The 56,621-nt window shown below is 65.3% G+C and carries 54 protein-coding genes and 3 tRNA genes (2 of these 57 running past the window's edge); 17 read left to right on the forward strand and 40 right to left on the reverse strand.

All coding sequences use genetic code 11. The features are described from left to right. The 13 genes from MUK71_RS12770 to rpoB all read right to left on the reverse strand — a co-directional run. A protein-coding gene (locus MUK71_RS12770; RefSeq protein ID WP_227903871.1) for an IclR family transcriptional regulator domain-containing protein crosses the window boundary here: on the reverse strand, positions 1–306 show its start. It extends 486 nt beyond the left edge of the window; the window shows 306 of its 792 coding nt (coding positions 1–306); it begins with the start codon at positions 304–306; the stop codon falls past the left edge of the window. Between the two features lie 24 nt (positions 307–330). Further along, a complete protein-coding gene (locus MUK71_RS12775) occupies positions 331–987 on the reverse strand; it encodes a 3-oxoacid CoA-transferase subunit B (protein WP_227903873.1) in 657 nt (218 codons plus the stop codon). After that, positions 984–1,667 (reverse strand): 3-oxoacid CoA-transferase subunit A, encoded by a 684-nt coding sequence (locus MUK71_RS12780; RefSeq protein ID WP_227903875.1) that lies wholly within the window; start codon positions 1,665–1,667, stop codon positions 984–986. The genes MUK71_RS12775 and MUK71_RS12780 overlap by 4 nt, the downstream gene beginning before the upstream one ends. A gap of 31 nt (positions 1,668–1,698) precedes the next feature. Next, positions 1,699–2,898 (reverse strand): thiolase family protein, encoded by a 1,200-nt coding sequence (locus MUK71_RS12785; protein WP_227928785.1) that lies wholly within the window; start codon positions 2,896–2,898, stop codon positions 1,699–1,701. A 57-nt stretch (positions 2,899–2,955) separates the two neighbouring features. Then, positions 2,956–3,360, reverse strand: a complete 405-nt coding sequence (gene pcaC, locus MUK71_RS12790) for a 4-carboxymuconolactone decarboxylase (RefSeq protein WP_227928782.1) — start codon at positions 3,358–3,360, stop codon at positions 2,956–2,958. A gap of 4 nt (positions 3,361–3,364) precedes the next feature. Then, positions 3,365–4,177, reverse strand: coding sequence for an alpha/beta fold hydrolase (locus tag MUK71_RS12795; protein WP_227928780.1), 813 nt, complete (start codon positions 4,175–4,177; stop codon positions 3,365–3,367). After that, complete coding sequence (locus MUK71_RS12800) at positions 4,174–5,580, reverse strand: lyase family protein (protein ID WP_227928778.1); 1,407 nt, start codon at positions 5,578–5,580, stop codon at positions 4,174–4,176. Before MUK71_RS12800 ends, MUK71_RS12795 begins: the two co-directional genes overlap by 4 nt. A 2-nt stretch (positions 5,581–5,582) precedes the next feature. Then, positions 5,583–6,149: a protocatechuate 3,4-dioxygenase subunit alpha gene (gene pcaG, locus MUK71_RS12805; RefSeq protein ID WP_227928776.1), complete on the reverse strand. Its 567-nt coding sequence runs from the start codon at positions 6,147–6,149 to the stop codon at positions 5,583–5,585. Then, a complete protein-coding gene (gene pcaH, locus MUK71_RS12810) occupies positions 6,150–6,974 on the reverse strand; it encodes a protocatechuate 3,4-dioxygenase subunit beta (RefSeq protein WP_423723757.1) in 825 nt (274 codons plus the stop codon). It abuts the gene before it with no gap. A 123-nt stretch (positions 6,975–7,097) separates the two neighbouring features. Further along, positions 7,098–8,294, reverse strand: coding sequence for a 4-hydroxybenzoate 3-monooxygenase (locus MUK71_RS12815; RefSeq protein ID WP_227928774.1), 1,197 nt, complete (start codon positions 8,292–8,294; stop codon positions 7,098–7,100). A gap of 135 nt (positions 8,295–8,429) precedes the next feature. Further along, positions 8,430–9,197 (reverse strand): IclR family transcriptional regulator, encoded by a 768-nt coding sequence (locus MUK71_RS12820; protein WP_227928772.1) that lies wholly within the window; start codon positions 9,195–9,197, stop codon positions 8,430–8,432. A 102-nt stretch (positions 9,198–9,299) separates the two neighbouring features. Continuing rightward, on the reverse strand, positions 9,300–13,190 hold the full coding sequence (locus MUK71_RS12825) for a DNA-directed RNA polymerase subunit beta' (protein WP_227903888.1): 3,891 nt from the start codon (positions 13,188–13,190) through the stop codon (positions 9,300–9,302). Between the two features lie 194 nt (positions 13,191–13,384). Beyond that, positions 13,385–16,885 (reverse strand): DNA-directed RNA polymerase subunit beta, encoded by a 3,501-nt coding sequence (rpoB, locus tag MUK71_RS12830; protein ID WP_227903889.1) that lies wholly within the window; start codon positions 16,883–16,885, stop codon positions 13,385–13,387. Positions 16,886–17,510: 625 nt separating this feature from the next. Between rpoB and MUK71_RS12835 the strand changes: the two genes are divergently transcribed. Next, positions 17,511–18,731: an acetyl-CoA C-acetyltransferase gene (locus tag MUK71_RS12835; protein ID WP_227928770.1), complete on the forward strand. Its 1,221-nt coding sequence runs from the start codon at positions 17,511–17,513 to the stop codon at positions 18,729–18,731. A gap of 165 nt (positions 18,732–18,896) precedes the next feature. Here the strand turns inward: MUK71_RS12835 and rplL are convergent, their stop codons facing one another. The 9 genes from rplL to MUK71_RS12880 all read right to left on the reverse strand — a co-directional run bounded on the left by rplL (position 18,897) and on the right by MUK71_RS12880 (position 24,180). After that, positions 18,897–19,274 carry a 50S ribosomal protein L7/L12 gene (gene rplL, locus MUK71_RS12840; RefSeq protein WP_227903893.1) on the reverse strand — a complete coding sequence of 126 codons (378 nt, stop codon included), beginning with the start codon at positions 19,272–19,274 and terminating at the stop codon, positions 18,897–18,899. Positions 19,275–19,335: 61 nt separating this feature from the next. Continuing rightward, positions 19,336–19,905, reverse strand: coding sequence for a 50S ribosomal protein L10 (gene rplJ / locus MUK71_RS12845; RefSeq protein ID WP_227903895.1), 570 nt, complete (start codon positions 19,903–19,905; stop codon positions 19,336–19,338). A 295-nt stretch (positions 19,906–20,200) separates the two neighbouring features. After that, positions 20,201–20,899 carry a hypothetical protein gene (locus MUK71_RS12850; RefSeq protein WP_227928768.1) on the reverse strand — a complete coding sequence of 233 codons (699 nt, stop codon included), beginning with the start codon at positions 20,897–20,899 and terminating at the stop codon, positions 20,201–20,203. After that, positions 20,856–21,287, reverse strand: coding sequence for a GNAT family N-acetyltransferase (locus MUK71_RS12855; protein WP_227928767.1), 432 nt, complete (start codon positions 21,285–21,287; stop codon positions 20,856–20,858). The genes MUK71_RS12850 and MUK71_RS12855 overlap by 44 nt, the downstream gene beginning before the upstream one ends. Before the next feature lie 180 nt (positions 21,288–21,467). After that, entirely contained in the window at positions 21,468–22,175 is a 708-nt protein-coding gene (gene rplA, locus MUK71_RS12860; RefSeq protein WP_227903898.1) for a 50S ribosomal protein L1, read from the reverse strand. 111 nt (positions 22,176–22,286) lie between these two features. Then, positions 22,287–22,718 (reverse strand): 50S ribosomal protein L11, encoded by a 432-nt coding sequence (gene rplK / locus MUK71_RS12865; protein WP_146361026.1) that lies wholly within the window; start codon positions 22,716–22,718, stop codon positions 22,287–22,289. Between the two features lie 129 nt (positions 22,719–22,847). Then, entirely contained in the window at positions 22,848–23,648 is an 801-nt protein-coding gene (gene nusG, locus MUK71_RS12870) for a transcription termination/antitermination protein NusG (RefSeq protein ID WP_227903900.1), read from the reverse strand. A 94-nt stretch (positions 23,649–23,742) separates the two neighbouring features. Next, positions 23,743–24,024, reverse strand: a complete 282-nt coding sequence (gene secE, locus MUK71_RS12875) for a preprotein translocase subunit SecE (RefSeq protein ID WP_227903902.1) — start codon at positions 24,022–24,024, stop codon at positions 23,743–23,745. A gap of 83 nt (positions 24,025–24,107) precedes the next feature. Then, positions 24,108–24,180 (reverse strand) — tRNA-Trp (locus MUK71_RS12880). Between the two features lie 307 nt (positions 24,181–24,487). Here MUK71_RS12880 and MUK71_RS12885 point away from each other — a divergent pair. Next, positions 24,488–25,711 (forward strand): pyridoxal phosphate-dependent aminotransferase, encoded by a 1,224-nt coding sequence (locus MUK71_RS12885; protein ID WP_227903904.1) that lies wholly within the window; start codon positions 24,488–24,490, stop codon positions 25,709–25,711. Positions 25,712–25,812: 101 nt separating this feature from the next. Here the strand turns inward: MUK71_RS12885 and MUK71_RS12890 are convergent, their stop codons facing one another. Together MUK71_RS12890 and MUK71_RS12895 are read right to left on the reverse strand one after the other, a co-directional pair. After that, positions 25,813–26,475 carry a LuxR C-terminal-related transcriptional regulator gene (locus tag MUK71_RS12890; protein ID WP_227928764.1) on the reverse strand — a complete coding sequence of 221 codons (663 nt, stop codon included), beginning with the start codon at positions 26,473–26,475 and terminating at the stop codon, positions 25,813–25,815. Beyond that, positions 26,472–27,908: an ATP-binding protein gene (locus MUK71_RS12895; RefSeq protein ID WP_227928763.1), complete on the reverse strand. Its 1,437-nt coding sequence runs from the start codon at positions 27,906–27,908 to the stop codon at positions 26,472–26,474. The genes MUK71_RS12890 and MUK71_RS12895 overlap by 4 nt, the downstream gene beginning before the upstream one ends. 134 nt (positions 27,909–28,042) lie before the next feature. Between MUK71_RS12895 and MUK71_RS12900 the strand changes: the two genes are divergently transcribed. The 5 genes from MUK71_RS12900 (at position 28,043) to MUK71_RS12920 (ending at position 32,199) form a co-directional block, all read left to right on the forward strand. Then, a complete protein-coding gene (locus tag MUK71_RS12900) occupies positions 28,043–29,518 on the forward strand; it encodes a PspC domain-containing protein (RefSeq protein ID WP_227928761.1) in 1,476 nt (491 codons plus the stop codon). 2 nt (positions 29,519–29,520) lie between these two features. Next, entirely contained in the window at positions 29,521–29,925 is a 405-nt protein-coding gene (locus tag MUK71_RS12905) for a hypothetical protein (protein ID WP_227928759.1), read from the forward strand. A gap of 113 nt (positions 29,926–30,038) precedes the next feature. Continuing rightward, positions 30,039–30,275 carry a PspC domain-containing protein gene (locus MUK71_RS12910; protein ID WP_227928757.1) on the forward strand — a complete coding sequence of 79 codons (237 nt, stop codon included), beginning with the start codon at positions 30,039–30,041 and terminating at the stop codon, positions 30,273–30,275. A 76-nt stretch (positions 30,276–30,351) separates the two neighbouring features. Further along, positions 30,352–31,383, forward strand: a complete 1,032-nt coding sequence (locus tag MUK71_RS12915; protein WP_227928755.1) for a 6-phosphofructokinase — start codon at positions 30,352–30,354, stop codon at positions 31,381–31,383. 99 nt (positions 31,384–31,482) lie between these two features. Beyond that, a complete protein-coding gene (locus tag MUK71_RS12920; protein WP_227903915.1) occupies positions 31,483–32,199 on the forward strand; it encodes a GNAT family N-acetyltransferase in 717 nt (238 codons plus the stop codon). A gap of 46 nt (positions 32,200–32,245) precedes the next feature. Here the strand turns inward: MUK71_RS12920 and MUK71_RS12925 are convergent, their stop codons facing one another. The 4 genes from MUK71_RS12925 to MUK71_RS12940 all read right to left on the reverse strand — a co-directional run bounded on the left by MUK71_RS12925 (position 32,246) and on the right by MUK71_RS12940 (position 35,465). Continuing rightward, a complete protein-coding gene (locus tag MUK71_RS12925; RefSeq protein ID WP_227903916.1) occupies positions 32,246–32,647 on the reverse strand; it encodes an ankyrin repeat domain-containing protein in 402 nt (133 codons plus the stop codon). Between the two features lie 63 nt (positions 32,648–32,710). Then, the gene (gene ygfZ / locus MUK71_RS12930; RefSeq protein ID WP_227903918.1) at positions 32,711–33,802 is read right to left on the reverse strand and encodes a CAF17-like 4Fe-4S cluster assembly/insertion protein YgfZ; all 1,092 of its coding nucleotides are present in this window, start codon (positions 33,800–33,802) and stop codon (positions 32,711–32,713) included. A 45-nt stretch (positions 33,803–33,847) separates the two neighbouring features. Beyond that, positions 33,848–34,447, reverse strand: a complete 600-nt coding sequence (locus MUK71_RS12935; RefSeq protein ID WP_227903919.1) for a nitrobindin family protein — start codon at positions 34,445–34,447, stop codon at positions 33,848–33,850. A gap of 274 nt (positions 34,448–34,721) precedes the next feature. Continuing rightward, positions 34,722–35,465, reverse strand: a complete 744-nt coding sequence (locus MUK71_RS12940) for a hypothetical protein (RefSeq protein ID WP_227903921.1) — start codon at positions 35,463–35,465, stop codon at positions 34,722–34,724. 143 nt (positions 35,466–35,608) lie between these two features. On the opposite strand from MUK71_RS12940, the gene MUK71_RS12945 reads away from it, so the two are divergent. The 8 genes from MUK71_RS12945 (at position 35,609) to asd (ending at position 44,203) form a co-directional block, all read left to right on the forward strand. Then, positions 35,609–36,313 carry a winged helix-turn-helix transcriptional regulator gene (locus tag MUK71_RS12945; RefSeq protein ID WP_227928753.1) on the forward strand — a complete coding sequence of 235 codons (705 nt, stop codon included), beginning with the start codon at positions 35,609–35,611 and terminating at the stop codon, positions 36,311–36,313. A gap of 53 nt (positions 36,314–36,366) precedes the next feature. Beyond that, positions 36,367–37,335, forward strand: a complete 969-nt coding sequence (gene mshD / locus MUK71_RS12950) for a mycothiol synthase (RefSeq protein WP_227928751.1) — start codon at positions 36,367–36,369, stop codon at positions 37,333–37,335. A gap of 94 nt (positions 37,336–37,429) precedes the next feature. Continuing rightward, positions 37,430–39,655 carry an RNA degradosome polyphosphate kinase gene (locus tag MUK71_RS12955; RefSeq protein WP_227903926.1) on the forward strand — a complete coding sequence of 742 codons (2,226 nt, stop codon included), beginning with the start codon at positions 37,430–37,432 and terminating at the stop codon, positions 39,653–39,655. After that, positions 39,655–40,623: an NUDIX hydrolase gene (locus MUK71_RS12960; protein ID WP_227928749.1), complete on the forward strand. Its 969-nt coding sequence runs from the start codon at positions 39,655–39,657 to the stop codon at positions 40,621–40,623. Before MUK71_RS12955 ends, MUK71_RS12960 begins: the two co-directional genes overlap by 1 nt. A gap of 67 nt (positions 40,624–40,690) precedes the next feature. Beyond that, positions 40,691–41,515, forward strand: coding sequence for a DUF1648 domain-containing protein (locus MUK71_RS12965; RefSeq protein ID WP_227928747.1), 825 nt, complete (start codon positions 40,691–40,693; stop codon positions 41,513–41,515). A 19-nt stretch (positions 41,516–41,534) separates the two neighbouring features. Then, a complete protein-coding gene (locus MUK71_RS12970; RefSeq protein WP_227928746.1) occupies positions 41,535–42,338 on the forward strand; it encodes a thymidylate synthase in 804 nt (267 codons plus the stop codon). 10 nt (positions 42,339–42,348) lie between these two features. Beyond that, positions 42,349–43,059, forward strand: a complete 711-nt coding sequence (locus tag MUK71_RS12975) for a dihydrofolate reductase (RefSeq protein WP_227903934.1) — start codon at positions 42,349–42,351, stop codon at positions 43,057–43,059. Positions 43,060–43,069: 10 nt separating this feature from the next. Further along, a complete protein-coding gene (asd, locus tag MUK71_RS12980) occupies positions 43,070–44,203 on the forward strand; it encodes an aspartate-semialdehyde dehydrogenase (RefSeq protein ID WP_227928744.1) in 1,134 nt (377 codons plus the stop codon). Positions 44,204–44,255: 52 nt separating this feature from the next. Here the strand turns inward: asd and MUK71_RS12985 are convergent, their stop codons facing one another. From MUK71_RS12985 to MUK71_RS13025, 9 genes are all read right to left on the reverse strand, one after another. After that, entirely contained in the window at positions 44,256–45,320 is a 1,065-nt protein-coding gene (locus tag MUK71_RS12985; protein WP_227928845.1) for a UDP-N-acetylmuramate dehydrogenase, read from the reverse strand. Between the two features lie 5 nt (positions 45,321–45,325). Then, positions 45,326–45,757, reverse strand: a complete 432-nt coding sequence (locus tag MUK71_RS12990) for a MaoC family dehydratase (protein WP_227928742.1) — start codon at positions 45,755–45,757, stop codon at positions 45,326–45,328. 5 nt (positions 45,758–45,762) lie between these two features. Continuing rightward, positions 45,763–46,212 carry an FAS1-like dehydratase domain-containing protein gene (locus tag MUK71_RS12995; RefSeq protein ID WP_227903940.1) on the reverse strand — a complete coding sequence of 150 codons (450 nt, stop codon included), beginning with the start codon at positions 46,210–46,212 and terminating at the stop codon, positions 45,763–45,765. After that, positions 46,209–46,439 (reverse strand): hypothetical protein, encoded by a 231-nt coding sequence (locus tag MUK71_RS13000; protein WP_227903942.1) that lies wholly within the window; start codon positions 46,437–46,439, stop codon positions 46,209–46,211. The genes MUK71_RS12995 and MUK71_RS13000 overlap by 4 nt, the downstream gene beginning before the upstream one ends. Positions 46,440–46,560: 121 nt before the next feature. Beyond that, positions 46,561–47,511, reverse strand: a complete 951-nt coding sequence (locus tag MUK71_RS13005; RefSeq protein ID WP_227928741.1) for a DUF2797 domain-containing protein — start codon at positions 47,509–47,511, stop codon at positions 46,561–46,563. A gap of 80 nt (positions 47,512–47,591) precedes the next feature. Beyond that, the gene (locus MUK71_RS13010; RefSeq protein WP_227903946.1) at positions 47,592–48,158 is read right to left on the reverse strand and encodes a type 1 glutamine amidotransferase domain-containing protein; all 567 of its coding nucleotides are present in this window, start codon (positions 48,156–48,158) and stop codon (positions 47,592–47,594) included. A 180-nt stretch (positions 48,159–48,338) separates the two neighbouring features. Beyond that, positions 48,339–49,736, reverse strand: a complete 1,398-nt coding sequence (locus tag MUK71_RS13015) for a MinD/ParA family ATP-binding protein (protein WP_227903948.1) — start codon at positions 49,734–49,736, stop codon at positions 48,339–48,341. A gap of 225 nt (positions 49,737–49,961) precedes the next feature. After that, positions 49,962–50,035 (reverse strand) — tRNA-Met (locus MUK71_RS13020). 79 nt (positions 50,036–50,114) lie between these two features. Continuing rightward, positions 50,115–50,186 (reverse strand) — tRNA-Thr (locus tag MUK71_RS13025). Between the two features lie 164 nt (positions 50,187–50,350). Between MUK71_RS13025 and MUK71_RS13030 the strand changes: the two genes are divergently transcribed. Then, a complete protein-coding gene (locus MUK71_RS13030; protein ID WP_227928739.1) occupies positions 50,351–51,745 on the forward strand; it encodes a GAF domain-containing serine/threonine-protein kinase in 1,395 nt (464 codons plus the stop codon). 152 nt (positions 51,746–51,897) lie between these two features. On the opposite strand, the gene MUK71_RS13035 is transcribed toward MUK71_RS13030, so the two are convergent. From MUK71_RS13035 to MUK71_RS13045, 3 genes are all read right to left on the reverse strand, one after another. After that, the gene (locus MUK71_RS13035; RefSeq protein ID WP_269436326.1) at positions 51,898–53,799 is read right to left on the reverse strand and encodes a DEAD/DEAH box helicase; all 1,902 of its coding nucleotides are present in this window, start codon (positions 53,797–53,799) and stop codon (positions 51,898–51,900) included. A 351-nt stretch (positions 53,800–54,150) separates the two neighbouring features. Then, complete coding sequence (locus MUK71_RS13040; protein WP_227928737.1) at positions 54,151–54,807, reverse strand: MOSC domain-containing protein; 657 nt, start codon at positions 54,805–54,807, stop codon at positions 54,151–54,153. Positions 54,808–54,816: 9 nt separating this feature from the next. After that, complete coding sequence (locus MUK71_RS13045; RefSeq protein ID WP_227928735.1) at positions 54,817–56,106, reverse strand: glycosyltransferase 87 family protein; 1,290 nt, start codon at positions 56,104–56,106, stop codon at positions 54,817–54,819. A 163-nt stretch (positions 56,107–56,269) separates the two neighbouring features. Here MUK71_RS13045 and MUK71_RS13050 point away from each other — a divergent pair, with 163 nt between their 5' ends. Continuing rightward, on the forward strand, positions 56,270–56,621 hold the 5' end (the start) of the coding sequence (locus MUK71_RS13050; RefSeq protein WP_227928733.1) for an amidohydrolase. 827 nt of this gene lie beyond the right edge of the window; the window shows 352 of its 1,179 coding nt (coding positions 1–352); the start codon lies at positions 56,270–56,272; its stop codon lies beyond the right edge, outside the window.

Here is a 56,621-nt window from a genome sequence, read left to right on the forward strand (position 1 = left end):
GATCTGCCGGGACAGGTCCTCCAGTACGGGCTGGGCCAGCTGGGGCAGCGACTGGCCCGACAGATAGGAATATCCCAGCTGCAGCACCAAAGCGGTGAGCTCGAAGGTCCGTCCGTCCGTGCGGATGTAGCCCAGTTCCACCAGGGTGAGCAGGAAGCGCCGGGCCGTGGCCCGGGTCAGGCCGGTGCGCCGGGAGACCTCGCTGAGCGTCATCTGCACGTGGTCGGCGTCGAACGCGCGAATCACTAGCAGGCCCCGGGCCAGCGACTGTACATACTGGTCGCTGGCCGGCACGGTCTCGCTCATCTGTCCCCCATGATTGGTGTCCTGCTAGCTTCCGTCCGCGGCGCGGATCAGCGGGATATCCATCTTCGCCGCCAGCTCTTCGAAGGTGGTGCCAAAGGTCTCGCGTACGTGTACGCCGTCCTCCTTCAGCAAAAAGACTGCTTCATTAGTGTAGACGCGGGTCACGCAACCCACCCCGGTCAGCGGATAGCTGCACTCCTTGACCAGCTTGCTCACGCCGTCGCGCGTGAACAGGGACATCATGACGTAGACGTCCTTGGCTCCGGTGGCCAGGTCCATGGCACCGCCGACTGCAGGGATGGCATCCGGTGCCCCGGTATGCCAATTGGCGAGGTCACCGGCAGCCGAGACCTGGAAGGCGCCCAGTACGCAGACGTCCAGGTGTCCGCCCCGCATGATGGCGAAGGAGTCGGCATGGTGGAAGTAGGCTGCGCCCGGCAGCTCCGTTACCGGAATTTTTCCGGCGTTGATCAGGTCCGGATCCACCTCGTCGCCGTGTGCTTCCGGCCCCATGCCCAGCATGCCGTTCTCGGTGTGCAGGGTGACTTTCTGCTCGGGCACCAGATAGTTCGAGACCAGGGTGGGCTGCCCGATGCCCAGGTTCACGAAGGACCCGGGGGCAATGTCGGAGGCGACCAGGGCCGCGAGTTCGTTCTTGTCCAGCTTCTTGTCGGTGCTCATGCTGCGGCCGGTGCTTTCTCCCGGTCCACGCGGACCAGGCTGTTGACGTAGATCCCGGGAGTAACAACGTTTTCGGGGTCCAGTTCCCCAACGTCCACAATTTCGCGTACCTGCACGATGGCATGCCCGGCGGCGGCAGCCATGATGGGTCCGAAGTTCCGGGCCGTCTTGCGGTAGACCAGGTTGCCGGCTGTGTCAGCCCGCAGCGCCTTCACCAGGGCAAAGTCCGCGTGCAGTGGTGTTTCGAAGACGTAGCCGCGGCCATCTATGACCCGGGTTTCCTTGCCTTCGGCCAGCGGGGTTCCGTACGCGGTGGGAGTGAAGAAGCCGCCAATGCCGGCGCCGGCTGCCCGGATGCGTTCGGCCAGGTTGCCCTGGGGCACCAGTTCCAGTTCGATCTCCCCCGCACGGTACTTCGCGTCGAAGATCTGCGAGTCGGACTGCCGCGGGAAGGAGCAGATGATTTTCTTCACGCGGCCGGCACCGATCAGGGCTGCCAGGCCCTGTTCCCCGTTGCCTGCGTTGTTGTTGACCACGGTCAGGTCCGTGGCGCCCTGCCGCAGCAGCGCCTCGATCAGTTCCACGGGCTGGCCGGCGCGGCCGAATCCGCCAATCATTACGGTGGCCCCGTCATGGATGGGCGCTACGGCCTCATCTGCGTCCTGCACTATGTTGAGCACGGTTTTTCCTAACGTGTGCGGTGTCTGGGTATCAGTTGGCGTTTTCGAGGACGACGGCGAGGCCCTGCCCGACGCCGATGCAGATGGCTGCCACGCCCCAGCGCTCTCCGGAGTCCTGCAGGCGGCGGGCCAGCGTGCCCAGGATACGGGTACCGGAGGCACCCAGCGGGTGGCCGATTGCCACGGCCCCGCCCCACGCGTTGACGATGGCCGGGTCCACGTCCCAGGCGTCCAGGCAGGCCAGCGACTGGGCGGCGAAGGCTTCGTTCAGTTCCACTGCTCCAACCTCGCTCCAGCTGATGCCGGCACGCTTCAGGGCAAGGTTGGCCGCTTCCACGGGGGCATAGCCGAAGAACTGCGGCTCATTGGCGGCGGCGCCGCGTCCGGCAATCCGTGCCAGCGGAGCCATGCCCAGGATGCCGGCGGCGTTCTCGCTGCCGAGCCAGGCTGCCGAAGCGCCGTCGTTCAGCGGTGAGGCGTTGCCTGCGGTCACGGTGCCGCCGGAGGCATCGTCGGAGGCGGGCCGGAAGACGGTGCGAAGGGTGGCCAGCTTTTCCACGGTGGAGCCTGCGCGGATGCTTTCGTCACGGTCCAGCTCCACGCCGTCCACGGCAACGGTGAGATCCGCATATTTACCCTCGTCCCAGGCCTTGGCAGCCAGGGCGTGGGAGGCAGCGGCGAACTCGTCCTGGCGCTCACGGCTGATACCGTGCTTCTCGCGCAGCTGCTCGGTGGCTTCACCGAGGGAGACGGTCCATTCCTTCGGCATGGCCGGATTGACCAGGCGCCAGCCCAGGGTGGTGGAGGCCAGGGTCTGGTCCCCTGCCGGGTAGGGCTTCTCATTTTTCGGCAGTACCCAGGGGGCGCGGCTCATTGACTCGGCGCCGCCGATCAGCATCAGGTCGGCTTCGCCGGTGTTGATCTGGCGGGAGGCGATGAGTGCCGCGTCCAGGGAGGACCCGCAGAGCCGGTTCACCGTGGTGCCCGGAATCGAGGTGGGCAGACCGGCCAGCAGGGTGGCCATCCTGGCCACGTTGCGGTTTTCCTCGCCGGCTCCGTTGGCGTTGCCGAAAATCACCTCGTCGATGCGTGCCGGGTCCAGGCCGGGCGCGCGTGAGACGGACGCCTTGATGACCTGGGCGGCGAGGTCATCCGGGCGGACCCCGGCGAGGGCTCCGCCGAACTTCCCGAAGGGCGTACGGACTGCGTCGTAGATATAGGCCTGGTTCACCGGTGCTCCTTGAAACTCAAAAAGAAAAGTCGAATGGCTGGGAAGGTTCGGGGGCCGCTAGGCCGCGGAGTCAATCTCGCGGAAGACGCCCTGCGCCACCTTGAAGGCGGAGTTCGCGGCGGGAACCCCGCAGTAGATGGCAGACTGCAGGACAATTTCCTTGATCTCGTCCCGGCTCAGGCCGTTGCGCAGCGCCGCCCGCACATGCATGGCGAATTCCTCCATGTGCCCGTGCGCAATCAGCGCCGTGAGCGTCACGGCGCTCCGCATGGTGCGGGGCAGGCCGGGGCGGGTCCAGATGGTTCCCCAGGCGTACTGGGTGATCATGTCCTGGAAGTCGGTGGTGAACTCGTCCTTGCCGGCGTTGGCACGGTCCACATGCTCGGAGCCCAGGACCTCCCGGCGTACGGCCATACCCTCGTTGTACACGTCCTGCCGGCTCTTGTGTCCGTCTGCAATCACGGTGTTATTTCCCTTCCGGATACTGGGTGCCAAAGAAATCCTTCAGCAGGTCGGCGGTCCGTCCCGGCTGCTCGACCGGGACCAGGTGGGCGGCGTCCTCAACGACGGCGGCCGTTCCGTTGGTAACCCGGTCCGCGATGAGCTCCGCGAACGACGGCGGGGTGACAACGTCCTGCGCACCGGCCACGGCAAGCACGGGGACGGTGATATCAGCGAGACGGCCGCGGACGTCGAAGCCGGCCAGCGCGGAACAGCAGAAGGCGTAGGAGAAGCGGTCCGCGTTCTGCAGGGAGTGCAGCAGTGCGGACGCCGCAGCGGGTTCGCGTTCCATAAATCCGGGGGCGAACCAGCGCTGGCCGGAGCCGACCACCTGGGTGGGGGTGCCCTGGACCCTGACGGTTTCGCCGCGCTCTGCCCAGCCGTCGGCGTCGCCGATTTTGGCTCCGGAGCACAGCACTGCCACGGCCTGGAAGAGTTCGCCGTGGTCCAGCGCCAGCTGCAGCCCAACGGCACCGCCCAGCGAGACACCGGCGTAATAGACCGGTGCTTCAGGGGCAATATCGCCTGCGTTCCGGGCCCCGTTGACCAGATTGGCGACGCCGGCGGCCAGGTCTTCCACGCTGAAGGCACCGGCGGCGGCGGGGCTGGCACCGTGGCCGGGCAGGTCCCAGCCGATGACGGTGAAGGTGTCCAGGGCAGCTGCCGTCCGGCTCCACAGCGGTGTCACTGCTGTTCCGAGCGACGGGCCGGCAACCAGGACGGGCGCTGCGGGACCGGCGTCGGAGAGGCGGGAGGCTTTGATGGCGGGAACACTCATGCTGAGGGCTTTCCGGGGTAGGCAGCCGTGATGCGCTCTATAAGTGCGGCGGCCTCCCCTACGTAGTTGACGGGGTCAAGGATGTCCGCGAGCCGGTCGTCGGAGAGGATGTCCTCCGGAACGGTGCTGCGCAGCACGGTTGCGAACGGCTCGCCGGTGGAGAGCGAGTGGGCGACGGCCTCGGATACCAGCTTCTTTCCGCGGCCGGCCACACCGTCGTCGAGCAGCGGGGCGACGACGGCCATGATCTTCTCGCTGACCACCAGCGGGCCGGCTGCTGCCAGATTCCGTTCCAGTGCCCGGGTGTGAACCTGCAGGCCCGCGGCCAGCTCGGCGAGTTTGGCGGCTGCTCCCCCGGCCAGGCGGAGCAGGGAGCGCAGGGCCTGCCATTCAACGTGCCAGGATCCGCTGGGACGCTCGTCGTCCGCCGCTGCGGCGGCAGCCTGCAGCTGCACGCCGTGGCCGGGTGCGGCAAGGGCTGCGCTGCGGATCAGTACGGACAGCACCGGATTCTGCTTCTGCGGCATGGCGGAGGAACCGCCGCGGCCGGCGGCCCGCGGTTCGGACACCTCGCCGATCTCCGGCCGGCTCAGCAGCAGCACGTCGTTGGCCATTTTGCCTGCCGCTGCGGTGAAATCCTGCAGGGCAGCTCCGAGGCCGGTGACGGGCAGCCGGTTGGTCTGCCACGGTGCTACCGGCTCCGCCAGTCCCAGGGCAACGGCAAGGCGTGAGGTCAGGTCAAAGGGTCCGTCAGTGCCGCTGTGCGCCGCGGTCGCGGTGGTCAGCGCGGCCATGGTTCCGGATGCCCCGCCCCACTGCAGGGGCAGCCCGAGGGCGGCGGTGCGCAGCCCTTCGGCAGCCTGACCGACACCGTGCAGCCACTGCGCTGCGCGCAGCCCGAAGGTGGAGGGCAGGGAGTGCTGGGTCAGGGTCCGGGCAACACACAGGGTCCGGGCATGGCGCCGGGCAAGGTCTCCCAGTGCCGTGACGGCCCGGTCTGCGTCCGAGAGGATGGCCTCCAGCGCCCGGCGGGCCAGGAGCATCAGGGCGGTGTCCATGATGTCCTGGCTGGTGGCGCCACGGTGGATCGCGCCCGCAGCCGCCGGGGATTGGGCCTGTGCCAGCTTCCGCAGGTCCGCGAGCAGGGGGATGACCGGGTTACCGCCGCCCTGTGCCCGTTCCGCCAGGGACGCGGCGTCATACAGGGAGGCGTCGCTGACGGCCGCCACGGCAGCGGGCGCTTCAGGGTCGGCCAGCCCGGCGTCCGCCAGCACCCGCACCCAGGCCAGCTCCACGTCCAGCAGGGCCTGGAGCAGCGCCGTGTCCCCCGTCAGCGCGGCCACCCGGGTACCGGCCCATGCCGGTGCGAGCAGGCCGTAGTCGGCGCTCTCCGCTGCACCCATGCCTAGGCTCCCGGGTAGGTGAGGAAAACTGTTTCGTTCTCCCCCTGCAGCGAGATGTTCCAGCGCAGTCCGCCGTCGGCCTCGCGCGTGGCAATGAGGGTGCGCCTCCGCTCCTCGGGGAGCGAGGAGAGCAGGGCGTCGCGTGCCAGCGCTTCCTCGTCATCGGGCAGGTACATGCGGGTATGCAGCTTATTCAGCAGGCCGCGGGCGAAGATCACGAAGGAGATGAAGGGCGCTGAACCTGCTTCGGTGGGGCCGGGGTTTACCGTGGTGAACGTGTAGTTTCCCGTGTTGTCCACGGCTGTGCGGCCCCAGCCGGTGAAGGTGTAGCCGTCCCGGACCAGCGAGCCGGTCTGCTGCGGGATGTTGCCCTCAGCGTCGGCCTGCCAGATTTCGAGCAGGGCATCGGGGATGGTTTCCCCGGCGCCGTCCGTGACCGTTCCCTGCAGCCGGATGCTGCCGGGCAGTCCCGGCGCAAGGAGCTGGTTGTCCTTCTCGAAGGGAAGCGCGTATCCGTAGAACGGGCCGATGGTCTGCCCGGGTGTGGCGGTAAGTTTCTGCTCGCTCATTTACTCTGCGTCCTCGTCTTCCATCCAGGTGCGGTTGCTGCCGGTGAGCACAATGTCCCAGTTGTAGCCGGTGGCCCACTCATGCGATGTCAGGTTGTGGTCATACGTGGCCACGAGGCGGTCGCGTGCCTTCTGATCGGTAATCGACTGGTAGATCGGGTCCAGCGCGAACAGCGGATCGCCGGGGAAATACATCTGGGTGATCATGCGCTGGGTGAAGTCGGTGCCGAACAGGGAGAAATGGATGTGGGCCGGGCGCCAGGCGTTGAAGTGGTTCTTCCAAGGGTAGGGCCCGGGCTTGATGGTGGTGAACTCGTAGTAGCCGTCGTCGGTGGTGATGCAGCGGCCGACGCCGGTGAAGTTCGGGTCCAGCGGAGCCGGATGCTGGTCCCGCTTGTGGATGTAGCGGCCGGCCGAGTTGGCCTGCCAGATTTCCACCAGCTGGTTGCGCACGGGCCGTCCGTCGCCGTCGAGGATCCGGCCGCGGACAATGATGCGCTCCCCCAGGGGCTCACCGTTGTGCTGGATGGTCAGATCGCTCTCCAGGGCGTGCACGTCCTGGTGTCCGAACGCCGGTGACCACAGTTCGATTGTCTCGGGGTCAACGTGGTGCGGATCCTTGGTGGGGTGGCGCAGGATGGAGCTGCGGTAGGGAGGGAAGTCGATGCGGGGCTGGCTTTCCGGGGCGGCGCCGTCATGTACGGACTTGTCATACGCCGCGTGGACCGAGGCAATCTCCGCCGAAATCTGGTCCTGCGACGCCTGCGCCGCATCCAGTTTCTCGACGACATGGCTGTTCTGGAAAAGATCCTTTTCCATTTCCATGGTTTTTCCTTTCGACTTCGAGCGCATCCTTGCACTCCGGCTATCCAACAAGCGTCCGCGTGGTCGAGACCACACTACACCGCTTGTTCATCTTGTGTACAGGTGTTCGTCATACGAACGAAATTAGGCGTTGGGCCACCCGGTGTAGGCCTCGGCCAGGTATGCGCTGCCATGCCGGGAGGCGACGACGCCGCTGAGCTCGCCCAGCGCACGCTTGCGTTCAAAGGGGCTGGCGTCTTCGCGGGTGTGCAGCATGGAAGTCATCCAGTAGGAGAAGTTCTGCGCCCGCCAGACCCGCTTTAGTGCCTTGTCGCTGTAGCCTTCCAGCAGTTCGGGCGACTTGGTGGCGTAGAAGGAGTCAATGGCTTCGAACAGTACCTGCACATCGGCCAGGGCCAGGTTCAGCCCCTTGGCTCCGGTGGGCGGAACCGTATGTCCGGCGTCGCCGGCAAGGAAGAGGTTGCCGTAGCGCAGCGGCTCGCACACGTAGCTGCGGAACTTCAGGACGGTTTTTTCGAAGATGGGTCCGCGCTTCAGTTCCAGGCCGTCGGGCCCGTCCACCCGGGCCTGCAGCTCATCCCAGATCCGGTCTTCGCTCCAGGCGTCCGGGTCTTCATTCGGATCGGACTGGAAATACATCCGCTGGACCGTTTCGCTGCGCTGGCTGATCAGGGCAAACCCGCGGTCGGAATTGGCATAGATGAGTTCCGGCGCGCTGGGGGCGGCCTCGGTGAGGATGCCGAACCAGGCAAAGGGGTATTCGATGAAGTTATCCGTGCGGGCGTCCTTGGGGATGGAGCGCTTGCAGATGCCGGCGGAGCCGTCGGAGCCTACCAGCAGCTCGCAGTGGATCTCGAACTCCGTACCCTCAGCGTCCGTGAAGAGAATCTTCGGGGTGTCAGTGGTGAGGTCGGTGACGGAGGTGTCGCTGACGCCGTAGCGTACGTCACCGCCGTCGCGCTCCCGGGCCGCGGCCAGGTCGGTGAACACTTCATTCTGCGGGTACAGCCAGACCGATTCCCCGACCAGGTCCTGGAAGTCGATCCGGTGGCTTACGCCGCCAAAGCGAAGATCGATTCCGTCATGCCGGTATCCGTCCGTAAGCACCCGGTCGCTGACTCCGGTCTCGGTGAGCATACGCACGCTGCCGTGCTCCAGGATGCCTGCGCGATGGGTGGTGCGGATGGTTTCGTGGTCCCGCTTTTCCACCACGATGTTCTCGATCCCGGATTTCGAGAGCAGATGGGAGAGCATCAGGCCTGCCGGGCCGCCTCCTACAATGCCGACCTGCGTCTTGATAACCGTGCGCTGTGCGCCCATCTGGTACTCCCTTTGGAAAATCTGTTGCGGTTCCTGGTCTCCAGTGTGACTGCGCGCACAACGTGTTACCCAGAGGGTTCCCATTCAATGGGAATCCCGGTCCGGTTCCCACCTTCATCAACCGGCTGCCGCGGGTTATCGGCCGTAATGCGGCCCGGCGGCGTCCGCCCGCACCCCCAGCCCGCGCGAGATACCCCGCGCCGCGGTCATCAGTGCGGGCACGGTGGCTGAGATGTTCTCCTCCCCCGTCGGCACCACCACGCCGATTGCAGCCACCGCCGTTCCTCCGGCTCCGAACACGGGCACGGCTATCCCGGTGGTCTCGGGCACGACGGCGCCGGGCAGGCTGGCGCTGCCCTGCAGCCGCATCTGGGCCCACGTCGCCCGCAGGCCCCGCACCTCGTCCGGTTCCAGGTTTCGCTTCGACAGATATGCCTCCTGCTGGTGCCTGGGAGCGTGGGCCATCATGACCATCCCGGAGGAGGAGACATGCACCGGCAGGCGTCCCGCTACCTGCGCGTGGTTGAGCACGGAACCGTGGCTGGACAGCCGCTCGATGAACAGCACCTCGTCCTGGCTGAGGATGGACAGCTGGGTGTGCTGCCGGACCACGGCCTGAATGTCCTCCATAAAGGGCATGGCTATCTGTTTGAGGCCAAGGGCGGCGGAACTGCGGTTGGCCAGTTCCCACAGCCGCAGGCCCAGGCGGACACTGCCGCCGGATTCCTTCTGCAGGAAACCGTGACCCATCAGGTCATTGACAATCCGGTGAGTGGTGGACAGCGGCAGCCCGGTGCGGCGTGCCAGCGTGGCCACGGACATGCTCGGGCGGGTTCCGTCGAAGGCACCGATAATCCGCACAATCCGGTCCGTCATGGACTCGCCCGTTGGAGAATTCGCCATGACATTCAGTCTGGCACAGCGCTGCCGGCCGCCGGGGAGCGGTTAAACGCGGAAGGTCCCGCACCCTGGTGGGTACGGGACCTTCCTCTGCTTGCGCTTTCCTTAGCGGAAGTCGCTGCCCATGTCGTAGTCATCCAGCGGGATGGCGTGGAACTCGGGGCTGAGGCCGCCGTCAACTCCGGCGTAGTCGAAGTCGCTGAAGGCGCTCGGGCCGGTGAACAGGTTGGCCTTTGCTTCCTCGGTCGGCTCGACAGTGACCTCGGTGTAACGGGGCAGGCCCGTTCCGGCCGGGATCAGCTTACCGATGATGACGTTCTCCTTGAGGCCGAGCAGCGGATCGCTCTTGCCTTCCATGGCCGCCTGCGTCAGGACGCGGGTGGTCTCCTGGAAGGAAGCTGCGGACAGCCAGGACTCGGTGGCCAGGGAGGCCTTGGTGATACCCATCAGTTCCGGACGGCCCGAAGCAGGCTTCTTGCCTTCCGAAACCACGCGGCGGTTCTCGCTCTCGAACCGGCGTCGTTCGGTCAGCTCACCCGGGAGCAGATCGGAATCGCCGGACTCAATCACGGTCACGCGGCGCAGCATCTGGCGGACAATAACCTCGACGTGCTTGTCGTGGATGCCCACACCCTGGCTGCGGTACACGCGCTGGACTTCGTCCACCAGGAACTCCTGTGCCTTGCGCGGGCCGAGGATACGGAGGATCTGCTTGGGATCCACCGCACCGAAGACCAGCTGCTGGCCAACCTCGACGTGGTCGCCGTCGGCAACCAGGAGGCGTGCACGGCGCAGGACCGGGTACGCGATTTCCTCGGAGCCGTCATCGGGAGTGACAACCAGACGCATCTGGCGGTCGGTCTCTTCGATGGTGACCCGGCCCGCGGTCTCGGAGATCGGAGCAACACCCTTAGGCGTACGTGCTTCGAAGAGCTCCTGGATACGGGGCAGACCCTGGGTGATGTCCTCAGCAGAAGCAACACCACCGGTGTGGAAGGTACGCATGGTCAGCTGGGTACCCGGCTCACCAATGGACTGTGCAGCGATGATGCCCACGGCCTCGCCGATGTCCACGGTCTTACCCGTGGCCAGGGAGCGGCCGTAGCAAAGTGCACAGGTACCGACGGCGGACTCACAGGTGAGTACGGAGCGGACCTTGATGTCGGTAACACCGGCTTCGAACAGCTTCGCGATGAGCACGTCGCCCACATCGTCGCCGCCCTTGGCCAGGACGTTGCCCTGCGGATCGGTGACGTCGGTGGCCAGCGTACGGGCGTAGGCCGAGTTCTCGACCTCTTCGTGCAGCTGCAGCTCACCGTTGGCATCCGGAACCGCGATGGTCACGTTCAGGCCGCGCTCGGTGCCGCAGTCTTCCTCGCGGACAATAACGTCCTGCGAAACGTCCACCAGACGACGGGTCAGGTAACCCGAGTTGGCGGTACGCAGAGCGGTATCGGCGAGACCCTTACGGGCACCGTGCGTGGCGATGAAGTATTCCAGCACCGACAGGCCCTCACGGTAGGAGGACTTAATCGGACGCGGGATGATCTCGCCCTTAGGGTTGGCCACCAGACCACGGATACCGGCAATCTGCCGGACCTGCAGCCAGTTACCACGGGCGCCGGAGGAGACCATGCGGTTGATGTTGTTGAATTCGGGCATGTTTGCCCGCATTGCAGCAGCAACCTCGTTGGTGGCCTTGTTCCAGATATCGATCAGTTCCTGGCGGCGCTCGTCTTCAGCGATCAGGCCCTTGCCGTACTGGCTTTCAACCTTGGCAGCCTGAGCTTCGTAGCCCTCCATAATGGCCGGCTTGTCGATCGGAGCCGCGATATCGGAGATGGCGACGGTAACGCCCGAGCGGGTGGCCCAGTAGAAACCGGAGTCCTTCAGGTTATCCAGCGTGGCAGCCGTGACAACCTTCGGGTACCGCTCAGCGAGATCGTTGACGATCGCCGAAAGCTGTCCCTTGTCTGCAACCTTCGCAACCCAGGGGTAGTCCGCCGGCAGGGTCTGGTTGAACAGAACCTGGCCGAGGGAGGTTTCGATGAGGGCGGGGGTGCCTTCTTCCCAACCTTCCGGTGCGGGCTGGTCTGCGCTGGGGACGAAGCCGTCAACGCGGATCTTGACCAGGGCGTTCAGGTGCAGCTCGCCCATGTCCGAGGCCATGATGGCTTCGGCCAGGGATCCGAACACGCGGCCTTCACCGGCAGCACCGGGGCGCTTGGTGGTGAGGTGGTGCAGGCCGATGATCATATCCTGCGAAGGCAGGGTGACCGGGCGGCCGTCGGACGGCTTCAGGATGTTGTTCGAGGACAGCATCAGGATGCGTGCTTCAGCCTGCGCTTCGGGGCTCAGCGGCAGGTGTACTGCCATCTGGTCACCGTCGAAGTCGGCGTTGAAGGCGCCACAGACCAGCGGGTGCAGCTGAAGGGCCTTGCCTTCAACAAGCTGCGGCTCGAAGGCCTGGATGCCGAGGCGGTGCAGGGTGGGTGCACGGTTGAGCAGCACCGGGTGTTCGGTGATGATCTCTTCCAGCACGTCCCAGACCTGCGGGCGGAAACGCTCGACCATACGCTTGGCGCTCTTGATGTTCTGGGCGTGGTTGAGGTCAACCAGGCGCTTCATCACGAACGGCTTGAAGAGCTCCAGGGCCATCTGCTTGGGCAGACCGCACTGGTGCAGCTTCAGCTGCGGGCCGACAACGATGACGGAACGGCCGGAGTAGTCAACACGCTTACCCAGCAGGTTCTGGCGGAAGCGGCCCTGCTTGCCCTTAAGCATGTCGGACAGCGACTTCAGCGGACGGTTGCCCGGTCCGGTGACCGGACGGCCGCGGCGGCCGTTGTCGAACAGGGAGTCAACAGCTTCCTGCAGCATGCGCTTTTCGTTGTTCACGATGATCTCGGGGGCACCGAGATCCAGCAGGCGCTTCAGGCGGTTGTTGCGGTTGATCACGCGGCGGTACAGGTCGTTGAGGTCGGACGTCGCGAAACGTCCGCCGTCGAGCTGGACCATCGGGCGCAGTTCCGGCGGGATGACCGGGACGGCGTCCAGGACCATGCCCAGCGGGCTGTTCGAGGTGGTCAGGAACGCGTTGACAACCTTCAGGCGCTTCAGGGCACGCGTCTTGCGCTGGCCCTTGCCGTTCTGGATGATGTCGCGCAGCGACTCGGACTCGGCCTGCATGTCGAAGTCTTCAAGACGCTTCTTGATGGCTTCGGCACCCATGGAGCCTTCGAAGTACAGACCGTAGCGGTCACGCAGTTCGCGGTAGAGGCCTTCGTCGCCTTCCAGGTCGCCGACCTTGAGGTTCTTGAACCGGTCCCAGACCTGCTCGAGGCGCTCGATGTTGTGGTCGGCGTCGCGGCGTACCTTGGCCATCTGGCGGTCGGCGGAGTCGCGGGCCTTCTTCTTGTCGGCAGCCTTGGCGCCTTCGCCTTCGAGGCGGGCAAGCTCGCCTTCGAGGTCCTTGGCGATCGCAGCGATGTCGGAGTCGCGCTGGTCGACCAGGTGCTTGCGCTCCAGGTCGTGCTCGGCCTGCAGGTTCGGCAGCTCGGCGTGGCGGTTCTCTTCGTCAACCGAGGTGATCATGTAGGCAGCGAAGTAAATGACCTTCTCGAGGTCCTTCGGTGCAAGGTCCAGCAGGTAGCCCAGGCGGGAGGGGACACCCTTGAAGTACCAGATGTGCGTCACGGGAGCGGCGAGCTCAATGTGGCCCATCCGTTCGCGGCGAACCTTGGCACGGGTCACCTCAACGCCGCAGCGCTCACAGATGATGCCCTTGAAGCGCACGCGCTTGTACTTGCCGCAGTAGCACTCCCAGTCACGGGAAGGACCGAAGATCTTTTCGCAGAAAAGACCGTCCTTCTCCGGCTTCAGGGTTCGGTAGTTGATGGTTTCCGGCTTCTTGACCTCGCCGTAAGACCAGCCACGGATTTCATCCGCGGTGGCAAGGCCGATTCGCATAAGGCCGAACGTGGAATCGTTGGACATGGGTCCCTGTTCTCTCTTGTTCTCTAAATCTGAATGTCTCGGGGTACGGAAAGAGCTCTAGGTGACCATCCCACTGGCGCCAGGCGGTCCGGGTTAGGCGGCTTTAATATTCCGTTGCGAGCTCTGCGAGCCGCGGAATTTCATTGCCGCCGTTCCGGACCGTCCCGGCGCCAGCCGGGACGGTGCAACTGCTGCTAAACCTCTTCTACTGAGCTCGGCTCTGCGCGGGACAGATCGATACCCAGTTCTTCCGCGGCCCGGAAGACTTCTTCATCCGAGTCACGCATTTCAATCGTGTTGCCCTCGGTGGAGAGGACTTCCACATTCAGGCAGAGCGACTGCATTTCCTTGATCAGGACCTTGAACGATTCCGGAACACCGGGCTCCGGGATGTTCTCGCCCTTGACGATGGCTTCGTAGACCTTCACGCGGCCGTGGATGTCATCGGACTTGATCGTGAGCAGTTCCTGCAGCGTGTAGGCCGCGCCGTACGCTTCCAGGGCCCAGACTTCCATTTCACCGAAGCGCTGTCCGCCGAACTGTGCCTTACCACCCAGCGGCTGCTGCGTGATCATGGAGTACGGTCCGGTGGAACGGGCGTGGATCTTGTCATCCACCAGGTGGTGGAGCTTCAGGATGTACATGTAGCCCACGGAGATCGGGTCCGGGAACGGCTGGCCGGAGCGGCCGTCGAACATCCGGGCCTTGCCCGAGGCACCGATCAGGCGGTTGCCGTCACGGGTCACGTTGGTGGAATCGAGCAGGCCGGTGATTTCGTCCTCACTGGCACCGTCGAACACCGGGGTGGCAACCGTGGTGGGGCCGGTCTCGCGCGGCAGGTTCGGCAGGTCCTTGACCCAGTCCGGCTCGCCCTCGATCTTCCAGCCCTGCTTGGCAGCCCAGCCCAGGTGGATTTCCAGAACCTGGCCGACGTTCATACGGCCCGGAACACCCAGCGGGTTCAGGATGATGTCGACGGGGGTTCCGTCTTCCATGAACGGCATATCTTCGATCGGGAGGATCTTGGAGATGACGCCCTTGTTGCCGTGGCGGCCGGCCAGCTTGTCGCCGTCCGTGATCTTGCGCTTGTGTGCCACGTACACGCGGACCAGCTGGTTCACGCCCGGGGGCAGCTCGTCGTCATTGTCGCGGTCGAAGATGCGCACGCCGATGACGGTTCCGGACTCGCCGTGGGGAACCTTCAGGGAGGTGTCGCGGACTTCACGGCTCTTCTCGCCGAAGATGGCGCGCAGCAGGCGCTCCTCGGGGGTCAGTTCCGTTTCACCCTTCGGGGTGACACGGCCAACCAGGATGTCGCCGGCTTCAACCTCGGCGCCGATGTGGATGATGCCGCGCTCGTCGAGCTGCGACAGCACTTCCTCGGAGACGTTCGGGATGTCGCGGGTGATTTCCTCGGCACCAAGCTTGGTGTCGCGGGCGTCAACCTCGTGCTCCTCAATGTGGATCGAGGTCAGGACATCGTCGGAGACCATGCGCTGGGACAGGATGATGGCATCTTCGTAGTTGTGGCCTTCCCATGACATGAATGCCACGAGCAGGTTCTTACCAAGGGCCAGTTCACCCTGGTCCGTTGCGGGACCGTCGGCGATGATGCTGTTGACCTCAACGCGGGCACCTTCGGAGACCAGCACGCGCTGGTTGTAGGCGTTGCCCTGGTTGGAGCGCTCGAACTTCATGATCGGGTAGCTGGTCTCGGTGCCGTCGTCGTTCATAACGGTGACGAGGTCAGCGGAAACCTCGGTGACTACACCGGGCTTCTTCGCGGTCACGGAGTCGCCGGCGTCAACTGCGGTGTACTTCTCCATGCCGGTGCCCACTACGGGGCGCTCGGAACGGAGCAGCGGCACAGCCTGGCGCTGCATGTTCGCACCCATGAGGGCGCGGTTGGCGTCGTCGTGCTCGAGGAACGGAATCAGGGCGGTAGCCACCGACACCATCTGGCGCGGGGAGACGTCCATGTACTCGACCTCGTCCGGCTCGACGAGAACGGGCTCGCCGGAACCGCCGCGGGCACGAACGAGGACCAGGTCCTCTTCGAAGTGCTGGTCGGCGCGCAGCGGAGCGTTTGCCTGGGCAATGGTGCGCTCTACTTCGTCATCGGCGGTCAGGTAATCGACCTTGTCGGTGACGACGCCGTTTTCGACCTTGCGGTACGGGGTTTCGATGAAGCCGAAGGCGTTGATGCGGCCGTAGGAAGCCAGCGAACCGATCAGGCCGATGTTCGGGCCTTCAGGGGTTTCGATGGGGCACATGCGGCCGTAGTGGGACGGGTGAACGTCTCGGACTTCCATGCCTGCACGGTCACGGGACAGACCGCCCGGGCCCAGTGCGGACAGGCGGCGCTTGTGCGTCAGGCCGGCCAGCGGGTTGTTCTGGTCCATGAACTGCGAGAGCTGGGACGTTCCGAAGAACTCCTTGATGGCAGCCACAACGGGACGGATGTTGATCAGGGTCTGCGGCGTGATGGCCTCGACGTCCTGGGTGGTCATCCGTTCGCGGACCACACGCTCCATGCGGGACAGGCCCGTGCGGATCTGGTTTTCGATCAGTTCGCCGACGGCGCGGATACGGCGGTTGCCGAAGTGGTCGATGTCATCGACCTCCACGCGGATCTCGACGTCTTCGCCGTCGCGCTTGCCCGGAACCGTCTTCTCACCGGCGTGCAGTGCCACCAGGAACTTGATCATGGCGACAATGTCGTCATTGTTCAGTACCGAAGCATCGGAATCCGTCAGCGGCTTGTCGATGCCCAGCTTGCGGTTGATCTTGTAACGGCCAACCTTGGCGAGATCGTAGCGCTTCGGGTTGAAGTACAGGTTCTCCAGCAGGGTCTTGGCGGCTTCCACCGTGGGCGGCTCGCCCGGTCGCAGCTTGCGGTAGATGTCCAGCAGGGCATCTTCCTGCGTTTCCGTGGGGTCCTTTTCCAGGGTGGCACGGATGGAGTCGTATTCGCCGAAGGTCTCGAGGATCTGGCCTTCAGTCCAGCCCAGTGCCTTCAGCAGGACGGTGACCGACTGCTTGCGCTTGCGGTCAAGGCGGACGCCGACCTGGTCGCGCTTGTCGATTTCCAGTTCGAACCAGGCACCGCGGGAAGGAATGATCTTCGCGGTGTAGATGTCCTTGTCACTGGTCTTGTCCGCGGTGCGCTCGAAGTAGGCGCCCGGGGAACGGACCAGCTGGGAAACAACAACACGCTCGGTGCCGTTGATGACGAACGTTCCCTTGTCTGTCATCAGGGGGAAGTCGCCCATGAACACGGTCTGCTGCTTGATTTCGCCCGTGTTGTTGTTCATGAACTCGGCCTTAACGTACAGCGGAGCCGAGTACGTTGCGTCCCGGTCCTTGCACTCAGCCATGGTGTACTTCGGGTCGGCAAACTCCGGCTCCGAGAAGCTCAGGGACATGGTGCCCTGGAAGTCTTCGATCGGGGAGATTTCCTCGAAGATGTCGGCCAGGCCGGACGTGGTTGCAATACCCTGCTCGCCGGTTTCCCGCGCCTTTTCGACCCGGGCCTTCCAGCGCTCGTTGCCGACGAGCCAGTCAAAGCTGTCCGTCTGCAGGGCAAGAAGATTGGGAACGTCAAGCGGTTCGTGAATCTTTGCGAATGAAATCCGGGAAGCTGCGTTCTCCGGATTAGTAGCGGTTTCGTTATTAGAGGTGCTCGAGGCGACCAAGAGGGATCCTTCCACAGACCTTCAGGCGTGTTTCGCGCTTCCTCCCCTGCACTGCACGGACCGAGTCCGTGTGCGTCCCGACGTCCGGCAACAGGTGCACCCGCATACTACGGATACCGCCCGGCACGGAACATAGCCCACCGCTATATGAAGGCTGAAGGTTAACAGGAGGAAGCAAATATCCACTATAGGGCATTATGGGCACACAAGTCTACCCGATTTTATAACCCTGCGTCGCTCAACCCCTCAGAATCCCACAAGAATCCGGCTTACGAGGGAGCAGCAGGCAACATGTAACGGCTGATAAACAGCCGGTAAGCGGCTGGTGCAACACCGGATAGTAACCCGGTACTGGACCTGGTACTAACCCGGTAGTAACCCTTACCCGAGACCCCTTCCGGAGCATCGGATACAGATACCTTACCGCAAGATCGGCGGAATGTGGGTGTGGAGGGTGTCGGAGACAGCGCAGGCATGTGACTGCGATCTCCCTGCCGGCTGTGAGGTGGCGTAGCCTTATCCCAGCGTTGGATCCATCCCTGCCATGTCTTTAAGGACGAAACAGCCTTTAAGGACGAAACAGTCTTCAATGACGAACACAGCAACGAAAGTGAACTCATCCGCTATGAGCAACTCCGCAGCCCCCGCGGCAGCAGTCCCTACCGAAGTGGTAATTGTCGGCGGCGCACGCACTCCCCAGGGCCGGCTCAACGGGCAGCTGGCCCCCTTTACCGCCGTTGACCTCGGAGCGTTCGCCATCAGCGGCGCCTTGGAGAAGTCCGGGGTTCCGGCGGCCGATGTCGACACCGTCATCATGGGCCATGTGGTCCAGGCCGGGTGCGGGCAGAACCCGGCCCGCCAGTCCTCCATTAAGGCGGGCATCGGCTGGGATGTCCCCACGGTCACCATCAACAAGGTCTGCCTCTCCGGCCTGGCCGCTGTTATTGATGCAGCCCGCCTGATCCGCGGCGGCGAGGCCACCGTGGTGGTGGCCGGCGGCCAGGAATCCATGACCCGCGGGCCGCACCTGCTGCCCGGCTCCCGCCAGGGCTGGAACTACGGGAACATTTCCGCAGTGGACTCAGTGGCACATGACGGCCTCACGGACGCCTTCGACAACGATTCGATGGGAATCTCCACCGAGCGCGGCAACACCAAGCTGGCCATCAAGCGGCTGGAACAGGACGAAGTGGCTGCGGCCTCCCACCAGCGGGCAGCGGCCGCCATGGCTGCCGGCATCTTCGACGCCGAGATCGTTCCGGTGACCGTGCCGCAGCGCAAGGGCGAGCCGCTGGTACTCACCAGCGACGAAGGCGTGCGGCCCGCGACCACCACGGAGTCCCTGGCCGGGCTGCGGCCGGCCTTCGATCCGGAGGGCACCATCACGGCCGGCAACTCCTCCCCGCTGTCGGACGGAGCTGCGGCCCTGGTACTCACCACGCGTGCCTACGCCACCGAGCACGGCTTGGAAGTCCTCGCGTCCGTCGGTATGCCGGGCCAGGTGGCCGGGCCGGACAACACCTTGCATTCCCAGCCTTCCAACGCCCTGTTCGCGGCACTGGAACGCGCCGGCTGGAATGTCCCGGATCTGGACTTCATCGAGATCAACGAGGCCTTCGGAGCCGTTGCCGTCCAGTCCCTGAACGAACTGGGCATGGACCTGGAGCAGTGCAACCTGCATGGCGGGGCCATTGCCCTGGGCCACCCGATCGGCGCTTCCGGTGCCCGGCTCGCCCTGACCGCTGCGCACGAGCTGCTCCGGCGGGGCTCGGGGCGTGCCGGGGTTGCCCTCTGCGGCGGCGGCGGGCAGGGTGAAGCCCTGCTGCTCTTCCGCGAAGAGTCCTAGCGCCGGGCCCGGCCGCCGTCGTTCCCGACGACGGCGGCCGTCACCGCAACTGCACTGCGCCCCTGACCGGGAACACAAACTGCGCGCCTGACCGGGAACACAAAAAGACCCCGCCCAAAGGACGGGGTCTTTTTGTGTTCTACAGCCGGAGCTGCAAAAGGAAAACTACTTGACGGTGACGGTGGCGCCGGCAGCTTCGAGAGCTTCCTTGGCCTTGTCAGCGGCTTCCTTGTTGGCGCCTTCGAGGACGGCCTTCGGAGCGCTGTCAACCAGGTCCTTGGCTTCCTTCAGACCCAGGGAAGTCAGGGCACGGACTTCCTTGATCACTGCGATCTTCTTGTCGCCGGCAGCTTCGAGGATGACGTCGAATTCGGTCTTCTCTTCAGCAGCGTCAGCAGCGCCGCCGGCGGCGGGGCCTGCAACTGCAACAGCAGCAGCGGTGACGTCGAAGGTCTCTTCGAAGAGCTTCACGAAGTCGGAGAGCTCGATGATGGACAGTTCCTTGAAAGCTTCAATGAGCTCTTCGTTGGTGAGCTTCGCCATGGTGTGGCGTCCTTCCTATAGTTGGTGCACGCAGGCACCGGAGATTGGATGAGAAGAGGTTCTACTCTTCGGTGGCTGCTTCTGCGGCCGGAGCTTCTTCTGCGGCGGCCGGAGCCTCTTCCGCAGCGGGGGCAGCGGGAGCGCCGCTTTCCTCTTCGAGCTTCATGCGCAGTGCATCTGCCGTGCGGGCCAGCATGGACATCGGTGCCTTGAGGACACCGGCGACGCGTGCAAGCTGGAACTCACGGGATTCAAGAGCAGCCAGGGCTGCAACACCGGATGCATCCAGGGCGTTGCCCTCGAAAACACCGGTCTTGATGACGAGCTGCGGGTTGGTCTTGGCAAAATCCGTCAGGCTCTTTGCAGCTGCAACTGCGTCACCCTTGATGAAGGCAATTGCAGTAGGTCCGGAAAGCTGGCCATCGAACGCGTCGATGCCGGCTTCCTTGGCTGCAATGCCAGTCAGGGTGTTCTTGACGACCGAGTACTTGGTGTCCTGGCCGAGCGAACGACGCAGCTCCTTGAGCTGTGCAACGGTGAGCCCGCGGTATTCGGTTAGGACAGCAGCGGTCGACTCCTTGAAATCACTGGTGATTTCCTCGACTGCTGACACCTTTGTTGGCGTTGCCATAACCCTCCTTCCGGGGAAATAGTGCCGGTGGATCGGGTCCCGAACATAAAAAACGCCCCGGGCAGATGCACGGGGCTTCACTCAACGGACGCTAGTCCGGAGTGCAGTTCGTTCACCTGCGCAGGCCGCCCTTTAGGCAAGGGACTTTCGGATGTTTCTCCAACCGGGTTCCACGCGCGGAGAGCTGAAGGTTCAGCCTTACGGTGGGATTGAATGCACATCGACCGACGGTCTTTGGTAGTTCCAGAGTACGGGAGAAACAGGTGAAGGCCAAATCGCCCGCACAGGCCGCCGCCTATCCGGCGGAAAGATCCGCCTGCCACTCCCCCGAGTACCCCACAGCGGCAAAGCCCAGCTGCTCATTGATGGCGAGCATGTAGCGGTTTTCCTCGGCGTTCCAGGTGTAGACCCGGCGGGCTTCGGGAATGATGCTCCGCAGCTTCGCCAGATTGGCTGCCTTGAGCAGCATGCCCAGCCGGTTGCCCCGGTGGGCATCCAGTACCAGGGTGTCATCCTGGAAAACCACGGCCGGGTTGTTGCGGAAGACCTCAAGGACCGTATGGCCAACAAGTTCGCCGGTGGCCCGGTGCCGTACTGCCGTGACCAGCACCTCGGCATCCATCCCCCGGGCCTTAGCCTCCGCCTCCCGGACACGCGCCGCATCCCAGGCCTCCTCCGCAAGCTCCAAGCCGCCCAGCGGAGCGTCCGTACTCATCTTCTGCCGTAGAAGCGCATAGGCATCCACCAGGTCATCCGGGCAGGCGCCGCGCCAGAACACCAGTTCGTAGCCGGGCCCCGAGCCCGCCGCCGCCTCTTCCAGCAGCGCCGTCCCGCCGTCGTCGTTCCCTGTCAGGTCCAGGACGCTGACGCGGTCCACCAGTTCGAGCCGGAAGCCGAGCCCCTCAGCGAAGGCCGCTGCGGCGTCATGCGGGATGAAGGACGCCGTGTTTTCAGAACCGGCGGGTCCGCTGCCCAGATGGTCGGTTTCGGCCATCAGCTTGCTCCGGCCCGCTGACGGCAGCCAGATTCGCCGCTGCACGGAACAACTCGGTTCCCACGCCCTGCCGGCGGGCTCCGGGGGCCACCACAACATTGACGGTTCCCGTATGAAGATTATCTGTCAGTGGAAGGTTCAACTGGGCAACGCCCACAATAGCCGCGTCCGGGTCCGCGCCCATCCGGGCTGCCAGCAGCTCACGCCGCCGGGTAGCCGTGCTGCCCCTGCCCGCCAACTGCGCCCGGGCGGGGGCATGGAAGTCATCATTTCCCCAAAACTCCTGCTGCTGGGCATTGAGCAGTTCCGCTACGGCCAGGAAGTCCGCGGCGTCGGGTCCGGCAAGGGCGGCCGGAACCCGGACGGGCGTGATGGAAACATGCGTCATGGATCACATCCTGCCGGACACCGCCCCGGACGCCAAACGGTGCAGCGTCCGTGCCCGGCCCAGCCGGCCACGGCGGGACGGCGGCGCCCGGCATCCGTCCCCGCCGGGAATGCAAAAAAGCGGCCACAGCGTAAGCTGCGGCCGCTTCCTGCCCAGGGAATCCCCGGAAGTGCTCAGAGACTATGCGTCTGCGAGAACCTTGGTGACGTTGGGGTCAACGCTGATGCTCGGTCCGAAGGTGGTGGACACGGTGGCCTTGGAGATGTAGCGGCCCTTGGCTGCCGACGGCTTCAGGCGAAGAACCTCTTCCAGGGCGGCTGCGTAGTTCTCAGCCAGCTTCTGGGCGTCGAAGGACACCTTGCCAATGATGAAGTGCAGGTTGGAGTGCTTGTCGACGCGGAAGTCGATCTTGCCGCCCTTGATGTCCGAAACAGCCTTGGCGACGTTCGGGGTAACCGTACCGGTCTTCGGGTTCGGCATCAGGTTACGCGGGCCAAGCACGCGGCCCAGGCGGCCGACCTTGCCCATCATGTCCGGGGTAGCCACTGCGGCGTCGAAGTCGGTCCAGCCTGCTGCAACCTTTTCGATCATGTCGTCGGAACCAACGAAGTCGGCGCCGGCAGCGATTGCTGCTTCTGCCTTCTCGCCGGTTGCGAAAACGAGGACGCGGGCCGTCTTGCCGGTGCCGTTGGGCAGGTTGACCGTGCCGCGGACCATCTGGTCAGCCTTGCGGGGGTCAACGCCCAGGCGGAAAGCCACCTCAACGGTTGCGTCGAACTTGGAAGGATTGGTTTCCTTCGCCAGCTCTACAGCCTCGACCGGTGCGTACAGCTTGTCCGCATCGATCTTGGCTGCAGCTGCTTCATATGCTTTGCTGCGCTTTGCCATCTGCTTTTTCTCCTTGTGCAGTTGTGGTCTGTCGGACCGCGCCCGGCCCTGCCACGCGCCGTTCCCCCTCAGGGGTTCCGGCATTTATGTGAAATTGAAGTGCAGGGGGCTTTAGCCCTCTACGGTGATACCCATCGAACGGGCGGTGCCGGCGATGATCTTGGCAGCTGCCTGGACATCGTTGGCGTTGAGGTCTTCCATCTTCATGGTGGCGATCTCTTCGACCTGTGCCTGGGTCAGGTTGGCAACCTTGGCGGTGTGCGGGGTTGCGGAACCCTTGGCAACACCGGCAGCCTTCTTGATCAGCTGTGCGGCCGGAGGAGTCTTCGTGATGAAGGTGAAGGAACGGTCTTCGTAAACGGTGATTTCAACCGGGATAACGTTGCCGCGCTGGGATTCCGTTGCAGCGTTGTACGCCTTGCAGAATTCCATGATGTTGACACCGTGCTGGCCAAGTGCCGGACCGATCGGAGGAGCCGGGTTGGCGGCACCTGCGTTGATCTGCAGCTTGATGAGGCCGGTGACCTTTTTCTTGGGGGCCATGAAAGGGTCCTTCTCTAAATTATGTTTCCGAAGAACAGGAGCGTCCATCCGGGTTGGTGGCCGCCATGGCTTGGTGGCCGGACGCTGCCTGCAGGTTAAAGCGGACCTGCGGACAGCGAAGTCTAAAAGCTACTGGAGCTTGGTGACCTGGCCGAAGCCGAGGGTCACCGGAGTCTCGCGCTCGAAGATGGTCACGAGGACCACCAGCTGCTGGGACTCGGGCTTGATCTCGGAGATCGTGGCCTGCAGGGTCTCGAAGGGGCCTTCGTTGACCGTGACGGGCTCGCCGATTTCGAAATCCACCGCGATGTTCGAGGACTGCTGCGCTGCAGGCTTACCGGCCTCGGCCTTCGGGGAGACGACGGTGTGCTCGAGCATCGAGAACACTTCGTTCAGGCTCAGCGGCGTCGGGTTGTGGGCGTTGCCCACGAAGCCGGTGACACCGGGGGTGTGGCGAACGACGCCCCACGATTCGTCGGTCAGGTTCATCCGGACCAGGACGTAACCGGGGATGCGTACCCGGTTGACGATCTTCCGGGTGGTGTTCTTGATCTCGACGACTTCTTCCATCGGGACCTGGATCTCGAAGATGTCCTCTTCCATATCCAGCGTCTGGATACGGGTCTCAAGGTTGGACTTCACCCGGTTTTCGTAGCCGGCGTAGGAGTGGATGACGTACCAGTCACCCTCCTGGCGGCGCAGCTTGGCCTTGAAGGCAACAACCGGGTCTTCCTCGGGTTCTTCTTCGGCCTCGGGAGTACCGGAAACGTCGGAATCAGCGTCGGCAGCCTCAACGGCGGCGTCTGCTTCGTCTGCCGATGCATCAACAGCAGCGGGCGCCTCGTCGACGTCGGCTGCGGTCATTTCATCCTCGGTATCCAGATCAGCGGCATTGTCATTGACCTGTGATTCGAGTTCTTGCTCGGACACGTAGATTCCTGCTTTCTTCTTCAGAGCACTATCGGTTGTGGCACTAGCTCATGGTCTCCGGTCCCGGGACCCGGGGCGGAACAGCGGCCCTGGGCTAGCTTTCGCCGCCGCCCTCACCGAAGATCCACAGTGCGCCGGCGCCGAAGACGAAATCGAGGGTAATCACGATCAGCATCATCACGACCACAAAGGCGAGGACCACGAGCGTGTACCTGAGCAGTTCCTTGCGGGTGGGGGTAACCACCTTTTTCAGTTCGGCAATCACCTGGCGCAGGAAGAGCGCGATCGCCGCGAAGAAGCCGCGCTTCTTGGGCCCGCTGGAGGGGTGTCCCTTGGAGCTGCTGGCAGCTGTCTCGGTCACCTTCGCCTCACTCATCTGTGTCGGTTCACAGTCGCAGCACACGCTGGGACTGCTGCTTCCATGAAAAGACTGCTGAGCTGCCGGATGACAGTTCTGCGCAGGGCAGACAGGACTCGAACCTGCAACCTGCGGTTTTGGAGACCGCTGCGCTACCAATTGCGCCACTACCCTATGGAGGAAATACACCCTACCGCGACTATTGTATCCGCACCTAACCGGAGAATTATTCCGGTCAAAGGGCACAAGTCAGCGTGGTGACTTCAACACGAAGAACCAGTCTACGCAAACTTTCCGCTTCCGTCGAACCGGGGCCGGTTCCCGCGCCGCAATGAGAATTGCCGGGACGGGATTCCGGGACAAATGACATACGACTGCGCCGGCGGCAGGGAACCGCATAAACTGGGGAACGCCGCCGTCGGCCGCGAGCATGCGGGCGCGGGGCAACGTTAGCTGCCGCCACACATCAGACGGGAATCCCATGTCTTCCACCGGCCGTATTTCACAGCGCATCGCATCCATCGCAGAGTCCGCGACTCTCGCCGTTGATGCCAAGGCCAAAGCGCTCAAGGCTGCCGGCCGCCCGGTGATCGGTTTCGGAGCCGGAGAACCCGATTTCCCCACCCCGGACTACATTGTCGACGCCGCCGTGGAGGCTGCCCGCCAGCCGCGCTTCCACCGCTACTCCCCTGCCGGCGGGCTGCCGGAGCTGAAGAAGGCCATAGCGGAGAAAACCCTGCGGGACTCCGGCTACGCCGTGGATCCGGCCCAGGTCCTGGTGACCAATGGCGGCAAGCAGGCGGTGTACGAGGCTTTTGCCACGCTGCTGAACCCCGGCGACGAAGTCCTTGTACCCACGCCCTACTGGACCACGTACCCGGAAGCCATCCGGCTGGCCGGGGGTGTGCCGGTGGAGGTCTTCGCCGGTCCCGAGCAGGGCTACCTGGTCACCGCGGAGCAGCTCGAAGCGTCCCGGACCGACTCCACCAAGGTCCTGCTGTTTGTCTCCCCCTCCAACCCCACGGGCGCCGTATACCAGCCGGAGCAGGTGGCTGAGATCGGCCGCTGGGCCGCCGCCAACGGCCTGTGGGTCATCACCGACGAAATCTACGAACACCTCACGTACGACGGCGTGCCCTTCACCTCCATCGCCACGGCCGCCCCTGAGCTGGGCGACAAGGTAGTGGTGCTCAACGGCGTGGCCAAAACCTATGCCATGACCGGCTGGCGGGTGGGCTGGATGATCGCGGCTCCGGACGTGATCAAGGCTGCGACCAATCTCCAGTCCCACCTCTCCTCGAACGTCTCCAACGTGTCCCAGATGGCCGCCCTGGCCGCCGTCTCCGGCCCGCTGACGGCCGTGGATGAAATGAAGCAGGCCTTCGACCGCCGCCGCCGGGCGATGGTTGAGGCGCTGAACTCCATTGACGGCGTCGAGTGCCCCATGCCGGAAGGCGCGTTTTACGCCTACGCGGACGTCCGCGGCCTGCTCGGCCGTGAGTTCCCGGGCAAGGAAGGCCCGGTCCGGCCGCAGACCTCCGCCCAGCTGGCAGCCCTGATCCTGGACACCGTTGAGGTGGCAGTGGTCCCGGGTGAAGCCTTCGGCCCGTCAGGCTATCTGCGCCTGTCCTACGCCCTGGGCGACGAGGATCTGGCCACGGGTATGCAGCGCCTGAAGGACTTCCTCGGCCAGGCTGTCCGCTAGGCAGGCCACGCCTGCTCCGGTTCTGCCCGCCGTCTGCTCCGGCGGCGGGCAGAACCGGGGTCACATGTCCGGACGGCCGGGGGCTTAGAGCAGGCCGGCGCTTAGAGCAGGCGGCGGTCTGCAGCCCAGCGCGTGAGTTCGTGCCGTGAGGAAAGCTGCAGTTTGCGCAGCACCGAGGACACGTGGGTTTCCACCGTCTTGACCGAGATAAAGAGCTCCCTGGCCACTTCCTTGTAGCTGTAGCCGCGGGCAATCAGCCGCATGACCTCCAGCTCACGGGCGGAGAGCCGGTCCAGTTCGTCGTCCACCGATGCCACGCTGGCCGTGCCGAAGGCATCGAGCACAAACCCCGCGAGCCGGGGCGAAAAGACGGCATCACCGCCGGCCACCCGGACCACGGCGTCGGAAATCTCGGCGCCGGAGATGGTTTTCGTGACATAGCCCCGGGCGCCGGCCCGGATCACCGTCACCACGTCTTCGGCTGCGTCGGACACGCTCAGGGCCAGGAACCTGGTTTTCCCCAGCAGTGCTGCGCAGCCGGCCAGTACCTCGGCGCCGCCTCCGCCGTTGCCTCCCGGCAGGTGAACGTCCAGCAGGACGACGGCGGGCTGCTCGCGGGTAATCGCCTCGATGGCGGTTTCCACGCTGTCCGCCTCAGCCACCACGTGGAGCCGGGTATCAAGATCCGCCCGCAGCCCCGAACGGAATATCGCATGGTCGTCCACCACGACGACGCTGATCGGCTGGTGGGAAAGGTCGGTCATGTGTGGCTTGCTCCGTCACTGGATACGCGGATGGTCGAAGGGGCTGCCCCGTCCGGCGGGGCGTTGCGGGATGCGGAGGAACCGTTGGCGGCCGGGGCGGTTTTCCTAGCTGCATGTCCCGCCGAAGCCGGTCTCGCCGCGCTCCGGGCGGCAGGACCGGATGCGGCCGGCGCCTGGTTCTCGGCACCGCCGTGCAACGGAAGCACCAACCGGACCTCGGTGCCATCTGCGGTACTGCGGATTCCGGCGCTGCCGCCGGCGCGTTCCATCCTGCCGATGATGGACCCGCGGACACCAATCCGGTCTTCGGGGACATCGGCCAGGTCAAAACCGGGACCGCGGTCACGGATAAAGACCTCGAGCTGGTCCGGCCGGCACTCAACATACACCGAAACGGTCCCCCCGGCGTGCTGGGCAGCGTTCAGCATGGCCGCCCTCGCGGCAGAGGACAGCGCCTCACTGCGCTCGTCGAGTTCCGCGTCGGAGACCGCTACCAGTTCGATGGGATGGCCGTACGCGTCCTCGATTTCCGCGGCAATCCGGCGCAGGCACTCCACCAGATGGTCTTCCGCCCGTGCCCGGTCCGTGTAGAGCCATTGGCGCAGTTCCCTCTCCTGCGCACGTGCCAGGCGGATGACATCCTGTTCGGAGCCGGCACGCTTCTGGATCAGGGCGAGGGTCTGCAGGACCGAGTCATGCAGGTGGGCAGCAATTTCGGCCCGCTCCGTTTGCCGGATGCGTCCGGCCCGCTCCGCTTCCAGGTCCCGCCAGTGCTTTACGGCCCACGGTGTGAACACCAGGGCTACACCGGCCAGGACCGCCGCGGAGGCAAGCAGCCCGGCTACCAGCACGTCCCAGCTCACGGAACCGGAAACCACCACCAGCACACCGGCTACCACCAGCAGCAGTCCCGCGGACAGCCGGATGATCCCGGAAGCACGGTCCGCCCCGGCACTGTTAACCAGACCTGCCCGTCGGCTCTCATCCAGCTGCGTCCAGGCCAGCACGGCCCCGCCGGCAATGGCTGCCACCGGGACAAAGAGGCCCCAGTTCAGGTCTGCGCCCAGGCGCTGGGCAATAAACACGGCGGCAACCAGCAGGAGCACAATTCCGGCGGCCACCTCGCGCTGGCCCGCCTTGCCCAGTCCGCGGAAAGCACTGGAGGCCGGCGCGGCAGCCTCACGGGCCTGCCGTTCATAGTTATCCGCAATGCTGAGCGGACCGGCCTGGACCTGCTCCTTCTTTTCCTGCTCTTCCTGGGTGGGAACCATGATCCAGAGCCAGCCGTAGAGCAGGAGCCCGGTCCCGCCGGCAAGGATCATGGCGCCCATGGCGGCACGCGTCAGCTTGACCGGCCAGCCCAGGTGCGCAGCCAACCCGCTGCACACACCGGCCACAATCCGGTCCCGGGGACGCACCAACGGTTCTCTCATGATGCTATCCAAGCACGATCGGAGCGGTGTTCACCGGCTCCTGAGCCAAGATCCGGGTTCCTGGCCGCACTCTTCAGGGGTATCTCAGGGTAGTCCCTGATGCGGCGGGGCTCCGACGGCGGAAGACTGGATACATGAATCCTTCACCATCATCCGATCCCGGGGCCGAGCGCCCGGACCCTGCCCCGCAGGCACATCCTGCGGCCGGGAGCACCGCTTCCGGCACTCCGGTGTCCCGCGGAGGACACAACGGGTTCTTCGACTGGATCCGTTCACTTGGAATCATCCGCGGCCACGAGCGCTGGTTTGGCGGCGTGGCCTCGGGAATTGCTGCCCGGACCGGACTGGACCCGGTGCTGATCCGCGGATTATTTATTGTCCTGGGGATTTTCGGTGTCGGGTTCCTCATCTACGGGGTGGGCTGGGCGCTGCTGCCCGAACCGGACGGCCGTATCCATGCCGAGGATGCAATCCGCGGCAACTGGTCCGCCGGCATGACCGGGGCCGTGGTTTTTGCCGTTCTTGGCACAGGCGGTCCCAGCATTTCCTTCCTCGGCATGGACAGCTGGTTCGGAGCCACAGTGTGGACACTGTTCTGGATCGCCGCCGGAATTGGCGCCCTGTACTGGGCGTCCACCCCGAAGGGCAAAGCACAGCTGCAGCACTTTATGTCCGGCGCTGCCGGCCGCGGCGGGTCAGGGACCGGGTCAGGGACCGGGACCGGGTCCGCCGATGCACCCGCTGCATCCCCGGCCGGTACTCCCGTGACGCTGGCCAAGACCGGCATGCCTCCCGCCGGGACCAATGCGGGGGCGGCCACGCCGTCCGGTGAAACAGTCCCGCCTTCGGCTGCAGCAACCGGTCCGGCCGCGACGCCGGGGACCTCCGCGGCGCCGTCGCCGTCGGCGTCGGCGACATCCAGGCCATCCGTGCCGTCCAAGCAAAAGGACGGCTCCGGTCCCGCCAAGGTTCCCGGTGCACCCGGCGCCTATCTGGCCGCCCTGTTCGGTGCGGCACTGCTGACCGGCGGGAGCGTGCTGGCGCTGGACTACGTCAATGTCCTGGATCTGGCGGCCCCGCTGTCCGTGGCGTTGGCAGCCACGGCGGCAGTTCTCGGTATCGGCGTCGTGATCCTTGGCTTGGTGGGCCGGCACTCGGGCGGGGTTGGATCTGCCGCCGCGGCTGCCCTCGTTATCGCCTTCCTGGCCCAGCCCGGCATGACCCACTCCAACCTGGCCGTTATGAGCAACGGCGATTGGTCGCCCCGGGATGCAGCCCAGGCATCCGGCGGCTATACCGCCATTGCCGGCAACGGCACGGTGGATCTGCGCGACACGCAGGTGTCGGGAGACTACGAGGTTCCGGTAAGCCTTGCGGCAGGGAACATCAGTGTCCTGGTGCCTGAGGATTCACCGGTCACCGTTCGGTTTTCCACGGTCGCCGGAAACGTGAAAACACATGACGGCACGGACAGCCGGGATTACAGCGGACTGTGGCAGGCCTCCACCGAACACACCCTCAACAACGATGCCGCCGGCGAACGGATCACCATCGATATCCGCAGCGTTGCCGGCAACGTACTTGTCACCACTGAAGAAAGCGATCTGTAGCCATGGAGCAGGACAGTGAAAGGGACTACCTCGGCCGGCAGTACGCCACCGGCGGTTCGGATGCGTCGGCGAACCAGTATCAGTCCCCCACCCTTCCCGACGACGGCGGTACTGCCGGGGACCCGGCCCCAACCCCTCCGGGCGCGGATACCCGGGCTCCGGCACCCGAAACGGACACCGCAGCGGAAACGGACACAGCAGCGGGGACTGCACCCCGCCAGCTGCAGGTCGGTACCGTGGTCTGGGGCCTGGTACTGGTGACCCTCGCGGTTCTTCTGCTGCTGGCCACCACCGTGAACCTTTCGGTGGATCCGGTGCTGGTTATCCTCGGGGTTGCCCTCGGAGCAGGCTTCGCCCTGTTGGCGGGCGGTTTCCTGGCAGCAATGGCGAAAAACCGCGGCCGCTAGTTACCCCTCCCCCCCCCGCCGCCCCCACCCCGCAGCATGGAACCCGCCCGGTTCCGTTTCCCTATTCCGGCACTGGTTTCCCTATTCCGCCACTATCAGATAAGGCTTGATCCATGGAAAAGTTCTTCTCGGTCCTCCGTTCCTCCCCCGTCAAACGGAGCAAAGGCTGGCTCGGCGGCGTCTGCGCCGGCATCGCAGCGACCTACGGCTGGGATGTCTCGCTGGTCCGGATTGCTGTTCTCCTGAGCTTCCTGCTGCCTTTTGTGGGCATCGGCACCTACGTGGTGGCCTGGCTGCTGCTGCCGAAACAGGACGGAAGCATCCTCCTGCAGCGTCTGGTGAGCCCCTGAACTTAGCGCAGCTCACATCGCTGGCTAGAATCATAGACAGCACCCAACAGCCGCAACCAGATCCAGGGGTATTCACATGAAGATCGGTATTCTCACCAGCGGAGGCGACTGCCCCGGCCTTAATGCGGTGATCCGCGGTGCTGTCCTCAAAGGCATCAAGGAATACGAGGACATTGAGTTTGTCGGATTCCGTGACGGCTGGCGTGGAGTGGTTGATGGCGACATCATGGATCTGCCCCGCTCCAGGGTCCGCGGAATCTCCAAGCAGGGCGGCACCATTCTCGGGACCTCCCGGACCAACCCGTTCGAAGGCCCCAACGGCGGTCCGGAGAATATCAAGGCAACGCTGAAGCGGCTGGGCATCGACGCCGTGATAGCGATCGGCGGCGAGGGCACCCTGGCTGCGGCACAGCGGCTGACCGACGCCGGGCTGCAGATTGTTGGCGTGCCGAAGACGGTGGACAACGATCTCGATGCCACCGACTACACCTTCGGTTTCGATACCGCAGTCGAAATTGCCACCGAGGCCTGCGACCGTCTGCGCACCACCGGCGAATCCCACCACCGCTGCATGGTGGCTGAGGTGATGGGCCGGCACGTGGGCTGGATTGCCCTGCACTCCGGCATGGCTGCCGGGGCCCACGCCATCCTGATTCCCGAACACCCGGTCAGCCTGGACCAGATTGCCCAGTGGGTGAACGAGGCCCATGAGCGCGGACGTGCGCCGTTGGTAGTGGTGGCGGAAGGCTTTGTCACCACCGATATGGAATCCCCCCACTCCGAGCGCGGGCTGGACAGTTTCGGCCGGCCCCGTCTGGGCGGTATCGGTGAACTCCTTGCTCCCGAGATTGAGGCGCGGACAGGCATTGAAACCCGGGCCACTGTTCTGGGCCATATCCAGCGCGGCGGTGTTCCCACCGCCTATGACCGGGTTCTTGCCACGCGGCTGGGCATGGCTGCCGTTGACTCGGTGGTGGACGGACTCTGGGGAACCATGGTGTCGCTGCACGGTACGGATATTGTGCATGTCGGTTTTGAAAAGGCACTGGGCAATTTGAAGACCGTTCCTGAAAGCCGTTACGACGAAGCAGCTATTCTTTTCGGCTAGCCATACGGCCGTTTCGCACCGCAACCAGGCCTTCACAGGCTCTTTCCGGTGCGGACCGGCGTTTGCCTTGGGCTCCCTACCCGGGTGTAGGTTGAAAAAATGAATCTGGACCCGGGAACCATCGCGATCATCCAGCTGGCCTTCTCACGGCACCTGGGCCTTGCCGATGACGCCCTCGCGGCGACCGACGCCGACGAGCGTATCTACAGCGTGCGCGAGCAGTCGGAAACCGTCTGTTTCCTGCGGCTTTTCGGCACGGAGGTTTTCAGCGGCCCCGAATGGGCAGCCGCACGGGCACGGACCAAATCAGCCGTGGAACTGACCCGCCATTCCGGCCTGATGCAGATGTCCATGGAATTCGGCGGCCGGGCACTTGGCGCCGAACAGCTCTTTTTTGCCGATGCCTTCCCTGCACTTGCCCCGCTCGAGGACCTCGCGGTGGCCAATGACCCGGACCTTGCCGTGGCACTGGAGCGGCTGTGCCCGCCGGACGACGTCGCGGAGGCCGGACTCGCCGGCAAGGAAGACGTATTTGTCCTTGTTGACGATTCCGAGGACGATCCCCGGCCCGTCGCCGGGGCCGGCTACAGCATCACCGACGGCATTCTGGCCGACATGAGCGTGCTGACCGCACCCGGCCACCGGCTGCGCGGCCTGGGCAGCTACATCAGCTCCGTAGCCCTTGAGGATGCCATGGCCGGCGGACTCATTCCCCAGTGGCGTGCGCCTCTGGACAATGTCGGCGCGGCCAGGACCGCCATGGGCTCCGGTTTCATCCCTGCCGGCGTCCGTACCTCGGTGTCCCTCTCCGCCTGACGCCGGGCCGGGAACGGGTTCTGCGGCCCGCTTTTTCGGCGGCGGATCAGCCCAGCAGGTCCAGCATTTCCTGGCGTTTGAAGAAGCCCGCAGTTTCGCGGGCCGTGGGGGAACCCGAGTCCGGATCTGCTCCGGCATCGAGCAGGATGCGGAAAATCTCCTGATAGCCCTTGAACACTGCTCCGGCCAGCGGGGTCTGGCCGCGGTCATTGCGGGTATTCACATCTGCACCGCGCTCCACCAACAGTCCGGTAAGTTCCGCATGCCCGTGGTAGGACGCGAGCATAATCAGGGTGTCACCGGAGCCGTTGGTCAGGTTGACCGGCACACCGGCATCCAGATAGCCGCGGATCCCGGCGGTATCTCCGGCCCGCGCGGCATCGAACACCAGCCCGGCGAGCTCAATGATGTCGTTGTCGATCTCTGGGCGGGATTCCGGGGTGCTCATTACATCTCCTCTAAAAGGCAGGTTTGTCTATACGTCGTGCCGCTGTGCCGGACACGGCAGCGGCTAGGGGCGGGGCGCCTTCAGGAAACCGGTGGCGCGTCCAACCACGGCTCCGGCGTCGGGGGCCACGATGGGTTCCTGCGCGGCGGCGTACAGTTCGCCGTCGTCGTTCACCACCAGCGTGGCCGCCGGATCAACGGAACGCTTGATCACAGCCAGGCCCACCGGACCCATTTCATAGTGTCCGCCCACCGAGGTGAGTGTTCCCACCGTCCGCTCCCCCAGCATCACAGGGCTGCCGGCCGCCGGCAGCGTGTGCTGGGAGCCGTCCAGCTGCAGGAATACCAGCCTCCGCGGCGGGTGGCCCAGGTTATGCACCCGGGCCACGGTTTCCTGGCCCTTGTAGCAGCCCTTGGCCAGGTGCACAGCAGTGCGGATCAGATCCAGCTCGTGCGGAATGGTCTTCTCATCGGTTTCCGCGCCGAGCCGGGGCCGCCAGGCAGCGATGCGCAGCGCCTCGGCCGCCATGGAGCCCGCCAGCGTCCGTCCGGAAGCGGCAATGGCTGCTTCGAATTCACCGCGCGGGATGAGGTATTCGAACCACGGACGCTCAAGGCCCGGGTGGGTTTCCTCCGGCACTGCCGTATAGGCGAATCCGCCGGGGGCGATGTGCGGCCACGGGTCGGTCCAGCGCAGGTACTGCTCCCACTGGGGAACCTCGGCGGTGGTGCCGGCCACTGCCCACTGGTCGGAGACATCGGTGACCTCGACCCGGAGCATGAATTTCATCCGCTGCAGCCACTCCGTCAGGCCCGGCGCTTCGGCAGCCTCAACCAGCAGCCAGGCGGTGGTGCCGTCATCGATGATCCGGGCATCGTAGTCAATCCGGCCCTGCACAGTGAGCAGCAGAAGCTCGGAGCTGACGCCGGGCTGCAGGTTGCCCACCTGCTGGGAGGAGAGGGTGTTCAGCCAGCTGAGCCGGTCCTCGCCGCTGACCGTCACCACGCCGCGGTAGGAAAGATCAACGACGGCGGTGCCGCGGGCCAGGGCGCGCTGTTCGCGCAGCGGGTCGCCGTAGTGGGCCGCTGTTCCGGCGTCGAGTCCGGCGGCTTCAACGGCACCGTGGCGGGAAAGCAGGGGGCTGGAGTACGTCATAAAGGGTGCAACGTCCTTTCCATGCCGGCCTATTCCGGGAAGGGTCTAGGCCGTCTTCTTCAGGATGGCCGAAGCGTGGGCCTTGAGTGTTTCACCGGAGGAGGCCACGTCCCAGCGCCAGTAGAGATCGCCGTTGACCAGCCCGTAGATCCGGGTGGCGGCGGTGTATTCCTTGGAGTTGACGCCGCGCATCACCAGATCAGTGGCCAGCTGGATCTGCGGGCCCTTGATGGAGCCGTAATAGAGTTCGGAGATACCGCCGGGGTGCACGATGGTGGCGGTGATGTCGAAGCCGCCGGCATCGTTGCGCAGCTCTTCGACCTCGTCAGCACTGCGCAGGGCCGGCACAATGTCCGCGGGAACCAGCCCGGGCCCGCCGTCGGCGTCGTTCAGGGGCCGGTCCAGGGCCCAGAATCCGGTCTCCACGGCGAGCGGGCGCAGCACTGTGCCCTGTTCATCGGTGAGCCAGCTTTCGGCCGTGTACTGCAGGTACGGCAGGCCGTTCTGGGTGAAGGTGACCTTCTGGGTGAAGTGCTCCGAGTCGGCTTCGCCTTCACCCAGCCGGCCGGAACCTTCCCAGGTGCCGATCAGCCAGGACAGGGGAACCAGTTCGGGGGTCAGATCTGTGGGGATCTCCATGGGCATGGCGCAACCTGTCCTTCGGTATTGCGGGCGGGGGCCGGTACTACGCAGTTCCTACGCGTGACAGGGAGTTACTTCTGGCCCTTGTACAGGCGGGAGACAACCAGTGCAGCGAAGGCAGCCATACCAAGGCCGGTGACACCCAGCAGGGCGATGAAGAAGATTTCGAGTGCAAGCATGGCTACATCCTAACGCGCGGGAGGAACAGTTTCCTTCCTGCCATTCGATCACGGCAGGCGTCCCCGGGCAAAAACCGGACCCGGGTTGACGGGGTATGTCAGGAGAGCAGGAGGCTGCCCAGGAAATACACTACTGATCCCAGCACGAGCACCGGCGCCAGGCCCAGGGCCAGCTGCCCGGCCGCGTTGGTCTGCCCGTCGCGTGACAGGACCAGGCGGCGGAAGGCCATCACCACGGCGGCGACCACCAGGCCGGAGAACGCAGCTACCGGCCACGCCACGCCGGAAACCACCAGTGCTGCCAGCGCCGCAGTCAGCGCTCCGGCCACCACGCCCAGGGGTGCAGCCATCCGGTCCGGGACGGGTATCAGGGACACGGCCACTGCGGCCAGTGCGGCGCTGCCGGTGACGGTGAGCAGGGCAGGATTACCTGCGGTTCCGGCCAGCCGGTCCGCTGCGACCCAGCCGGAGGCCAGGGCGGTTACCAGGACACCGGACATGATGCCGACGATTGATTCCAGACGGTGCGCCTGTCCGGTGCCGCGGAGGAGCTGGATAAGGAAAACAGCCCCCACCCCCACGGCCACGGCTGCCGGCAGCCAGGTCAGCATGGCGGCGGCGGGCGCGAAGTATGCCCCGGCCACGGCGCCGGCACCGACCAGCGCCAGCACAGCGCCCTGGGTCTTGCGCGCCGGTACGCCGATCAGATGCGGCCAGCAGATTCCCGTGAGGGCCGCGGCCAGCCCGCAGAAGACCGCCACCACCGGCACGGACAGGTAGGAAGCACCCACGATACCGATAATGGCGAGCGCCGCCGGCACCGCTAAGCTCCATAGTTTCACCCTAGTTATCCTGCCTTATTACGGAGCACAGGTGAAAAGCGACAGGCCCGCGAACACCCGATGGGTATACTTTCGATCACTTCCTGCCACGCGGATCGGCGAAGATTGTGCCCAATGATGTGCGCCCAACATTCGGAGGACCTATGTCGCACATTTTGCTCCTGACCAACAGTTCCGGTTCGTCAGTGAACGTCCTGCCTGCCCTGGAACTCCTGAACCATAAGGTGCACGTTGTTCCCGCCGAGCCTACGGCCCTGCTGGACACCGACCCCTGCGACGTCATCCTGGTGGATGCCCGCCGGGACCTGGTGGGGGCCCGTTCGCTGACCCAGCTGCTCAAGGCTACCGGTCTGGGCACACCGCTCATCCTGATCCTGACCGAGGGCGGGATGGCCGCCGTCGCGCCGAACTGGCTCTCCGACGACGTCATCCTGGACACCGCCGGCCCGGCCGAGCTTGAAGCCCGGCTCCGCCTCGCCTCGGCCCGCACCCCTTCGGAGGCAGAGGAAGCCTCCTCCGAAATCCACGCCTCCGGCGTCGTTATTGACGAGGCGAGCTACACCGCCCGGGTCAGCGGGACCGCCCTGAACCTGACGTACAAGGAATTTGAACTCCTTAAGTACCTGGCACAGCATCCCGGCCGCGTGTTTACCCGCGACCAGCTGCTCCACGAGGTGTGGGGGTACGACTACTACGGGGGTACCCGGACGGTGGATGTCCACGTGCGGAGGCTGCGGGCCAAGCTCGGCCCGGACCACGAAACCCTCATCGGCACGGTCCGCAACGTCGGGTACCGATTCACCCGCTCCCGTGCGGAAACCGCTGCCTCCGCCAGCCAGGATGCGTGATCCTGCGGGCTCCGGCCCGCGCCCGCAGGCTGCTCCCGCGCTAGGCTTTCGACATGAGTGAAGAACAGCAGACAGCCTGGCCGGTACTTGAAACCCGCGGCACCCCCGAACCCGGGGCGCTGGCAGACATCCTGGAGCTGGCGTCCGCAGCACAGGACTCGGATGGCAATCCGCCCCTGTCCGAGCAGACTCTCGTTGACCTGCGCTCCGCGGATGCCGATCCCGGCGCACTGGCCGTATTCACCACCTACGCCGACGACGGCGGTTCGGACACCGGCAGCGGCCGCTGGCTGGCCGGCGTCGCCGTCCTTGTTTCCGATACACCGGGCGGCCCGGGCGTGCTGGAAATGGTGGTGCACCCGAACTACCGCAACCAGGGGGTGGGCACGGCACTGGCAACAGCCGTGCAGGGCGCGGCCGATGCCCGGCCCGCTGCCTGGTCACACGGAAACCATGAGGCAGCTGTGGAACTCGCTGCCCGGTTCGGATACCGGCCGGTGCGCGATCTGTGGAAGATGCGCCTGAGCCGCTCGGCGCTGCAGGAATCGCTGCCGGAGCCCGTGCTTCCCGAGGGCGTCACACTGCGTGCCTTTGTGCCCGGCCAGGACGAGCAGGCGTGGCTTGCGGTCAACGCCGCCGCCTTCGCGCATCACCCTGAGCAGGGCGGCATGAGCCTGTCGGACCTGCAGGCCCGCATGCAGGAGGACTGGTTCGATCCGGACGGCTTCCTTCTGGCCGTGGACGGCGACGGCGGAATCCTGGGTTTCCACTGGACGAAGGTGCACCCGGGCACCGCCGGACACCCGGCCATCGGCGAGGTGTACGTGGTGGGGGTGAGTCCCCGCGCCCAGGGCATGGGATTGGGCAAGGCACTGACCATCGCCGGAATCGAGCACCTGCACCGGGCCGGACTTGATGCCGTGATGCTGTACGTGGACGCGGACAATACAGCCGCCGTGGCCCTGTACCAGCGGCTTGGATTTGTGCGTTGGGACCAGGACGTGATGTACGCCCCCGCCTAGCGCGCCCGCAGCTTGTAATGTTGTTGAAGCAGGGCCCGGCAGGGTTATCCGCGCCGTCGGCCCTGCCCCGCCGCCAGTACCTCAGGGAGACACTATGGATTTCGATACCGCCGCCGAGCCCCGTTCGACCTTTGGGTCTGCCGAGGCCATGTCGGCGCCGCGGGCAACCCAGGACCGCATCGACATCCCGGACTTTGGCCCTGCCCTGCTGCCCAGCGGGGACATCTCGCCGGAGCGGTTCCTGGACCGGGAAATCAGCTGGCTGCATTTCAACGCCCGCGTCCTGGAACTGGCGGAGGATCCGGAGCTGTACCTGCTGGAGCGGGTGAACTTCCTGTCCATCTTCGCCTCGAACCTGGACGAGTTCTTTATGGTCCGCGTTGCCGGCCTCAAGCGCCGCATCGCCACCGGACTCGCGGTCCCCTCCGCGGCCGGGATGAGCCCCATCGAACAGCTGGAGGAAATCGTCGCAGCCGGGTACCGGCTGCAGCAGCGCCACGCCGACGTTTTTGCCCGGCAGATCCGCCCCGCCCTGGCCGAGGAACAGATTTACCTGCTCAGCTGGGATGAACTGGATGAGGCCGCCAAGGCGAACCTGCACAAACAGTTCGCCGCCAAGGTCTTCCCCATTCTGACTCCCCTGGCCGTGGACCCGGCCCACCCCTTCCCCTACATTTCCGGCCTCTCCCTGAACCTGGCAGTGGTGGTCCGCAACCCGGTCAGCGGCAAGGAGTTCTTTGCCAGGGTCAAGGTCCCGGACCAGCTGCCGCGGCTCATCTCGGTCGACGGCCCGCGCGCGGGCAACGTGGCAGGGCGCACCGCCCGCTTCATTACGCTCGAAGACATCATCGCCCAGCACCTGGACCAGCTGTTCCCCGGCATGGACGTCATTGAGCACTACACCTTCCGCGTCACCCGCAACGAAGACCTCGAGGTGGAAGAGGACGACGCCGAGAACCTCCTGCAGGCGTTGGAGAAGGAACTGCTGCGCCGCCGGTTCGGTCCGCCCGTGCGCCTCGAAGTCACCCCGGACATCAACCCGAACATCCGCGAACTGCTCGAGCGCGAGCTGGGCGTGGAATCGGACGAGGTGTACGTCCTGCCGGCGCCCCTGGATCTGCGCGGCCTCTCCGGCATCAGCCGGATTGACCGGACGGACCTGCACTACCCCAAGCAGGTCCCGCACACCAACCGGCACCTGAAGGAGTCCGAGACCTCCAAGCCGGCCAACGTGTTCGCCGCGATGCGCCGCCGGGACATCCTGCTGCACCACCCGTACGATTCCTTCTCCACCTCGGTGCAGGCCTTCCTGGAGCAGGCTGCGGCCGATCCGCGTGTGCAGGCCATCAAACAGACCCTGTACCGCACCTCCGGCGACTCCCCCATTGTGGACGCCCTGATTGATGCCGCCGAGGCCGGCAAACAGGTCCTGGCACTGGTGGAAATCAAGGCGCGCTTCGACGAACAGGCGAACATCTCCTGGGCACGCAAGCTGGAGCAGGCCGGGGTGCACGTGGTGTACGGCATCGTGGGCCTCAAAACGCACTGCAAGCTCTCCCTGGTGGTTCGGCAGGAGGTGGACGGCCTGCGGCGCTACTGCCACATCGGTACCGGCAACTACCACCCCCGTACGGCCCGCTACTACGAGGACCTGGGACTGCTCACCGCCAACGAACAGGTGGGCGAGGACCTCACCAAACTGTTCAACCAGCTCTCCGGATACGCTCCGAAGTCCACCTTCAAGCGCCTGCTCGTTGCTCCGCGCTCGGTCCGCTCGGGCCTGATCGACCGGATTGAACGGGAAATCGCGAACAAAAAGGCCGGCCTCAACGCCCGGGTCATCATCAAGGTCAACTCCATGGTGGACGAAGCGATCATCGACTCGCTCTACCGGGCATCGCAGGCCGGAGTGCAGGTGGACGTGATTGTCCGTGGCATCTGCTCGGTACGGCCCGGCGTGCCGGGTCTGAGCGAAAACATCACAGTGCGCTCGATCCTGGGCCGTTTCCTTGAACACTCCCGGGTGTTCGCCTTCGCCAACGGCGGCGACCCGGTGGTGTTCATCGGTTCCGCTGACATGATGCACCGCAACCTTGACCGCAGGGTTGAGGCACTGGTCCAGCTGGCGTCCAAGGAGGATGTTGCGGATCTGGTGGCACTGATGGACCGGTACATGGATCCCGGCACCGCCAGCTGGCATCTGGACCCGGAGGGCATCTGGACCCGTTACCACAAGGACGCGGAAGGCAACCCGCTGCAGGATGTGCAGTCCTGGCTGCTCGCGTCGCGGTCCCGCCAGCGCTCGGTGGCCCGCCGCTGATGGAAGCAACCGAACCCGGGACCGTGTCGGCGGCGCAGGAAGACATCCCCGTCAAGGTGGTGGCAGCGGGCGCCCTGTGCTGGCGTGTGCGGGACGGAAAGCTGCAGGTCCTGATGATCCACCGTCCCCGCTATGACGACTGGTCCTGGCCCAAGGGCAAGCTTGACGCCGGTGAAACCACCCCGGAATGCGCCGTGCGGGAAGTCCGCGAAGAGGTAGGCATCAACATCACCCTGGGCATTCCGCTGCCGGCGACCGTGTACCCGGTGGCCTCCGGGATGAAGATCGTGCATTACTGGGCCTCACGGGTTGACTCAGACAAGCCCACCCCGGACGGCAGGGAGGTGGACGGGGTCCGCTGGTGCAGCCCGGAGGAAGCCGGGGAGTCGCTGACCAACCCCACGGACCGGCTGCCGCTGCAGGAACTGGTGCTCGCCTATGACGAGCAGCGCCTGCACAGCTGGCCGCTGATCATCGTCCGGCATGCCAAGGCCAAACCGCGTTCCTCCTGGACCCGTGCTGAGGGAGAACGTCCGCTGGTGGCCAGCGGGCTGCGGCAGGCACTGGCCGTCTCCCGCCTGCTGGTGGCCTGGCGGCCCAAACGCGTGGTGTCCAGCCCGTGGCTCCGCTGTGTGCAGACCGTGCGGCCCTATGTAAAAGCGCAGGGGACCAAGTTCAAGACCGTTGACGCGCTGACCGAACACAACGCACGGCGCAAGCCGGGCAAGGCCCGGAGCGCCATTGAAGCGCTGTTCGACAAGGCCAAGCCGGTGGCGGTGTGCACGCACCGCCCCGTGCTGCCGCTGGTCTTTGACACCCTGGCCGCGCACATGCCCGCGGACATGGCCTCCGGGCTTCCGGACAAGGACCCCTACCTTGCCCCCGGCGAGGCCGTGATCTGCCAGGTCAGCCACGCCGATGAAGGCCGGATTCTTTCCCTGGAAAAGTACCGGGCGTTCGACGACTGAGAGGCCGGGGCCGGGCGCCCGCGGATGCCCCGTTGTTACGCTGTCCCCTGGTGAAGGGGGAAAGCGTATGACGGGTACAACAGAGGACGGCAGGACTGCGTCAACGGTCCGATCAGGCCCTGCCTATACCTGGTATCTGGCCTATACCTGGTATCTGGCATCCGTCGCAGTGACGATTGCCACCGCCGGTATCGGCGCCTGGCTCTACCCGGGGCTGCCTCAGTCCCTGCCGGTGCACTGGAACGGTGCCGGGCAGGCGGACAGTTTCGCAGAGAAGTCCCTGCTGTCCGTTTTTGCGGTGCCGCTGATAGCCCTCGGATTGATCCTGTTCCTGCTGGGCACTGCCGCGCTCGCCCCGCGGCTGGCACAGTGGTCCGGGCAGGTGCGCGATGATGCGGCAGCGCATGCCGCCAATCTGCGGGCAACCCGGTTCTTTTTGGGCGGCACCACCTTCGCGCTCAGCCTGCTGCTCGCCTGGCTGGCGCTGCGGGGCTGGCTCCTTCCGCCGGACGGCTCCACGGCCGAATTCCTCCTTCCCACCGTGGCGTTTTTGCTCGCCATGGCGGGCCTGGGTTTCGCAGCACTGCGCCGGTACCGCCGGGACGTTGCCGCGGCAGGCCGGCCGGTTGACGGAACGGTTGACGGAACGGCGGCCGGGGCAGCCGCCGCCGGAGAACCCGCGGACGGGGATCCCGTGTACGACAGCAGCAATTACCGCGCCGGCATCTACACCAACCGCGCTGATCCCCGGGTCCTGGTCCCGAAACGGATAGGCGTGGGCGTGACACTGAATGCCGGCCGTCCCGCCGGGCTGGCTTTCTATCTGGCGATCGCCCTGATCAGCGTGGCAGGCCTTGTGGCCGGCATCGCTTTCCCCCTGTTTGCGGGCTGACCTGTTCTAGACTGGCCGAGTGAGCATTCCTACCCCGTATGAAGACCTGCTGCGTGATGTCATGGCCAACGGCACGCAGAAGTCCGACCGCACCGGTACCGGCACGCGCAGCGTGTTCGGCCGCCAAATGCGCTTTGATCTCAGCGAGTCCTTTCCGCTGATCACCACCAAGCGTGTGCACTTCAAGTCAGTGGCCCTGGAGCTGCTCTGGTTCCTGCGCGGTGACTCCAACGTCCGCTGGCTGCAGGAACGCGGCGTCAGTATCTGGGACGAATGGGCGGACGACGACGGCGAACTGGGACCGGTCTATGGTGTCCAGTGGCGCTCCTGGCCGACCCCCGACGGCGGGCACATTGACCAGATCGAGAAGCTGGTGGAGGGGATCCGGAAGAACCCTGATTCCCGCCGGCACATCGTCACTGCCTGGAACCCGGCAGAGGTGGAGAACATGGCCCTGCCGCCGTGCCACGCGATGTTCCAGTTCTACGTTGCTGACGGCCGGCTCTCCTGCCAGCTCTACCAGCGCTCCGCAGACACTTTCCTGGGCGTGCCCTTCAACATCGCTTCCTATGCCCTGCTGACCCTCATGGTCGCCCAGCAGACGGGTCTTGAACCCGGCGAGTTCATTTGGAGCGGCGGCGATGTGCACATCTATGACAACCACGTCGACCAGGTCCGGGAACAGCTGAGCCGGGAACCCTTCCCCTACCCCAAGCTGCACATCCGCCGGACCCCGGAGAGCATCTTCGATTACGCCCTGGAGGACTTCGAGGTCCTCGATTACCGGCACCACCCCGGTATCAAAGCACCCATTGCCGTCTGAAAGGACGTTTATGACTGAGTTCCCCGGCACCGCAACGCCAGAGACCGCTGCAGCCCCGGCCGGTTCCACGCTCTACTACCCCGTCGGCGGCGGCACCGACGTCCGGGGCGCGGACCTGCACCAGGTCCTCCGGGCCCGCGGCAGTGCTCCCGGCAACGGACCGGTTATTGGCCTGGTGTGGGCGCAGACAGCCGACGGTGTGATCGGGCGGGACGGCGGGATGCCCTGGCACCTGCCTGAGGATATGGCGCACTTCAAGAAGACCACTGCCGGCCATCCCGTCATCATGGGCCGGCGCACGTGGGAATCCTTCCCGGCCGCGTACCGTCCGCTGCCCGGGCGGACCAACATCATCGTCTCCTCCCACTCCGGCCTGGCGGATACCGCCGAAAACACCGTTGTGGTCCGCTCGCTGCAGGAGGGGCTCGAGGTTGCCCGGACCAGCCCCGGCAGTGAGGAAATCTGGATCATCGGAGGCGCCCAGCTGTATGAGGCAGCGGTCCCGGTGGCGCATACGGCGGTGGTAACCGTGATTGACACCGCTGCCGAAGGCGACACCTATGCCCCGCATCTGGGCGCAGACTGGACCTTCGCAGGTGTCAGCCCGGCTGCCGGCTGGTACACGGCTGCAAACGGCACCAACTACCGGATTGCGTTGTGGACCCGCGACCCGGCCAGGAGTGACGTAACCGACCACGACGCCGGGGCACCGCTGACCTAAACTGGAACGCATGACTTCTTCCTCCGTTCCCACTGCAGGCTTCGTCGGCTGGCGCGGCATGGTTGGCTCCGTCCTGATGCAGCGCATGCAGGACGAGGGCGACTTTGACCTGATCAACCCGGTGTTCTTCTCCACCTCCAACGCCGGAGGTGCCGCCCCGTCCTTCGCTGCCGGCGCGGGACCGCTGCAGGACGCCTACGACGTCGATGCACTGGCAAAGCTGCCCATCATCGTCACGGCGCAGGGCGGGGATTACACCGCCGAGGTGTTCCCGAAGCTGCGTGCAGCCGGCTGGGACGGGATCTGGATCGATGCCGCCTCGACACTGCGGATGGAAGACGACGCCATCATCGTGCTGGATCCGGTCAACCGCGACGTGATTGACGCAGGGCTGGCCCGGGGCGTGAAGAACTTCGTGGGCGGCAACTGCACGGTTTCCTGCATGCTGATGGGCCTGGGCGGACTGTTCCGCAACGGCCTGGTGGAGTGGGGCACGTCCATGACCTATCAGGCGGCCTCCGGCGGTGGTGCCCGTCACATGCGGGAGCTGCTGAACCAGTTCGGTGCGCTCAACGGTGCCGTGGCCTCGGAACTGGCGGACCCGGCGTCGGCCATCCTGGAGATTGACCGTGCCGTCCTGGCCCAGCAAAAGAACCCGGAGATGGATTCGTCCCGCTTCGGCGTGCCGCTGGCCGGCTCCGTCATTCCCTGGATTGATGCGGACCTGGGCAACGGTATGTCCAAGGAGGAATGGAAGGGCGGGGCTGAGACCAACAAGATCCTCGGCCGCGATTCCTCCGGACGTATTCCGTTCGACGGGCTGTGCGTGCGCATCGGTGCCATGCGGTCCCACTCCCAGGCCCTGACGCTGAAGCTGACGGAGGACCTGTCCGTGGAGGAGATCGAAAAGATCATCGACGCTGACAACGAGTGGGCCACGGTAGTGCCCAACACGAAGGAAGCCACCATGGCCGGGCTGACGCCGGTGGCCGTGACGGGAACGCTGCAGATCCCGGTGGGACGCATCCGCAAGCTGGAAATGGGTCCGGAGTACATCAGCGCCTTCACCATTGGTGATCAGCTGCTGTGGGGCGCTGCCGAACCGCTGCGCCGGATGCTGCGCATCGCCACCGGAAACCTGTAGGCGCCCGACCGCCGCCTGCGCCCTGCCACCGCGGCGCGCAGGCGTGCCGTGCCTAGAGTGAGCAGTTCACCAGAACCGGTTCAGGATGCAGCCGGATACCAAAGGACTTCTCCACGCCGTCGGCCACGGCCCGGGCAACGGCCAGCAGGTCCCCCGCGGAGGCTGTGCCCCGGTTGGTGACGGCCAGTGTGTGCTTGGTGGACAGTGAGGCGCGTCCTCCGGTGCCGTCTTCCGGTGCCAGGCCAAAGCCTTTCCGGAAACCGGCGTGGCTGATCAGCCAGGCCGCGCTGAGCTTCACCCGGCCGGGTTCCTCCACCGGGTACCGCGGCGCGTCCTCTGGCAGCCGGTCAGCCGTTTCCGCGTCGACAATCGGGTTGGTGAAGAAGGAACCGGTGCTGTAGGTATCCGGGTCGGAGGCATCCAGCACCATGCCCTTGCCCGCCCGCAGCCGCAGCACCTCCCGGCGCACGTCCACGGCGTCGGCGGATTCACCTATTCCGACGCCCAGTGCCCGGGCCAGCTCGGCGTACCGCACCGGAGCGCTGGTGTGGCCTTCGGTCAGGACAAACTCCACACTGAGCACCACATAGCGCGGCGAGCCGTTGACGGTGCTGCGCTTGAGCAGCGAGTCCCGGTACCCGAACTCCAGTGCGGCGTTGCTGAACTCCACCACGGTGCGTTCGGTCCGGTCCCAGGCACGCACCAATCGGATGGACTGGGACACATCGGCGCCGTAGGCACCCACGTTCTGCACCGGCGTCGCGCCGGCGAGCCCGGGAATTCCGGAAAGGGCCTCGAGACCGGAGCAGCCCTCAGCCAGGGTGTACGCCACCAGTTCGTCCCACGGCTGTCCGGCTTCGGCCCGCAGGACGGCCTGGCCGCCGCCGGTGCGGGTGATCTGCAGGCCGCGGGTGGCAATACGGATCACGGCGCCGTCGAAGCCCTCATCAGAGATCAGCAGGTTGGAGCCGCCGCCGATGATCAGCAGGGGCTCGCGGGCCTCGTCCGCAGCGCGGATGGCGATGATCAGTTCGTCTTCGGTCTCCGCTTCGAGGTAGCGGCTGGCGGGTCCGCCCACGCGGGCGGTCGTCAGGGACGCCAGCGGCATCCGGGTCAGTGCAGTCACCAGATCCGCACCACTGCCTGGGCCTTGACCAGCACTTTCTGGCCGTTGAAGGTCACCGTCAGGTCTACCCGGGCGGTGGAATTGTCCAGGTCAATGGCACCAATGACGCCGGTGACGTTCACTGCGGCACCGGGGGCGCCGTCGGTGTCCTCCACCGTAACGGGGCGCGTGAAGCGGGTCTGGTAATCAATCACGGCTCCCGGATCGCCGATCCAGTCACTGACCATCTGCACGGCGGCACCCATGGTGAACATGCCGTGGGCGATCACGCCGGGCAGCTCCACCTGGCGGGCAAACCGCTCATTCCAGTGGATGGGGTTGAAGTCACCGGACGCACCGGCGTAGCGGACAAGGTCGGCGCGGGAAATCTCCAGCACTGCCGATCCGATTTCGGTGCCGGTGGAAAGCTCACTCAAGGCAATCGACATGTGGGTTACTTGCCCTCTCCGCGGACGAGGATGGATGAAAGGGTCGTGGCGACGCGTTCCCCGTCAGGTGTGGAAATCTCGGCACGGGTGCTGATCAGGGCGCCGTCGCCCATCGCCCGGACCGAATCGACGTGCAACTCTGCCACCAGTTCGTCTCCGGCCACGATGGGACGGTGGTGGGTGAACCGCTGGTCGGCATGCACCACGCGGGAGAAGTCGATGCCCGCGTCGGGATCGGCCACCAGCCGGGCGTCTGCCCGCTGGGCCACAATGACGGCGAAGGTAGGCGGTGCCACGACGTCGGTGTACCCCAGTTCACGGGCACGGGCGACGTCGAAGTGCGCGGGATTGGTGGCTTTGACGGCAGCGGCGAACTCACGGATCTTCTCGCGGCCCACCTGGTATACCTCCCCTGCCGGGTAGGTGCGGCCCTGCAGGTCCGGGTTGATGCTCATTTGGTTCCCTTGATTCGGCGGCGGGCGTCCCTGGCCCGCACCACCATACCGCTCAGGTGCGTGCTCAGTCCCACAACTATCAGCGGCAGGGCGATGTACATCATCACCTGGTTGTCCATGACGGCGCCCAGCAGCACCAGGAGCACCCCGGCACCGCTGATCGCCAGCGCGCTTACTACCAGTTTCCGATACAGGGGCGAGCCGGTTTCCCAGGGGGTATTTAGCATGTCTTCAGAATACAGGGACGGGCGCCGCGGGCCGGAACGGGGCACCGGCTCCTGAGGCAGCCCCGCCCGGCGTCCGGCAGTGCGGCCCTGACGCAGGCCGCCCTGTTTTGCTTCCTGCCGGCTAAAACAGTGCCGTCTGCAACGCGGGCATGCGGGTGCGGTAGGCGCCCGTCTCCAGACGCCGGCCCTTCAGCCGGGACAGGTCCGCTGCGAAGAACCCGCTTTCGCCGTCCACCCGGACCAGGGCCGTGGACCCCAGGACCGCTTCAATGATCATGCCGTGCTCCCCGGCGCCGGGATCGGTGGGATAGGGCTCGCAGGGCGTCTCCAGCACGGTGGCGAACTGTGCAGGCGGCACCCACTGCTCCTCCACGGCGGAGAACCCGTCCATTCCGGTGCTGTCGAGCGCCGCGCGCGCTGATTCGGAGGCCTCTGCATTGACGGCTTCCAGCGCGGTGACCGCCAGCGGCCGGGTCAGGGCTGCGGTTTTGGCGCCTGCACGGACGGCTTGGGGAAGCCCGGCCAGCGAGGTGACAGTGTCTTCGAGCACCCGCACGGTCAGTCCGTTAGCGGCGCGGGCCACATAGGACGCACGGACGGCGCCCTGCTCAATGAGGCGCAGCTGCTTGCGCGGGTTCGCGGCTGTACCAACCTTCGTGGCCCCGTCAGCGAAAGTGGCCACATAAAGCCAGTGCGGCTGGTCGAGATAGCGGCGCAGTGGTTCAGGCAAGGTGGGCGAGCGGTGGCTGTTGTGGATGCCGCGGACCTCGTCGCGTGCAAAGCAGGGACCGCACTGGTAACCGCGCCCGGCCGCTGCCTGTGCCGGGCACGGAGTGTGGACCTGGACGCCGTCGCCGGTGACCTGCCAGAACCCGAGACAAAAACGCCCTGGGCTGTCCGGTCCGTTCAGGATCCGAAACCGCAGTTCGGTGCCCGGGTCCAGCCGCAGTGCGCGGGCTTCCCCGGCGGGGGTGTGCAGCGTCAGCCTGGCCCCGGAGGTGTCCCAGGCAGTGCCGGAGCAGAGGAACCTCCCTGCCGCGGAATCCTCCGCTGCCGGTTCTGCGTCAGTCACGGGAAGAAGCCTCCGAAACGCCAAGGGGTGGGGTAACGATTTTCACGTTACCCCACCCTTGGCGGCGAACCGGCAGGCCGTTAGGCGTGCTGGCCCTCGTGCTCACCTTCGGCAATTTCCTCAACGAGCTTGTCGTTGAAGGCCGGGAGGTCGTCCGGGTTACGGCTGGTGACCAGACCCTGGTCCACCACCACTTCCTCGTCGCTCCAGTTGGCGCCTGCGTTCTTCAGGTCCGTGGCGAGCGTGTGGTAGGAGGTCATGTCGCGACCCTTGACCACATCCGCCTCGATCAGCAGCCAGGGACCGTGGCAGATGGAGGCCACCGGCTTGTGCGCTTCGAAGAAGGCTCGCGCAAACTTCTGGGCATCCTTGTCAACGCGCAGGAAGTCTGCGTTCACGACGCCGCCGGGAAGCACCAGTGCATCGAATTCCTCGGCCTTGGCATCGGCAACGTTGAGGTCAACCGTAAAGGTTTCGCCCTTGTCCACGCCGTCGAAGCCCTGGACCGTGTCCTGCTTGGGCGAGACGAGGACCGGCTGCCCGCCGGCGTCCTTCACGGCTTCCCACGGGCTGGTCAGCTCAATCTGCTCCACCCCGTCGGTGAGGAGGAAGGCGACCTTCTTGCCGGAAATATCGTGCTGTGCCATGGTGTGTCTCCGTTCATTCAGCCGCGCACCGTAGTGATCCGGTGGCAGCGGCGGTGCTTTACGGTTTCGGAAGCCCTGCGGCTTCCGCTGTCCCCACCCTATGAAAGGTTGCTGATAATCAGCAACCTTATTTAGCTCTGGGAGAACTCTGCTGCTGCCGAATCTGTCCGAAACGGCTGTTTACAACCCCTCGGCAACAGCAGCAGCTGCCGCCAGCCAGGCACGCTGGGCCGCCGGTTTCAGGGAATCGTAGCGGATCTGCCCCTTGCGCAGGGCCGGGTCATACGGGATGGTGACGGCGGCGCGGGCCAGCTCGCCAAACCCGTCAGCCACGCGCCGGGCCTGGCTGTCCGTCCCGTTCCGGTCCGACTGACTGACGATGACGACGGCGTTCCGCGCCAGTTCCGCATAGCGGCCGCCACGGGCTGCCAGGGCTTCAAGCAACAGTGCACCGGCCTCGGCATGCTCCTCGACGGTGGTGGTTGCGATGACCAGTTGGTGCGTATGGTCGATCATTCGCAGCCACCGCTCGGCGCTTTCATCATTGCCGGAATCCACAATGTTCAGGCGGAAGTACTTGGAAGCGACTTCGTGCAAGGCATCGAAGTCCTCGGCAGTGATCTTTTGCTCCGAGGCCAGGACGTCCGGCTTGGACCGCAGGACGTCGAACTTGTCCTCCACCTGATGATGGACAAAGCGTGCCAGGAGGGCGGACTGGGCCGACGGCGAGAGCAGATCGGCGGTTTGCGGCAGCAGGTCCATGACCGTTGCTTCATGCGGGCCCTGCTCGGTACGCCAGCCCAGGGTGCCCCTGGTTTCATTGTTGTCCCAGGCCAGCACCGGGCCGCCGCCGTTGCGGGCGAATACGGCAGCGAGCATAACCGTGCTGGGTGTTTTATTGGCCCCGCCCTTGCCGTTGACCACGGAGACGGTCCGGGGGCCGGGCCAGTGCTGGCTGACCGCCCGCATGTCCCGGCGTTCTGCGAGCTCGTCAGCCGAGGGGGCCACCCGCATGCCCAGGCCGGCCAGCAGACCGCGGAAACCCTTGGTCGCCGGGATGGCAGCGGGCTGCAGGTCCAGGAAGGACGCCCGGCGTCCCTCCCGGTGGCTGCGTTCAGTGCGCGCCTCCGCACGGCTGACCGGCTGGTGCGTTGTCTCCGCCGTTTCATCCGTCCAATCACCGGAGGCTGGCGGCTCTGCTTCACCCGCGGGGTAGGCGTCCCGCAGCGGATCGGGACTACGCCCTGCTTCGGGCAGACGCGCCGGTTCCGGCATGCCCGCCGGCAGGGGAGGCAGCACGGGCACCGATTCGACCGGGCTGACGCCTGCGCCCGCAAATCCCCCGGCATCCTTGCCGCCACCAACGCCGTACGCCCCCACGCCGGCCAGGTTTCCACCCTCGAAATCGTCCACGCCGTCCCCCGCCGCCGCGTCTCGGCCTTCGAATGCTTCGCCGTCCCCGCCCTGGGGCGGTTGGTTCCACCACTCCGCACTGCTGTCCGTGACCGTCCGGGCACGCAGGCCGCGCCGGGTGGGCAGGTCATTCCCGTCGGCGGGATGGGGATAATTCTCAGTCATGGATGGTCTTCGTCTTTCGTTCCGTGGGGGTGGCGATTGATCTGGACGGGCCCGGCCCTGTGATCCATTGTTTCCAATGTTTCGGATGTTTCCAATGTATTGAGATGTGAGCACGGTGGTGGTGCTACAGGGCACGGGCCACCCGCACCGCAGGAAGCAGGCGTAATCCGGGCAAACAAAAAGGGCAGGCATGGAAGTTACAACTTCCATGCCTGCCCTGATGTGTAGCGGTGGGGAGGCTCGATCTCCCGACCTCACGATTATGAGTCGTGCGCTCTAACCAACTGAGCTACACCGCCATAAATGAGTGAAGCCCGCGTCATCTAAAATGGCCTCTGCAAAACAAACAGCCTTAGCAACGCGGGCCCTCCCATTGAGAGCCCCGACCGGGAATCGATCCCGGGACCTCCATCTTACCAAGATGGCGCTCTACCACTGAGCTATCGGGGCAACGACATAAAACTCTACCAGCACTTTTCTGGAAGAAGAAATCGAAAACGACCAACGTGACAAGAGCCACTTCGGAGGCTGCTGCACCACCATTTCAAGCCTCTTGGAGGTAAACTGCAGGTCCGTTTTCTAAGTATGCTTATGCTACGAGAAAGCGAGGGCACGTGAACACAGTGCCGAACCACGGTTCAAAGGGCCTCTTCCTGGGCGGAAGATACCGACTCCTGAACCAGATCGGGGCCGGTGCCATGGGCACCGTCCACCGCGCCCGGGACGAATTCCTTGGCCGCGACGTAGCGGTAAAGATCATCCGCCCCAAGGCAACCAGCGAATTGGATCTGCGGCGCAGCGATGCCGAGGCCAAAATCCTGGCGCGCCTGAACCACCACAGCCTTGTAACCCTGCTGGATGCAGGCTCCGACACCGCGGACCCCCGCCACCCGCTGATCTATCTGGTCATGGAACTCGTCCAGGGCCTGGATCTGCGGGACCGGCTTCGGCAGGGTCCCCTTCCGCGCCGCCAGGCAGCACTGATCGGCTATGACCTGGCACTGGGCCTGGGCTACATCCACGGCAACAACGTGGTGCACCGGGATGTAAAGCCAGCGAACGTCATGCTGTTCGATTACGGCAGCGACGATGCCCGGATCCGTGCCAAGCTCACCGACTTCGGAGTTGCCCTGGTGGCAAACGAGCCGCAGCCCCAACACGGAACCTTCTCCGGCACAGCCGGGTTCATGAGCCCCGAGCAGGCCCGCGGCGAGGAAGCTGTCCCTGCCAGTGACGTGTATTCGCTGGGCCTCGTCCTGCTCCAGTGCCTGACTGGAAAGCCGGCCTTCCCCGGACCGGCCCTGGAAAGTGCCCTGGCACGGCTTCTGCGCGACCCGGAGATCCCCGCCGATCTCGGGGGCGACTGGGAGGGCCTGCTGCGTGCCATGACCGCGCAGGACGCCACACAGCGGCCCAGCGCCCACGACGTCTCCCAGGTCCTGTATGACATGATCATCGCCGCGCGGGGACGGCACCGTGTTGCCCCGGAGCTGCTGCCGGCCAACGAGGCGCAGCGGATGGACGCGGTCCGCCGCTACGAGCTGCTGGACACTCCCCCGGATGGCGCCTTCGACCGGGTCACCGCGTTGGCCGCCAGGATATTCAACGTTCCGGTGGCGATTGTCAGTGTGGTGGACACGGACCGGATCTGGTTCAAGTCCCACCACGGCACGGAGGTCACCGAAATCGGCAGGGACCCGGGGCTGTGTGCCTCCGCGATCCTCCAGGACGGTGTTTATGTGGTCGGCGATGCCCGGCAGGATCCCCGGACCCTGTCCAACCCCCTGGTTGCCGGCGAGTTCGGCCTGCAGTTTTACGCTGGCGTACCGCTGGAAACCAGTGACGGGTACAACCTGGGCACGTTCTGCATCCTGGACACCGAACCCCGCCGGTTCTCCGCCGAGGAGGCCGGTACGCTCGCGGACCTGGCGGCCATTGTCATGAATGATCTGGAACTGCGACTCGAGAGCCGCCGGGCGGTCCACCCCGTGGAGCCCGCAGCCGGCTAGCCGTACAACGGGTAGCCACGCAGCGGGCACCGGCCGCACCCTGCACGGAAGCAGATACGCAGGAAGGGCGCCTCCCGAAGCGGGAGGCGCCCTTCCTTGTTTGTCCGGCCTACTGTCCGGACCGGCGCCGGAGTCCCGGCGCCGGGTGTTTCCTAGTCGCGGAAACGGGGCTTGCGGGCACCGGTACCGGCGCTGTCGCGGAATCCGCCTTCACGCTTCTTGTACGGGCGGTCGCTGCCGCGGTCACCGAAGGACCGCTCGCCGTCGCGCTTCTTGAAGTCCTTCTTGAACCCGCGGTCGGCACGGTCGTTGAAGCTTCCACCTTCGCGTTCACGCGAGGGCTTGCGTCCCTTGTCCAGTTCCAAGTGGATCAGCTCGCCGCCGATCCGGGTGCGGGACAGGGCACGCAGCTGGTCCTTGGACAGGTCCGCGGGCAGTTCCACCAGGGTGTGGTCGGCACGGATATCAATGCCGCCGATCTGGGCCGAGGACAGGCCGCCCTCATTGGCGATGGCACCCACGATCGAGCCGGGCAGCACACGCTGGCGGCGTCCGACGGCGATCCGGTAAGTGGCGTTGCCTTCGGTCAGCGGGCGCGTCGGGCCGCGTGAGCCGAAGCCGTCGCCCCGGCCTTCGGACCGTTCGCGCTGGCGGGCCGGAGCCTGCGGGATTTCCTGCAGCAGCAGCGGACGCCCACCCTGGGCCATAACGGCCAGGGCTGCGGCAACCTTTTCCGCGGGAACATCGTGCTCGGCGATGTACTTGGTGACCAGGTCGCTGAAGATGGAAACGTCCTCGGAGGCGAGGGTTTCGGTGATCTTCTCAGAGAACTTCGCCAGGCGCTTCTCGTTGACCACGTCAACGCTGGGCAGCTGCATGTGCTCTACCGGCTGGCGGGTGGCCTTTTCAATGGCACGCAGCAGGTACTTCTCGCGCGGGGTCATGAACAGGATCGCGTCGCCGGTGCGGCCGGCGCGGCCGGTACGGCCGATGCGGTGCACGTAGGACTCGGTGTCATGCGGGATGTCGTAGTTGACGACGTGGCTGATGCGCTCCACGTCGAGGCCGCGGGCGGCAACATCCGTGGCAACCAGGATGTCGATCTTGCCGTCACGCAGTGCCTCGACCGTACGTTCGCGCTGCTGCTGCGGGATGTCGCCGTTGATGGCGGCGGCGCTGTAGCCGCGGTCCTTCAGCTTGTCGGCCAGGTCCTCGGTGGCAGCCTTGGTCCGGACGAATGCAATGACACCGTCAAAGTCTTCGGTCTCCAGGATGCGGGTCATGGCATCGAGCTTGTGCGGGCCCATGACCTGCACGTAGCGCTGACGCGTGTTGGCACCGGTGGTGGTCTTGGACTTGACCGTGATTTCCGCAGCGTTGTTCAGGTACTTCTTGGCAATCTTGCGGATGGCCGGGGGCATGGTGGCGGAGAAGAGGGCAACCTGCTTCTCGGCCGGAGTGGAGGACAGGATCTGCTCCACGTCTTCGGCGAAGCCCATGCGCAGCATCTCGTCGGCCTCGTCCAGCACCAGGTACTCGAGGTTGGACAGGTCAAGGGAACCCTTGGCAATGTGGTCGATCACGCGGCCGGGGGTACCCACTACAACCTGGGCGCCGCGGCGCAGGCCGGCGAGCTGGGGGCCGTAGGCGGAACCGCCGTAAACAGGCAGCACGGTGATGCCGTCCATGTGCGTGGCGTAGGAAGTGAAGGCTTCCGCGGACTGCAGGGCAAGCTCACGGGTCGGTGCGAGCACCAGGACCTGGGTGTCCTTGGTCGCCGGCCGGCCGGCCAGCAGGGACAGTGCGGGAACCGCGAAGGCGGCGGTCTTGCCGGTACCGGTCTGTGCCAGGCCCACGACGTCGCGGCCTTCGAGCAGCAGGGGAAGGGTAGCTGCCTGGATGGGGGACGGCTTGACGTAGCCGACATCCTTCAGGGCTGCCAGGACGCGCTCGTCCAGTCCGAAGTCGCTGAACAGAACGGTGTTCTCTTCGGCTTCGGGGGCGACAGCGGTGCTCTCGGCGTTTTGGGTGTTTTCCAGCGTGGCTTCAGACAAGAGGTAATCCTCATTCAATCGGGGACCGGGCAACCATGCGGCTGCGGGACGTAAGTCCGGCGCTGTTGCAATCCCAGGCAGGACTTTCCGTCACAGCTGTGGGCCGATTTCACTGGATTGTGCCTACGACCGGTGTGACGATTTCTTTGCCGGCGCTCCCCAAAAGATGAATCTGCCCGCATAGGATGCAGGCCCCAACACAACGTACCGTACGGTTTCAGCGATTATTCGATGACCCGTAGGAAAATAAGGGAATACCGGAGTGGGGGATGCGTTCCACTGTACGGCATCGGGGCAACAGGTGGCCATTCGGGGGCGGTGAGCTTGGGCACAGCGGCCGGTTCACGGGCCTCAGACGGCTGCCGCCCTCGCGGACAGGGTGCGCAGGACTTTGCGGATTTCCGGGGAAAGGGTGATCTCCCCTGCTTTGGCGGACGCCTGCAGTGCAGCGGCCTGGTCCTGGTCCGGTCCGCGGAAAACGTCCAGGATGCGGACCCCGTGGGCGGGCCGGCTCAGGATCTCCACCGGATCTCCGGCGGAGATGCTGCCGCGGCGGCGGACCCGAAGGTATGCCCCCACCCGGCCTTCCTCTGCGAAACGGCGCGTCCAGTTGGGCACACCCATACGGCGTTGGAAATTGCGGCAGGGGGTGCGCGGGCATGTCACTTCCATCTCAACGTCGGTCCCGATCCGCCAGCGTTCCCCGATCAGTGCCTCGGTGGCATCAATGCCGGCCAGGCGCAGGTTCTCTCCGAAGAGACCGGGCGGAATGTCCCGGCCCAGTTCCCTCGCCCAGAAGTCGGCATCGGCCTTGGAATAGGCATAAACCGCTTTGGACTCCCCGCCGTGATGCCTGCGGCTGGCTTGCAGATCCCCGGTCAGCCCCAGCGGATGCACCTGCACGGCTCCGGCCACCGGACGCTTGTCGATGGCGGTGACACCGGTGGCGTCCTTGGTAGGCAGCAGTCCGTGCACAAGGCACACTGCCAGCAGCGAACCGGTTCTCATGCCAGCAGTCTAGGACTGCGGTTCGGTTGTCCGCATCAGCCCCGGCGGGGTGTTGCGCCACCAGTTCCGCGGCCGGCTCCGCCAGCAGGCAGCGAGCCACCAGGCCAGCAGCCCCATCCCCCAAAAGACACCAATGCTGGATGCCATCAGCCACGGTTCAGGGATCTGTGAGTCCAGGTTCGGTGAATTGAACAGTTCACCGATGCTCTTCGGCGAATAAATGAAAATGACCAGCGAGGACACCAGCAGGACCTGGCCGGTGATCTTCAGATTCCGCTGTCCGCTGCCCAGGTCCAGCAGGTTCCGGGCCAGGACGGGAATGAAGAGTGCCACCCACACCCAGTGGTGGGACCAGGAAACGGGCGAGATCAGCAGCATCAGCAGTGCAGTGACGGCAAGGGCGGTGAAGGTCTGCCCGCGGTTTCCGGCAATGCGGATGACCACGGCGGCGGCCGCCACACACAGCAGCGACAGGATGAGCCAGGGGATATCAACCGGAAAGTCGGGGCCGCCGAAATGAAGAATGGCACCCTTGATGGAGAGGTTGTCCACGTACCCCGCGCCGCCGATGCGGGAGGTATCCGGCAGCAGATCCGTCCAGTAGGTCCGCGACTCGCGGGGAAGGATAAGGAACCCCAGGCCAAAGGTCGCCAGGAAGCCGTAGGCCATGTTGCGCAGCCCGCGCCAGTCCCCCCGTACCAGGAAATACAGTCCGAACACCAGCGGCGTCAGCTTCAGGCCGGCCGCAACCCCGGTCAGCAGTCCGGTTGGCCAGCCTTCCCGCTTGTTCACAAAGTCCGCCATGATCAGGCCAAAGAGCAGGATATTGATCTGCCCGAAAGCCAGCGTCTCGCGCCAGGGGCCCAGCACAATGATGAATCCGGTTCCGGCGATGGCCAGGGCGCGAAGCCAGGGCTGGCGCAGCACGTCCCGGACACTCTCACGGCGGAAGACGTACCGAACGGCCCAGACCGATGTGGCAGCGGCAATGGCCAGGGAGATGCCCGTGAAAATGTTGATGCCCAGGCTCTGGCCGAAGGGGGCAAGCACGGCAAAAACCAGCGCGGCAAAGGGCGGATAGGTAAAAAGCAGGCTGCTGTCGGCGTCGTACTGGACCGACTTGGTGTACAGCTCACCGGTGGCGTCCAGAATGCTCTGCCCGCCGGAAAGGTACACGCGGAAATCCAGCCCGTGGCGCGGCGATAAATCAAAAGCTGTCCATACGAGCAGCCCGGCAACCGCCAGCGCTCCCAGGGTCGCAGCGGTCCGCACGATGGCGGATCGGTGGATCTGGCCCATTGTTCTCCCTGTTAGCACCGCAGGCCGCGCGTGTGGCGCCACACAGCGTGTATTTGTGCGATCTTGATGTGGCCTTAGTCTACCGGCCGGCTGTCCCGGACCGCTCCCCGCGTGGGCAGGCGATAGGCTGGCCGAAGACGAACAATGCAGCGAAAGGTACGCCATGTCCCCCGCGCTTTTGGCCCTCACCAATGCCCATGTGGTTCCCGTCACGCATCCGCCCTTCGAGGGCACACTGCTGATCGAGGACGGGCGCATCAGGGACCTTGGTCCGGATGTGGCGGTGCCGGCAGATGCGGAGGTCATCGATGCCGGCGGGAAGTGGCTGCTGCCGGGCCTCGTGGATGCCCACACCCACCTTGGCGTCCATGAAGAAGGGGAAGGCTGGGCCGGAAACGATTCCAATGAGATGACGGACCCGGTGATGGCAGGTGTGCGAGCGCTGGACGCTGTGAATCCCTTCGACACGGGATTCGACGACGCCCTTGCCGGCGGGGTGACCACAGCCAATATCA

It is taken from the genome of Arthrobacter zhangbolii (assembly GCF_022869865.1).
Taxonomy (GTDB): Bacteria; Actinomycetota; Actinomycetes; order Actinomycetales; family Micrococcaceae; genus Arthrobacter_B; species Arthrobacter_B zhangbolii.

Coding starts and splice junctions, on each gene's coding strand:
- MUK71_RS13015 (WP_227903948.1), bottom strand. CDS start 49,736: ATGACTGAGAATTATCCCCATCCCGCCGACGGGAATGACCTGCCCACC.
- MUK71_RS12820 (WP_227928772.1), bottom strand. CDS start 9,197: ATGGCGAATTCTCCAACGGGCGAGTCCATGACGGACCGGATTGTGCGG.
- MUK71_RS12975 (WP_227903934.1), top strand. CDS start 42,349: ATGACTGAGTTCCCCGGCACCGCAACGCCAGAGACCGCTGCAGCCCCG.
- MUK71_RS12905 (WP_227928759.1), top strand. CDS start 29,521: ATGGAGCAGGACAGTGAAAGGGACTACCTCGGCCGGCAGTACGCCACC.
- MUK71_RS12895 (WP_227928763.1), bottom strand. CDS start 27,908: ATGAGAGAACCGTTGGTGCGTCCCCGGGACCGGATTGTGGCCGGTGTG.
- MUK71_RS12855 (WP_227928767.1), bottom strand. CDS start 21,287: ATGACGCATGTTTCCATCACGCCCGTCCGGGTTCCGGCCGCCCTTGCC.
- MUK71_RS12815 (WP_227928774.1), bottom strand. CDS start 8,294: ATGGGCGCACAGCGCACGGTTATCAAGACGCAGGTCGGCATTGTAGGA.
- MUK71_RS12965 (WP_227928747.1), top strand. CDS start 40,691: ATGACGGGTACAACAGAGGACGGCAGGACTGCGTCAACGGTCCGATCA.
- rplK (WP_146361026.1), bottom strand. CDS start 22,718: ATGGCCCCCAAGAAAAAGGTCACCGGCCTCATCAAGCTGCAGATCAAC.
- ygfZ (WP_227903918.1), bottom strand. CDS start 33,802: ATGACGTACTCCAGCCCCCTGCTTTCCCGCCACGGTGCCGTTGAAGCC.
- rplL (WP_227903893.1), bottom strand. CDS start 19,274: ATGGCGAAGCTCACCAACGAAGAGCTCATTGAAGCTTTCAAGGAACTG.
- pcaG (WP_227928776.1), bottom strand. CDS start 6,149: ATGAGCGAGCAGAAACTTACCGCCACACCCGGGCAGACCATCGGCCCG.
- MUK71_RS12990 (WP_227928742.1), bottom strand. CDS start 45,757: ATGTCGATTGCCTTGAGTGAGCTTTCCACCGGCACCGAAATCGGATCG.
- MUK71_RS13040 (WP_227928737.1), bottom strand. CDS start 54,807: ATGAGAACCGGTTCGCTGCTGGCAGTGTGCCTTGTGCACGGACTGCTG.
- MUK71_RS12925 (WP_227903916.1), bottom strand. CDS start 32,647: ATGAGCACCCCGGAATCCCGCCCAGAGATCGACAACGACATCATTGAG.
- MUK71_RS12960 (WP_227928749.1), top strand. CDS start 39,655: ATGGAAGCAACCGAACCCGGGACCGTGTCGGCGGCGCAGGAAGACATC.
- MUK71_RS12775 (WP_227903873.1), bottom strand. CDS start 987: ATGAGCACCGACAAGAAGCTGGACAAGAACGAACTCGCGGCCCTGGTC.
- MUK71_RS12910 (WP_227928757.1), top strand. CDS start 30,039: ATGGAAAAGTTCTTCTCGGTCCTCCGTTCCTCCCCCGTCAAACGGAGC.
- MUK71_RS12825 (WP_227903888.1), bottom strand. CDS start 13,190: ATGTCCAACGATTCCACGTTCGGCCTTATGCGAATCGGCCTTGCCACC.
- rplJ (WP_227903895.1), bottom strand. CDS start 19,905: ATGGCAACGCCAACAAAGGTGTCAGCAGTCGAGGAAATCACCAGTGAT.
- MUK71_RS12900 (WP_227928761.1), top strand. CDS start 28,043: ATGAATCCTTCACCATCATCCGATCCCGGGGCCGAGCGCCCGGACCCT.
- pcaH (WP_423723757.1), bottom strand. CDS start 6,974: ATGGAAATGGAAAAGGATCTTTTCCAGAACAGCCATGTCGTCGAGAAA.
- MUK71_RS12935 (WP_227903919.1), bottom strand. CDS start 34,447: ATGCCCATGGAGATCCCCACAGATCTGACCCCCGAACTGGTTCCCCTG.
- secE (WP_227903902.1), bottom strand. CDS start 24,024: ATGAGTGAGGCGAAGGTGACCGAGACAGCTGCCAGCAGCTCCAAGGGA.
- MUK71_RS12955 (WP_227903926.1), top strand. CDS start 37,430: ATGGATTTCGATACCGCCGCCGAGCCCCGTTCGACCTTTGGGTCTGCC.
- MUK71_RS13010 (WP_227903946.1), bottom strand. CDS start 48,158: ATGGCACAGCACGATATTTCCGGCAAGAAGGTCGCCTTCCTCCTCACC.
- MUK71_RS12890 (WP_227928764.1), bottom strand. CDS start 26,475: ATGACCGACCTTTCCCACCAGCCGATCAGCGTCGTCGTGGTGGACGAC.
- MUK71_RS12995 (WP_227903940.1), bottom strand. CDS start 46,212: ATGAGCATCAACCCGGACCTGCAGGGCCGCACCTACCCGGCAGGGGAG.
- asd (WP_227928744.1), top strand. CDS start 43,070: ATGACTTCTTCCTCCGTTCCCACTGCAGGCTTCGTCGGCTGGCGCGGC.
- MUK71_RS12795 (WP_227928780.1), bottom strand. CDS start 4,177: ATGAGTGTTCCCGCCATCAAAGCCTCCCGCCTCTCCGACGCCGGTCCC.
- MUK71_RS12800 (WP_227928778.1), bottom strand. CDS start 5,580: ATGGGTGCAGCGGAGAGCGCCGACTACGGCCTGCTCGCACCGGCATGG.
- MUK71_RS12915 (WP_227928755.1), top strand. CDS start 30,352: ATGAAGATCGGTATTCTCACCAGCGGAGGCGACTGCCCCGGCCTTAAT.
- MUK71_RS12850 (WP_227928768.1), bottom strand. CDS start 20,899: ATGGCCGAAACCGACCATCTGGGCAGCGGACCCGCCGGTTCTGAAAAC.
- mshD (WP_227928751.1), top strand. CDS start 36,367: ATGAGTGAAGAACAGCAGACAGCCTGGCCGGTACTTGAAACCCGCGGC.
- MUK71_RS12920 (WP_227903915.1), top strand. CDS start 31,483: ATGAATCTGGACCCGGGAACCATCGCGATCATCCAGCTGGCCTTCTCA.
- MUK71_RS12945 (WP_227928753.1), top strand. CDS start 35,609: ATGTCGCACATTTTGCTCCTGACCAACAGTTCCGGTTCGTCAGTGAAC.
- MUK71_RS12835 (WP_227928770.1), top strand. CDS start 17,511: ATGAGCAACTCCGCAGCCCCCGCGGCAGCAGTCCCTACCGAAGTGGTA.
- MUK71_RS12885 (WP_227903904.1), top strand. CDS start 24,488: ATGTCTTCCACCGGCCGTATTTCACAGCGCATCGCATCCATCGCAGAG.
- MUK71_RS13000 (WP_227903942.1), bottom strand. CDS start 46,439: ATGCTAAATACCCCCTGGGAAACCGGCTCGCCCCTGTATCGGAAACTG.
- rplA (WP_227903898.1), bottom strand. CDS start 22,175: ATGGCAAAGCGCAGCAAAGCATATGAAGCAGCTGCAGCCAAGATCGAT.
- MUK71_RS13045 (WP_227928735.1), bottom strand. CDS start 56,106: ATGGGCCAGATCCACCGATCCGCCATCGTGCGGACCGCTGCGACCCTG.